The organism is Nonomuraea sp. NPDC049309, assembly GCF_043196965.1.
GTDB classification, from domain to species: Bacteria; Actinomycetota; Actinomycetes; order Streptosporangiales; family Streptosporangiaceae; genus Nonomuraea; species Nonomuraea fastidiosa.
On the sequence record NZ_JBICSH010000001.1, the window covers coordinates 2,908,485 to 2,965,843 of the forward strand.

Here is a 57,359-nt window from a genome sequence, read left to right on the forward strand (position 1 = left end):
TTACGTCCCCGACGACCGCACGCTGCTGGTCGAGCGCTTCCACGACGAGCTGGGCGACTGGCGGGTGGTGATCCACTCCCCTTATGGGGCGCGGGTGCACGCCCCGTGGGCGCTGGCGATCAACCGGCGGCTGCGCGAGCGTTACGGCATCGACGTGCAGGCCGTCCACTCCGACGACGGCATCGTGCTGCGCATCCCCGACACGCTGGCCGAGCCGCCGACCGACGTGGCGGCGTTCGACCCCGAGGAGATCGAGCAGATCGTCACCGAGGAGCTGGGCGGCTCGGCGCTGTTCGCCTCCCGGTTCAGGGAGTGCGCGGGCCGGGCGCTGCTGCTGCCGCGCCGCACGCCGGGCAGGCGCAGCCCGCTGTGGCAGCAGCGGCAGCGGGCCGCGCATCTGCTGGGCGTGGCCTCGAAGTACGCGTCGTTCCCGATCGTGCTGGAGACCATGCGCGAGTGCCTTCAGGACGTCTTCGACGTGCCGGGGCTGGTGCAGCTCATGCGCGACATCGCCGCCCGCCGGGTGCGGGTGGTGGAGGTGGAGACCTCGCAGGCCTCGCCGTTCGCCACCTCGCTGCTGTTCCACTACATCGGCGCGTTCATGTACGAGGGCGACGCGCCGCTCGCCGAACGCCGCGCGCAGGCCCTGGCGCTCGACACCACGTTGCTCGCGGAGCTGCTGGGCCAGGCCGACCTGCGCGAGCTGCTCGACCCCGACGTCATCTCCGACACCGAACGCGAGCTGGCCAGGCTCGACCGGCCGCTGCGCGACGTCGAGGACCTCGCCGACCTGCTGCGCTCGCACGGCCCGCTGCTCGCGCCCGACGTGAGCGTGCGCGGCGGCGATCCGGCCTGGCTGGAGGAGCTCGAACGCGCCAGGCGGGCGATCCGGGTGCGCATCGCCGGCGAGGAGCAGTGGGCGGCCATCGAGGACACCGCCCGCATGCGCGACGCGCTCGGCGTTCCGCCGCCGGTCGGGGTGCCGCACGCGTTCCTCGAGCCGGTGGCCGACCCGCTGGCCGACCTGCTGGCCAGGCACGCCCGCACGCGCGGGCCCTTCCACGCCTCAACGGCGGCGGCGAGGTTCGGTCTCGGCGTGGCCGTGGTGACCGACGCGCTGCGGCGGCTCGCGGCGTCGGGGCGGGTCGTGAGCGGGGAGTTCCGGCCCGGCGGGCGGGGGGAGGAGTGGTGCGACGCCGGTGTGCTGCGGATGCTGCGCCGCAGGTCGCTGGCCCGGCTGCGCAAGGAGGTCGAGCCGGTCGCGCCGGAGACGCTCGCCCGGTTCCTGCCCGCCTGGCACGGCATCACCGCCGCCGAGACCGCGCCCGGCGCCATCGGCTCGGCCCGTGCCATGGACGCGCTCGTACGCTCCATCGAACAACTCCAGGGAGCCGCCGTCCCCGCCTCCGCGCTGGAGACGCTGGTGCTGCCGTCGCGGGTGCCCGGCTACCATCCGGCGCTGCTCGACGAGCTGACCTCGTCGGGCGACGTCGTGTGGGCCGGCCAGGGGTCGCTGCCGGGCGGCGACGGCTGGGTGTCGCTCTACTTCGCCGACACCGCGCCGCTGCTGATGCCCGAGCCCGCCGAGATCACGATGACGCCGCTCCACGAGCGGATCCTGGAGCTGCTGGGCGGCGGCGGTGCGCTGTTCTTCCGCGACCTCTCCGACCGGCTCGGCTCGCTCGACGACGGCGCGCTGGTGTCGGCGCTGTGGGATCTCGTGTGGGCCGGGCGCGTCTCGGGCGACACGCTCGCGCCGCTACGCGCCACGCTCGGCACCGGGCGGCCCGCGCACCGGCCCGCCACCACGCGGCGGCGCAGGGCCGTGCTGCCGAGCAGGAGCGGGCCGCCGACCGCGGCGGGGCGGTGGTGGCTGCTGCCGCCGCCCGCCGCCGACGCCACCCAGCGGGCGCACGCGCAGGCCGAGGTCCTGCTCGAACGGCACGGCGTGGTGACACGCGGGGCGGTGACCTCCGAACGGCTGCCCGGCGGGTTCACGCCCGTCTACCAGGTGTTGCGGGCGTACGAGGAGAGCGGGCGGTGCCGGCGCGGCTACTTCGTCGAGGGGCTCGGGGGCGCCCAGTTCGCGCTGCCGGGGGCGGTGGACCGGATGCGCGCCCTGTCCTCTGATGCGGGGGCACCTGATGCGGGGGCGCCTGGCGCGGGGGCACCTCGTGCGGGGTGGCCGGGTGCGGGCTCGCCCGGTGCGGGGTGGCCGGGTGCGGGGTGGCCGGGTGCGGGCTCGCCGGAGGGGCGAGCCGGCGGCGGTGACGGGCGCGGGCGACGGGCCGTGGTGCTGGCCGCCGCCGACCCCGCCAACCCGTACGGCGCCGCGCTCCCCTGGCCGCCGCATCCCGGCGAGGTCTCGCACAAGCCGGGCAGGAAGGCCGGGGCGCTGGTCGTGCTCGTGGACGGTCACCTGGTGCTGTACGTCGAGCGCGGCGGCAAGACGCTGCTGTCGTTCACCGACGGTGAGCGGCTGCGGCCCGCGGTCGACGCGCTGGCTCTCGCCGTACGCGACGGGGCGCTGGGCAAGCTGACCGTCGAACGCGCCGACGGGGCGAGCATCGTCGACTCTCCGCTCGCGGCCGCCCTGGAGGAGGCCGGCTTCCACCCGACCCCCCGCGGTCTCCGCCTCCGCGCCTGACGCCGAGCGACGGGGTCGCCCGGTGGCCGGCGTCGAGGCTCCGGGCGTCGTATACAGCGAGGTGGGAGGGCTACTGCGGCCCGGGGCCTGCGGGTGGTTCGTCGCGACGGGCCGGGGCCGCGTAGAGGGACGAGCGGCGAAAGTGGTAGATGATGGGACTTGCGTGATCTCGGGCTCATGGCGCTGAGCGGTGAGGGCGGATCGCTCGCGGGGCGCACCCGTCTGGCTTTCCGACCGGCCGGGCCACCCGCGAGCCGACCGAAGGCTTCCGGCCGGCCGGGCCGCCACCCGCGGGCCGACCGAAGGCCTTCCGGCCGGCCCGGCTGCTACCGGCGGACCGGCCGAAGGACGCCTCCTCCCGGCCGGCCGGGAGGGTGCCATCGGCGAGCGTCGCGGGGCGCGCCAGGTGACGCGAAGGCGACCCTGAGCGTCACAGAGCGATGCCAGGCGGTGCGAAGGCGACCGAGCGCCGGTGAGACCGGGTCAAGCGAGCCTGTCCGTTGTATACGATAAGTTCCCCTATGACTGATCTGACGCTGGGCGCGGCCCACCGGACCTTGCGCGACAAGGTCACCGGAGAGCTTCGCCGCCGCATTCTCTCCGGCGAGCTGGCTCAGGGTGAGCGACTGGTCGAGGACCGGCTGGCCGCCGCGCTCGGCGTCTCGCGCAACCCCGTACGCGAGTCCATCAGAGTCCTGGCCGCCGAGGGGTTCATCGAGGTCGTCCCCCGGCTCGGCGCCACGGTCGCGCGCCTGTCGGCCGAGGAGGGCGAGGAGCTCTTCGACGTGCGCATGGCGATCGAGGGCCTGGCCGCGCGGCTGGCCGCGCGCAAGCGCACGCCCGAGGCGGTGGCCCGGCTGCGGCAGGTGCTCGACCAGGCGAAAGAGGCGGTGGAGAGCGGCCGGCTGGAGCAGGTGGCGGACCTGAACACCGCTTTCCACCTGGCGGTGGGCGAGGCGGCGGGCAACTCGTACCTGGCGCTGATGATGACGCCGATGCTGCAGCGTGCGCAGTGGGTGTTCAGCCAGACGGCCGCGGTGCGCGGTCCGCACTCGTGGCAGGAGCACGTGAGCCTGTGCGAGGCCATCGAGGCGGGCGACGAGGACGAGGCGCAGGCCCGCGCGGTCGCCCACGTGGCGGCGGCTCGGCGGTCGTTCCTGGCGGCGGCGGGCCGCCGGCCGGGCCAGGACAACACGGCAAAGACCCCAAACGATTAGGAAACACTCAGATAACGACATAGGGTCCCGAAACACCGTTGAAACGTAAGACCTTGTATACAGTCTCCTAAACGTTCAACCGGAGGCCCCATGCGACCGTCACCCAAGGTCGTCGCGGCGCTCGTCACACTCCCCCTTGCCCTGACGGCCTGTGGTGGAGGCGGGACGAGCAGCACCCCCGCGGCACCGAGTTCCATAGCCAGCGCCTCGTCCGACGACCGGCCGGTCAAGGACGGCGGCACGCTCAACATCGCGCTGAACGCCGACCCCGACGCGCTGGACCCGAGCACCTCGACCACGCTGGTGGGCCGCGAGGTCTTCGCCAGCATGTGCGAGAAGCTCTACGACATCGACGCCTCGTCCGCGATCGTCCCGCAGCTCGCCGCGGCCCTGCCGGAGCTGTCGGACGGCGGCAAGGAAGTGACGATCAAGCTCCGCGAAGGCGTGAAGTTCAACGACGGCACGCCGTTCGACGCCGACGCCGTCAAGAAGTCGCTCGACCGCCACCGCACGTGGGAGAAGTCCGCGCGGCAGGCCGACCTGGCCGCGGTGTCGAAGGTGACGGTGGTCGACCCGACGACGATCAAGCTCACGCTGACGCAGGCGTTCACGCCGCTGACCGCGCAGCTGGCCGACCGCGCCGGCATGATCATGTCGCCGAAGGCGCTCGACTCCGAGGGCGACAACTTCGGCGCGAACCCGGTGTGCGTGGGCCCGTTCAAGTTCGCGAGCAGGACCTCGGGCAGCCAGATCGTGCTGGAGAAGTCGGCCGACTACTACGACGCCGACAAGGTCAAGCTCGACAAGCTCGTATACAAAATCATCGTCGACCCCAACGTGCGCGCCGCGAACCTCAAGTCCGGCGACGTGCAGGTGGCCGACCAGCTCGCCACCAACACGGTCAAGGGCGTGCAGGACGACCCCAACCTGAGCGTCGTCTCGGGCGGCGGCCTGGGCTACTACGGCTTCCAGATCAACATCGGCAACGTCAAGGGCTCGACCGCGAAGCCCGGCCCCGTGGACACGCCGCTGGGCAAGCACCCGCAGCTTCGCGAGGCGTTCGAGCTGGCGCTCGACCGGGACGCGATCAACAAGACCGTCTACAACGGGCTGCACGAGGTGGACTGCTACCCGGTGCCGGTCGACAGCCCGTACCGGCCGAAGGACCTGCCCGCCTGCCCCAAGCGTGACATCGCCAAGGCCAAGCAGCTCGTGCAGGACTCCGGCGTGCCGACGCCGATCCCGGTCACCATGGCCACCCCGAACGACGCCGTCAACCAGCGCCTCGCGCAGGTCATCCAGTCGATGACCAAGGAGGCCGGCTTCGACGTCAAGGTGCAGACGGCCGAGTTCGTCAGCGTGCTGGAGCAGGGCAAGGCCGGCACGTTCGACGTGCTGCTGAGCGGCTGGTCGGGCCGGGTGGACCCGGACGGCAACCTGACGAACCTGATCACCACACAGGGCAGCAACAACTACGCCGGCATGTCCGACCCGGGCATCGACGAGCCGATCAAGCAGGCGGCCGCCGAGACCGACCCGGCCAAGCGGGCCGAGCTCTACGGCGCCGCCATGAAGAAGGCCGCCGAGCTGCGGGGCGTGGTGTACCTGTACCACAACCTGTACTACCTGGGCATGCACAAGAGCGTCGCGGGCGTGGAGTACTTCAAGGACGGCCTGCCGCGCTTCCGCACCGCCGGGTTCGCCGCCTGATGCTGTGGTTCATCCTCCGTCGATGCGGTTCTGCCGTGATCGTGCTCTTCGTGTCGAGCGTGCTGATCTTCCTGGGGGTACGGGCGCTGCCCGGTGACCCGGCCACCGTCATGGCGGGCCAGGAGGCGTCGCCCGAGGCGATCGAGGCGATCCGGCACGAGTTCGGCCTGGACAAGCCGCTGCCCGCGCAGTACCTCGACTACCTGGGCCAGACGCTGAGCGGCAACTTCGGGCGTTCGACGCAGGACCAGCTCCCGGTGGCCGACATCCTGCTGGAGCGGCTGCCGGTCACGCTGGAGCTGTCGGTGCTGGCCATGCTGGTCGCGATCGTGATCGGCGTGGGCGCGGGCATCGTGGCGGCCGTGCGGCGCGGCAAGCTCGCCGACTACCTGGCCACGGCCTTCGGCCTGGCCGGGTTGTCGGTCCCGCACTTCTGGCTCGGCCTGCTCGGCATCCTGCTGTTCGCGGTGACCTGGCGGGTGCTGCCCGCCTCCGGGTACGTGCCCTTCACCGAGGACCCCGTGCAGAACCTGCAGCGCATGATCCTGCCCGCTCTCGTGCTCGGCGCGGGCTTCGCGGCGATCCTGATGCGGCAGACCCGCTCGGCCATGCTGGGCGCGCTGTCGGCCGACTACGTCAGGACCGCGCGGTCCAAGGGCCTGCCGGAGGCCAAGGTCGTCGGCGCGCACGCGCTGCGCAACAGCCTGACGACCGTGGTGACCGTGCTCGGCCTGCAGCTCGGCGCGCTGATCAGCGGTGCCGTGGTGACCGAGCAGATCTTCGTCATCCCGGGTTTCGGCAAGCTGACCGTGGACGCGGTGCTGACCAGGAACTACCCCGTCATCCAGGCGGTCGTGCTGGTCACGGTCGTCGGCTACGTGCTGGTCAACCTCCTGGTGGACATCGCCTACGCCTTCCTCAACCCGCGGATCCGGCTGTCGGGGGGCGGGCATGACTGAGGTGATGAGCCGCAGGCGGCTGTGGCGGCGGTTCCGCCGCAGGCCGATGCCGATGGCCGGACTCGTGCTGGTGGTCGCGTTCGTGCTGCTGGCGCTGATCGGGCCGCTGGTGACCGGCGACCCGGCCGCGCAGGACTACATGGCCACGCTGGCCCCGCCGTCGCCCGCACACCCCATGGGCACCGACGACCTGGGCCGCGACGCGTTCGCGAGGATCGCGCACGGCGCGCAGGTCTCGCTGCAGGCGGGCGTGCTGTCCACGCTGCTCGCGATGGCGGTCGGCATCCCGATCGGGCTGGTGGCCGGCTTCTACCGGCGCTGGCTGGACCCGATCGTGATGCGGCTGGTGGACGTGACGCTGGCCTTCCCGTTCCTGGTGTTCGCGGTGGGCCTGGCCGCCATCATCGGCCCGTCGCTCAAGGGCGTGGTGCTGGCGCTCGGCTTCTCCCAGCTCCCCGCCGTCATCCGGATCACCCGGGGCGAGGTGCTGGCGGTCAGGGAGATGGACTACGTGGCCGCGGCCGTCGCCGACGGCGCCGGAGACGGTCACATCATCTTCCGTTACGTGCTGCCGAACTGCCTCAGCCCGCTCATCGTGCAGGCCACGGTGGCGATCCCGGCCGCGATCATCGGCGAGGCGACGCTGTCGTTCCTCGGCCTGGGCGTGCAGCCGCCGACCCCGTCGTGGGGCGTGATGCTGACGACCGCGCAGCAGTACCTGAGCGACGCCCCCTGGCTGGCCATCTGGCCCGGCCTGATGATCGCCCTGGCCACGCTCGGCTTCAACCTGCTGGGCGACGGGCTGCGTGACGTACTGGACCCGAGGAGCGCCCGATGAGCCTGCTGGAGATCAGCGACCTGAGCGTGCACTTCGCCACCGAGGACGGGCTCGTCCAGGCGGTCAGGGACATCTCGCTCACCCTGGACGAGGGCGAGATCCTGGCGCTGTGCGGCGAGTCCGGCTGCGGCAAGTCGGTCACCGCGATGTCGATCCCCCGGCTGCTGCCGCCGGACACGACCCGGCTGAAGGGCTCGATCAAGCTGGACGGCCGCGAGCTGACCACGCTGCCCGAGCCGGAGATGCGCCGGGTGCGCGGCAAGACGGTCTCGGTCGTCTTCCAGGAGCCGATGACCTCGCTCAACCCGTCGTTCACCGTCGGCTACCAGATCACCGAGGTACTGCGGCGGCACGAGAAGCTGTCGCGGCAGGCCGCCGCCGCCCGCGCGGTCGAGCTGCTGGAGCTGGTCGGCATCCCGGCGCCGCAGCGGCGCATGAAGGAGTACCCGCACCAGCTCTCCGGCGGCATGCGGCAGCGCGTGATGATCGCGATCGCGGTGGCCTGCTCGCCGCGCGTGCTGATCGCCGACGAGCCGACCACGGCGCTCGACGTGACGATCCAGGCGGGCGTGCTCGACGTCTTCCGCGACCTGCGCGACCGCCTCGGCACCGCGATCATCCTCATCACGCACGACCTGGGCGTGGTGGCCGACATCGCCGACAGGGCGGTCGTCATGTACGCGGGCCGCGCCGTCGAGCAGGCCCCGGTGACCGAGCTGTTCGCCAACCCGCGGCATCCGTACACGCTGGGCCTGATGAAGGCCCTGCCGTCGGCCGCGGTCAACGGCCGGCTGGCGGAGATCCCCGGCATGGTGCCCTCGCCGCTGTCGGACCCCGACCAGTGCGCCTTCCACGACCGCTGCCCGCGCGTCCAGGAGGACTGCCGGCTGTCCAGGCCGCCGCTGACCCGCCAGGCCGAGGGCCACCTGGCGGCCTGCTACCACCCGGGAGGTGACCGGTGATCCTGCGCATCGACAACCTGGTCAAGCACTACGGCCCCGTACGCGCCGTGGACGGCCTGTCGCTGGAGATCGGCGAGGGCGAGGTGCTCGGCCTGGTCGGCGAGTCGGGCAGCGGCAAGTCCACGGTCGGCAAGTGCGTGCTGCGGCTGACCGAGCCCACGTCGGGGAAGATCGAGCTGGCCGGCACGGACATCACCCACCTGTCGCGGCGCGCCATGCGGCCGCTGCGCAGGGACGTCCACATGGTCTTCCAGGACCCGTTCTCCTCGCTCAACCCGCGCTTCACGATCGAGCAGATCGTCGCCGAGCCGCTGCTGCGGCACAAGGTGGGCGATCGGCGCGAGGTGGCGGCGCGGGTGGCCGCCATGCTGGAGAAGGTCGGCCTGCGGCAGGAGATGCGCAGGCGCTACCCGCACGAGCTGTCCGGCGGCCAGCGGCAGCGGGTGGGGCTGGCCAGGGCGCTCGTGCTGGAGCCGAAGCTGGTGGTGGCCGACGAGCCGGTCTCGGCGCTGGACGTGTCGGTGCAGGCGTCGGTGCTCAACCTCATCACCGACCTGCAGCGGGACATGAACTTCTCGTGCCTGTTCATCACCCATGACCTGTCGGTGGTGGAGTTCCTGGCCGACCGGATCGCCGTCATGTACCTCGGCAAGATCGTCGAGTCGGGGCCGACGAAGGAGATCTTCGCGCAGCCGCGGCATCCGTACACGCAGGCACTGCTGTCGGCGGCGCCGGTGGCCGACCCGGTCAAGCAGCGGCAGCGGCGCAGGATCGTGCTGGGCGGCGACGTGCCGAGCCCGGTCGATCCGCCGGCCGGGTGCCGCTTCCACACGCGCTGCCCGCTGGCGTACGACGAGTGCCGTACCACCGAACCCGTCCTGAACGACCCGCGCGGCAGCGGTCACCCCGCCGCCTGCCACCTGGTTACGGCGGATCGCGTCCCCGACGCCGCCGCCCCCCGATAAGAAGGAGAGAGTTCTTGTTCACCACCAGGCCCGAGCTGTCGGGCGACTTCGGCATGGTCGCCAGCACGCACTGGCTGGCCTCCGCCACCGGCATGAGCGTGCTGGAGCGCGGTGGCAACGCCTTCGACGCGGCGGTGGCCGCCGGTTTCGTGCTGCAGGTCGCCGAGCCGCACCTGAACGGCCCCGGCGGCGAGGTGCCGATCCTGCTGTGGAGCGAGGAGGAGCAGAAGGTGTCGGTCGTGTGCGGGCAGGGTGTGGCGCCCGCCGCGGCCACCATCGAGCGCTTCGCCGAGCTGGGCCTGGACGTCGTGCCCGGCACCGGGCTGCTCGCGGCCACGGTGCCCGGTGCGTTCGGCGGCTGGATGCTGATGCTGGAGCGCTGGGGCACGTGGGAGCTGGCGGACGTGCTGGCCCCGGCGATCCACTACGCCGAGAACGGCGTCCCGGTGCTGGAGCGCATCGCGGCCACGATCTCGTCGGTCGAGAGCCTGTTCAAGGAGGACTGGCACACCTCGGCGGCCACCTGGCTGCCCGGCGGGAACGTTCCCGCGCCGGGCACGAAGCTGGCCAACCCGGTGCTCGCGGCCACGTACCGGAGGCTGATCGCGGAGGCCGAGGCGGCGGCGAGCACCCGTGAGGGCCGCCTGGAGGCGGCCAGGAAGGCCTGGTACGAGGGCTTCGTCGCGGAGGCGATCGCCGAGTTCAGCGCGAAGACGGCCTGGCGCGACAGCTCGGGCGAGGTGCACGGCGGCCTGCTGACCGGCGACGACCTCGCGGGCTGGCGGGCGTCGGTGGAGGAGCCGCTGACCTTCGACTACCACGGCTACACCGTCGCCAAGACCGGCCCGTGGGGCCAGGGCCCGGTGTTCCTGCAGCAGCTCGCCCTGCTGGAGGGCACGGGGCTCGGTGACATGGACTTCCTCGGCCCCGACTACGTGCACACCGTGATCGAGGCCGCCAAGCTCGCCTTCGCCGACCGCGAGGCGTGGTACGGCGACACCGACGTGCCGATGGCCGACCTGCTGAGCCCGGCCTACAACGCCGAGCGGCGGGCGCTGATCGGCGCGCAGGCCAGCACGGAGCTGCGGCCCGGCTCCCCCGGCGGGCGCACGCCGAAGCTGCCGGCCTTCCCCGACCCCGGCACGTTCAGCAGCGCGCCCGGCGTGTCCGGCTCGCGCAGGCCACAGGGCGTGGGCGAGCCGACGGTCGCGCGCGACGGCACGGTCAAGGGCGACACCTGTCACGTGGACGTGGTGGACCGGTGGGGCAACATGGTCTCGGCCACGCCGAGCGGCGGCTGGCTGCAGAGCTCCCCCACGATCCCGCGGCTCGGCTTCTGCCTCGGCACGCGGGCGCAGATGTTCTGGCTGCAGGAGGGCGTGGCGACCGCGCTGCGGCCCGGGGCCCGGCCCCGCACGACGCTGTCGCCGTCGTTCGCGCTCAGGGACGGCAAGCCGTGGCTGGCGTTCGGCACCCCGGGCGGCGACCAGCAGGACCAGTGGAGCCTCAACTTCTTCCTGGCGGTCGTGCACGGCAGGCTGAACCTCCAGGAGGCCATCGACGCCCCCATGTTCCACAGCGAGCACTTCCCCAGCTCGTTCTTCCCGCGCGGCTCCCGCCCCGGCGTGATGCACGCCGAGGACCGGCTGGACGCGGCCGTCATCGCGGAGCTGCGGCGGCGCGGCCACGAGGTCGAGACGCAGGGCCCGTGGTCGCTCGGCCGGCTCAGCGCCGTGGCCCGTGACGGCGACCTGCTCAAGGCCGCCGCCAACCCGCGTGGCGCACAGGGCTACGCCGTCGGCCGATGACGCTTCACGACCTGCTCTTCCTGGCAGGGGCGGGCCTGCTGGCCGGCGTGGTCAACGCGCTGGCCGGCGGCGGCACGCTCGTGTCGTTCCCTGCGCTGCTCGCGCTGGGGTATCCGGGCCTGACCGCGACCGTGACCAACTCGGTCGCGCTCTGGCCCGGGTATCTGGGCGGCGTGCTCGGCTACCGCGCCGAACTGCGCGGCCAGCGCCGGCGTGCCGCGGTCCTGTCGGTGACGGCGGTGCTGGGGGCGTGCGGCGGCAGCGCGCTGCTGCTGCTCACGCCGGGCCGGCTGTTCGAGTCGCTGGTGCCGTGGCTGGTGGGCTTCGCCAGTCTCGGGCTGCTCGCCCAGCCGTGGCTGCGCAAGCATCTCGGCGGTGAGGAGGGCGGCAGGACCAGCCGCCTGGTCTACGCGGGGGTGTTCGTCGGCGGCCTGTACGGCGCCTACTTCAACGGCGGCATGGGCGTGGTGCTGCTGACCGTGCTCGGCATGTTCCTGCACGACGACCTGCACCGGGTCAACGCGGTGCGCGCCATGCTGTCGCTGGTGATCAGCTCGGTCTCGGTGATCGCGTTCTCGCTGTTCGGCCCCGTCCACTGGCCGGCGGTCGCGGTGATCGCGCCGGCCAGCCTCGCGGGCGGCTTCCTCGGCACCCGCGTGGCCAGACTCATGCCGCCGGCGGTGCTGCGCGGCGTGGTCGTCGTGTTCGGATTGGGCGTGGCCATCGCCCTGGCGGTGCGCTGACGGGTCAGGCGACGGTGGCCTCGATCAGGTCGTCCACCACTTCTTCCAGATCGTTGCCCCGCTCGTACGCCCTGCGCTGCCGCATCGCCCCCGAGCCCCTGCGCAGCAGCCGGTCGAGGCCCTCCTGGACGAACGTCAGGTCACCGGCCTCGGCCAGCGCCGCGCGCACGTGCTCGATGAGCCGCCCGGCCATCACCGCGGCCGGCACGAGCGAACCGTCGCGCACGTCGAGGATCTCGCCCTGCAGCCCGTAGCGCGCCGCCCGCCAGTACGCGGCGCGCAGCACCTCGCCGGGCACCGGCAGCCCCCGGTCGCCCTGCCTGACCGCGCCGAGCGCGGTGACCACGAGCGCCCGGATGAGCCCGATCAGGGTGAGGCTGTCGGACACGTCGAGCGGCACATCGGCCACCCTGATCTCCACGGTCGGCAGCCTGGGCGACGGCCGGGAGTCCCAGTAGACGGTCTTGGCGTCGAGCAGCGCCCCGGACCTCGCCAGAGCCTCCAGCGCGCCTTCGTACGCCCCGTAGGAGGGGAAGTACGGGGGCGCCCCCGAGACCGGCCAGCGCCCCCAGCTGATCACTCGCCAGGACGCGTAGCCGGTGTCGCGGCCCACGAAGAACGGCGAGTTGGCGGCCAGTGCGATGAGCGTCGGCAGCCACGGCCGCAGGTGGTTGCCGACGTAGACGGCGTGCTCCGGATCGGGCACGTCGACATGGACGTGCAGGGCGCAGATGCTGAGCTCGTCCTGCAGCCCCCGGTAAAGGACGCGACCCTGCAGGTAGCGGTCGTCGTCGGTGAGCGGCGGCGGCATCACGTTGCCCAGGACCGGGATGCCGCTGGCGACGACCGCAAGGCCGCATGAGCGGGCCGCGCCCGCCACTTCCTTGCGCGCGGCGCGCAGCCGCCAGCCGAGCTCGTTCAGGTCGGCGGACGGCGGCGTGCGCGCCTCCACCTGGAAACGGGTGATCTCTTGCACCACGTCGAGCATGTCCGTTGCGGCGGCTAAGACCTCGGCCGCCCGGGGTGCGACGTGGCGGGTGCGGGGATCGACGACGAGGTACTCCTCTTCGATCCCGATAAGCGGAATCATGCCCACACCTCGCTGGGAGTCCACATCTCCGTAGGAGTGTGCCCCCACCTCACCCACCGGAAAACCAGGGTTGTCAGGGCGTGAGCTCGACGGGGCCGTAGAGCGCGTGGGCGGCCTTGGTGGTCATCGCCCAGTAGCGGTCGCCGTACGACCAGTGCCACCACTCGGTGGGGTAGTTGACCAGGCCGGCCGCCTCGAGGGCGGCGGAGAGCAGCTTGCGGTGGGCGCGGGCGTCGTCGGAGATGTTGGGCGCGGCGGTGTAGCAGGCGCCCTCGCTCTGCTCGGGGTTGTCGTTGACCTGGGTGCCCATGTCGTACTCGGTGCCGTCGGGCGCGCACAGCGTGAGGTCCACGGCGGCGCCCGCGGTGTGCGGGGCGACCTCGACCGGGGAGACGTAGCGGCTGGCGGCGACGTACGACTCCTCGGGCGTCAGGCCGGTGAGCGTGGCGCGGTAGTCGTCGAAGATCTTGCGCTGGGTGGCGACGGGCCGGTAGCCCTCGACGATGAGCAGGTGGTAGCCGGCGGGCAGCAGGCTCTCGGCGTGTTCGAGCCGCTGCAGCACCCCGGCCCGCAGGTGGGCGTAGGCGCCCTGGTCATCGGCCAGGCGGTCGTCGACGCGGAGCCTGCCGCGTACGTCGACCAGGGGTTCGCCGTTCTCCTTGACCGGGATCGAGGTCACGCGGGAGTCGGAGATGAGTACGACATCGTTCGGGGACTGCCACATGTGCAGTGATTCTCACACAGTGTCGGAGAACACCTGCTCCCGGGCCTGCTCCAATGCCGCCACGAGGGCCCCGCGCAGCACCGGGTTCCCCGCCACCCGCGTGGTGACGACGGCCGGCGGGGTGGGGCACAGCCGCGCCACCGCCTCCTGCACCTTCGCCGCCAATCGTTCGCCGCCCGCCCTGCCGACGTCGCCGCTGAGCACGATGAGGCCGGGGTCGAGCACGACGCTGACGGCCGCCGCGCCGACGGCGATGCGGGCGGCGACCGCGTCGAGGAAGGGGTCGTTGCCGTTGCGCAGCAGGTCGGGCACGGTCTTGCCGGTGACGCCGTGCTCCTCGGCCAGCTCGCGCAGCGCGGCGTGGCCCACCAGCCGCTGGTAGGAGCCGGACTGCGGATCGGACACCTCGGCCGGCAGCGGCTCGCCGGGCACCGGCAGCCAGCCGATCTCGCCGGCCCCGCCGGTGCTGCCCCGGTGCAGGCGGCCGCCGAGCATGACGCCCATGCCCTGGCCGACGCCGGCCCAGATGACCACGAAGTCGTCGTGGCCGGCGGCGGCGCCGTAGTGGTGCTCGGCGAGCGCGACGAGGTTGACGTCGTTCTCGATGGTGACGGACGCGCCGAGCGTCTCGCGGAGGCTGGCCAGCACGCCGACGTGCCAGGAGGGCAGGTCGTACGACCAGCGCACGTCCCCGGTGGCCGGATCGACGACGCCTCTGCTGCCGATGACGAAGGAGCGCAGCCGCGACAGGTCGATCTCGGCCGCGTCGCAGGCGCGGCGCACGGCGGCGTGCACGGCCTTGACCGGGTCGCCGCCGTCGGCCGGGTCGAGGGTGATCTCGATCACCGTCCGGCCTGTGATGTCCGCCACACCGACGGTGAGGCTGTCGGGCAGCACTTCGAGGCCGGCGACGTACGCGCTGGAGGGGACGACGGCGTAGAGCGCGGCGTGCGGGCCCCTGCCGCCCGCCCGCTCCCCCGCCACCTCGACCAGGCCTCGTTCCTCCAGTCGAGCGAGGAGCTGACCTGCCGTTACCTTGGACAGGCCGGTCCGCTCGCCGAGCTCGGCACGGGTGAGCGGGCCTTCTCCGAGGAGCAGTTCGAGCGCCGCGCGGTCGTTCAGCCGGCGCAGCAACCGGGGTGTTCCCGGGTCCTTGCCCATCGGCGCCCTCTCTCCGTCACGATCGGCTAACAAGCGTTTCTTTTAAGAAAGTTTCTTGTTAGTTTAGCACCATCGTTCGGCATATGACGATCAGCCTGGTGCGGACCGTTGGCCAGCACCCGGGAAGGGAGAACCCTGTGAGGATCGCGAAGATCACAGCCGCGGCGGCCACCTCGGCCGCGCTGGCTTTGGGCCTGGCCGCCTGTGGCGGAAGTGAGGAGCCCACGACGTCCTCACCCAGCGCCGCCGCCTCGGGCCCCGCCTTCGCGGGCAAGACGTTGAGCGTGTGGCGCCTCGGCGACAGCAACCCCGCCGCGGCGAAGTACATGGAGGAGCTGAACGCCGAGTTCAAGGCCAAGACCGGTGCCGACGTCAAGCTCGAGTGGATCCCCTGGCCGCAGGTGGCCGACAAGTTCGCCGCCGCCGCCACCGGCACCGGCCCGGACGTGACCGAGATCGGCAACGACCAGGTCCCCATGTGGCAGAGCCAGGACGCCCTTGAGCCGGTCACCGACATCGCCCGCGAGGGCGACAGGGCCCAGATCCCGCAGAACCTCTACGGCTACGAGACGGTGGACGGCGAGATCTACGCCATCCCGTGGGGCGCCGGCGCCCGCGCGGTGCTCTATCGCAAGGACTGGTTCGACGAGCTCAAGATCGAGATCCCGAAGACCTGGGACGAGCTCGTCGCCGCCGCCAAGAAGATCCAGAAGGAGAAGGGCGACGGCGTGGACGGCTTCGCCTTCAACGGCGGCTCCGACGCCAACCACCTGCTGGCCGCGTTCGCCTGGTCCGAGGGCGGCGAGTACGCCGTCAAGGAGGGCGACAAGTGGGTCGGCAAGCTCACCGAGCCCGGCTTCGCCGCGGGCTTCGCCACCTACACCGGCCTCGTCACCGACGGCCTGTCCAGCAAGGCCAACCTGACGCTGAACACGGTGGACATCCGCAAGCGCTTCGCCAACAACAAGGTCGCGATGTACCTCACCGCCGCCTGGGACCTGCCCGGCATCGAGGAGGACTCCAAGGGCAAGCTGAAGGGCGACAAGCTCGGCTTCTTCCCGCTGCCGTCCAAGAAGGGCGGCCCGGCCCCGTCGTTCTTCGGCGGCAACGACCTCGCGGTCTGGGGCGGCACCCAGCAGGCCGAGCTGGCCAAGGAGTACGTCAAGCTGGCCACCAGCAAGACCTGGGCCGACCGCTACGCCAAGGAGGGCGGCCTGCTGCCGGTCTATCCCGACACCCTGGCCCAGCTGAAGGAGGACCCCGCGCAGGGCGCCTTCGCCGAGGCCTTCGCCAACGCCAGGGCGTTCCCCGCCGACCCCAACTGGTCGGAGGCCGACGCCACCAAGGCCGTACTGCAGAACGCGGCGCGCGACGTCATCGAAGGCAAGAAGGACGCCGCCACGGCCCTGGCCGACGCCAACAAGGAACTCGAAGAGATCCTGAACCAGTAACGATGGCCGACACGACGACGGTCGCCCGGGGCACGGAGTCCTCCCCCGCCCCGGGCCGCCGGAAGAAGAGCGATCGGGCTCCGCGCGCCGCAGGGCTGCCGGTCTGGAGCATCCCGTACCTCCTGCTCGTCCCCGGCCTGCTGGTCATCGCGGGGCTGCTGCTCTACCCGATGGTCCAGCTCGGCGTCATGGCCTTCCAGAAGGTCGGCCTGGCGCAGATCAGGGGCAGCAGGCCCGCCGAGTGGGTAGGGCTGGAGAACTTCGAGAAGATCCTGAGCAACGACATCTTCTGGTCGGCCCTGCGCAACACCGTCGTCTTCGCGGCCGTCGCGGTCAGCATGACGCTCATCGTCGGCACGGCGGTCGGCGTGCTGCTGAACCGGCTCGGCAAGAAGATGTCGCTGTTCGTGGTCATCGGCTGCATGTTCGCCTGGGCGGTGCCGCCCGTCGCGCAGGGCGTCGTGTGGCGCTCGCTGTTCGACGCCGAGTCCGGCATCGTCAACTGGGCGCTGGACCTGCTGCCCGACTGGCTCGCCGCGCCGCCGGACGGCCAGTCGAGCTGGACCGGCACCCCCTGGCTCAACGACACCGTCCCCCTCTACATCGCGCTGGTGGTCTGCGTGGTGTGGGCCGGCTTCCCGTTCATCGCCGTCTCGGTGCTGGCCGGTCTCAAGGGCATCCCTCATGAGCTGTACGAGGCCGCCAGGGTGGACGGCTCGGGCGCGTGGCACACGTTCAGGAAGATCACGCTGCCGATGCTGAAGCCGGTCTTCGCGGTCCTGACGGTCCTGTCGATCATCTGGGACTTCAAGGTCTTCAGCCAGCTCTACGTGCTGATGAACGGGCCGACCAACCGTGATGGCTTCAACCTGTCCATGTACGCGGTCGCCGAGGCGTTCCGTCCCCCGCAGAAGCTGGGCACCGGCGCGGCCATCTCGGTGGTGCTGACGATCATCCTGCTCATCGTCACCGTCGTGTACGTCAGGCAGATCGTGAAGCAGGAGGAGATGTGACCCCCCTCGCCCGCAAGAGGCTCGGCAAGGTCCTGCTGAACGCGGCAGGCATCCTCGTCTTCCTGTACGCGGTCTTCCCCGTCTACTGGATGGTCTCCACCGGCTTCAAGGAGGACGACCAGATCTTCACGACGGAGTTCATCCCGTTCCCGACGCACTTCACCTTCGAGCACTTCGAGCGGGTGCTGACCGAGGGCGTCGCGAACAACTCCATCTGGCTCTACATGCGCAACAGCGCGATCGTGGCGCTCGGCACCGTGCTCATCGGCTCGGCCTTCGCGCTGCTGTCGGCCACCGCGATCGCCCGCTTCCGCTTCAAGGGCCGCAGCCTGTTCCTCGTGACGCTGCTTGTCGTGCAGATGCTGCCCGCCGAGGGCCTGCTCATCCCGCTCTACATGATGGTCAAGCGGGTCGGGCTCGGCGACCAGCTGCTCGGCCTCATCGTCACCCAGGTCGCGCTGACGCTGCCGTTCGGCGTGTGGATGCTGCGCACGTTCGTCGCCGCCGTGCCCACGTCGCTGGAGGAGGCGGCCTGGATCGACGGCGCGGGACGCATGACGGCGTTCTGGCGGGTGGTCTTCCCCCTGGTCGCGCCCGGCCTGGTGGCCACCAGCATCTTCTCGTTCATCACCGCATGGAACGACCTGGTCTTCGCCCTCTACCTGATGTCGGGGTCCGAGGGATACACGATGCCGGTCGCCCTGCAGTACTACTTCGGTCAGAAGGGCGTCGACTGGGGCGCCATCATGGCCGGCTCGACCCTCATGACGCTGCCGGTCGTCATCTTCTTCCTGCTCGTGCAGCGCCGCATGGTCTCCGGGCTGGTCGCCGGGGCCGTCAAGGGCTGACACGACACCGTACGGGGTCCGGCGCGGCGCTTCGCCGTGCCTTCCTTCCCAAAGCCAACAGATGAGGAGCCATGAGTCAGAGTGATCGGGGGCTGCGCCGCCTCGCGGCCGGCACGCTGCTCGTCGCCTTCCAGGGCACCACGGCGCCCCCGTGGGTGCTGCGCGAGCTCGAGCAGGGCCTGGGCGGCGTGACGCTCTTCGGGTTCAACGTGGCCGATCCCGGCCAGGTGCGCGGCCTCACCACCGCCCTGCGCTCCGCCGGCGAGCCGGTCATCTCGCTGGACGAGGAGGGCGGCGACGTGACGCGCCTTGCGTACCACGTCGGCAGCCCCTACCCCGGCAACGCCGCCCTGGGAGCCGTGGACGACGTGGAGCTGACCCGGAGCGTCTACCACGCCATCGGCTCCGAGCTGGCCGCCTGCGGCGTCAACCTCGACATGGCGCCGAGCGCCGACGTCAACAGCGAGGCCGACAACCCGGTCATCGGCACCCGCTCGTTCGGCCCCGAGCCCGGGCTCGTCGCCCGGCACACCGTCGCCGCCATCGAGGGCCTGCAGTCCGTACGCGTGGCCGCCTGCGTCAAGCACTTCCCCGGCCACGGCGCGACCCGGGTGGACTCGCACCTGGCCGTGCCCGTCGTGGACGTCGGCATGGACGTGCTGCGCGAGCGCGAGCTGGCGCCGTTCCGCGCGGCCATCGAGGCGGGGGCCAAGTCGGTCATGACCGCGCACGTCGCGGTGCCGGCGCTGACCGGCGAGACGCCGGCCACGCTGTCCCCGGCGGCCCTGACCGAGCTCCTGCGGGGCGAGCTCGGCTACGACGGCGTGGTCGTCACCGACGCACTCGACATGCAGGCCATCACCCGCAGCGTGGGCCTGGCCGGGGGCGCGGTGCTCAGCATCGCGGCCGGGTCCGACCTGCTGTGCCTGGGGCCGCTGCCCACGTACGACGACGTGCAGGCCATCATCGCCGAGATCGTCGCCGCCGTGGACGACGGGCGGCTGCCGGCGGAGCGGCTGGAGCAGGCCGCCGATCGGGTCGCCGCCCTGCGCTCCTGGTTCACCTCGGGAGAGCGCCCCGACCAGAACCGGGCCGACCGGCATGGCGTCGGCCTGCACGCCGCCCGCCGCGCCGTGCGGCTGACCGGCCGGGCCGGGCCGCTGGTCGAGCCCCTGGTGGTCGAGGTGGACACGCCGCCCACGATCGCCGTCGGCGACGTGCCGTGGGGCGTGGGTCCGTATCTGCCGCAGGCGGAGGTCATCCGCGTCAAGCCCGCCGCCGCCGACGCGCCCGCCCTGCTCGCCAAGGCCGCAGGCCGGTCGCTCATCGTCGTGGTCAAGGATGCGCACCGCCACGAGGAGAGCCGCGCGCTGGTCTCGGCGCTGGTGGCCGGACGGCCCGACGCGATCGTCATCGAGATGGGGCTGCCGGTGTGGCGGCCGGACAGCGCCGCCTACATCGCCACGTACGGGGCCGCCCGCGCCAACGCCCAGGCCGCCGTGGAGCTGCTCACCGCCTGACCGTGCGGTGGCCCGTGGCTCAGCCGGCCAGCAGCTCTTCCCTGGCCTCTTCGAGCGCGGCCAGGACCGCGCCGCGCCGCACCGGGTTGCCGTCCTTCACCGCGGTCGTCACCACCTGAGGGCGCACCGGGCAGATGCGGGCCACCGCCTCCTCCACGCGGGACGTCAGCGCCTCGCCGCCGGCGTGCCCCACCTCGCCGGCCAGCACCACGAGCCCCGGGTCGAGGATCACGCACACCGCGGCGACGCCCAGGGCCAGCCGGTGTGCGATCTCGTCGAGCAGCGGCTCGCCCTCGGCGCCCGCCGCCACCGCGACCTTCACGCACTCGGTGGCGCTGCCCGCCGCGAACCCGTAGCCGCGCGCCAGCTCGGTCACCGCCTCCGCGCTGACCAGCGACTGCAGGCCGCCGGCCAGCGAGGGCAGCCGCCCCGGCGCGGTGCGGATGTCCTCGGGCAGCGGCACGCCGGGCACCGGCAGATAGCCGATCTCGCCCGCGCTGCCGGAGCGCCCGCGGTGCAGCCGCCCGCCGAGCATGACGGCGAGGCCGAGCCCCCGGCTCGCCCACAGCAGCACGAAGTCGTCGAGCCCCTTGGCCGCGCCGTCGTGGCGCTCGGCGATGGCGGCGAGGTTGACGTCGTTCTCGATCGTCACCTTGCGCCGCAGGTCGCCGGCCAGCGCCTCGTGGATGCCCTCGTGCCAGCCCGGCAGATCGAACGAGAAGCGCACGTCGCCGCTGCGCGGATCGACCACGCCGGGCGTGCCGATCACGATGCCGCGCAGCTTCGACAGGCTGAGCTTGGCCCCCCGGCAGGCCTTGACGATGGCGTCGTGCACCACGGGGACCGGGTCGTCGTCGGCGCCCGGCTCGACGGTGACCTCGGAGACGGTGCGGCCGTGGATGTCGGCGACGGCCGCGGAGATCAGCTCGGGGCCCACCTCGAGGCCGGCGACGTACGCGCTGGAGGGGATCACGGAGTAGAGCGCCGCGTTGGGCCCCCTGCCGCCCGCCTGCGTGCCGACCACCTCGACCAGCCCGCGCTCCTCCAAGCGCGCCAGCGTCTGCGATGCCGTCACCTTCGACAGCCCGGTGAGATCGCCGATCTGGCCGCGTGTCATGGGCCCGGTCTCCAGCAGCAGCTCCAGAGCGGCCCGGTCGTTGATCTCCCTGAGCAGTCTGGGCACTCCTGGGCGTCGCTCCACGCTGAATCCCGCCGTCGCAACTCGAAGGGCTGTTATCGAAAACGTTGTTGGAAGTTTAGCGCTCCACATCCCGCCCGCCGCCGCAGGTGACGCCTGGCCTGGTATGGCCGCGGATCACGGATTCCCGCCCGATCTGACGTCGTTGCGCCTAACCAGTGTTGACCAGGAGGGATAATCGTGAACATGCGCCTATCCGCTCGTGTCGACTACGCCCTCCGTGCCGCCGCCGAACTGGCCGCCGCCGGTGCAGGCCCGACCACTGTGGGCGAGCTCGCCAAGGAGCAGGACATGCCGCCCAAATACCTTGAGAACATCCTGCTGCAGATGCGCCGCGCCGGGCTCGTCCGCGGCCAGCGCGGCCCCGAGGGCGGCTACGTGCTGGCGCGTCCGGCGGGCGAGATCTCGCTGGCCGACGTCATCCGCGCCGTCGACGGCCCGCTGGCCAACGTGCGCGGTGAGCGTCCCGAGCACGTCGGCTACCGCGGGCCCGCCGAGTCCCTGCAGCAGGTGTGGATCGCGCTGCGGGCGACCGAGCGTTCCATTCTCGAGGAGGTCACGCTCGAACACGTGGCCACGGGTGCCCTGCCCGAGCGCGTCCGCCAGCTCGCCGCCGACCCCGCCGCGTGGGACTGAGAGCCGCTCTCCGGCGTTCCGCGTCACTTCCTGGAGACCAACCCGTCCGCTCCTCCTGGAGGCGCTCACAAGCGTTCTGAGGGGCTTTCCCGTGGCGTCCGCCGGTGCCTGATCCCCCGCGTGAGTCCGCGATCTCCGGCATGCCCCGCTCAGGCCCTTCGCCGAGGCGAAGTCCGGAGCGTCATCACGACGAGCGCGACCACGGGAATGCGATGATCCGCCGGAGTGGTCACGGAGAGTACCCGGCGGCGCACGCAGGCGCGGGCGATTCCTAGACTGGGGGCGTGCCCGAAGGAGACGCCGTCTACCGCACGGCCGCGCGCCTGAGGGGCGCGCTCGACGGCCGCGTGCTGGTGCGTTCGGACTTCCGCGTCCCCCGCCACGCCACCGCCGACCTGTCGGGACGCACGGTCATCACCACGCTGTCGCGCGGCAAGCACCTGCTCACCCGGATCGAGGGCGATCTGACGGTGCACACGCATCTGCGCATGGACGGCAGCTGGCGGGTCATGCCGGCCGGCCGCCCCACCAGGCCCGGCGACCAGGTGCGGCTGATCCTGGCCAACGAGCAGTGGCAGGCGGTCGGCCTGAAGCTGGGGATGGTCGATCTCGTCAGGACGGCCGACGAGGGGCGGCTCGTGGGCCATCTCGGGCCGGACCTGCTCGGCCCTGACTGGGACGTGGACGAGGCCGTGCGGAGACTGCGAGCGGAGCCCGGCAGGACCATCGGGGAGGCGCTGCTCGATCAGCGCAACCTGGCCGGGATCGGCACGATCTATCGCGCCGAGACCCTTTTCCTGCGCGGGATCTGGCCGTGGCGGAAGGTCGGGGAGATCGAAGATCTCGAAGGGGTCGTGTCACTCGCCCAGCGGCTGCTGGAAGCGAACAAGGGGCATGCGGGCACGGTGACCACAGGGGATCGCCGCCCAGCGAACGCGACCTGGGTCTACGGCAGAGCCGGCAGGCCTTGCCGCCGATGCGGCACCCGCATCAGCCGTGGGGAGATGGGGGCGCAGCCACAGGAACGGCTGATCCTGTGGTGTGCGGGCTGCCAGCCTCGCTAGGCAGCCACCATGTCCTTGACCTCGGGGAACACGGAGTCGGAAATCGACCCCGGAACCGACTCGGAAAGGGCCAGGCGCTCGTGCTCGGGCACGTCGGCCAGCACAGGGGCGGCCTGCAGCTCCGCCAGCGCGAACTGGTCGGAGACCTCACGCAGCACCTGCGAAAGGGGCACGCCGAGCGCGCCGCAGATGGACGCGAGCAGCTCGGACGAGGCTTCCTTCTGGCCGCGCTCCACCTCGGAGAGGTAGCCGAGCGAAACCCGGGCCAGCGTGGACACCTCGCGTAGCGTGCGTCCCTGCCGGACCCGCAACCGCCTCAGCACGTCGCCGAGCAGCTGACGCAGCAGAATCATCTGTCGCTCCCTCCCCGGCGCGGATGACTTCACCACGCCCCGCGCGATCGGATCGTGCCGCACATCGGTCTTCTTAGCTTCGTACATACTCCTCGCCGTCATCATGGGGCGTCGCCGGCCCTGAACCGCCGCTCGTGGCTCGTTGCGCGACTCATCAGGCCCGCCTGCCGGGCGCTCGGTGCTTGCAGTTGGCTCACGGACCTCACTCACAGCTCCACCGTACCCGTATCCACCGACACCGCGTCAGACCGCACTTCGCATGTTCGCTCGGGACGTAACACGGTAATCACCCGGAATGTTCCCCTATGTTCGCCTTCAGCACACCTGACAGGAGATCGACTGCCTCGTCCACCGTCTCTACCCTGATACGTTCGCGCGACCCCTCCAGTCTCAATTCCCGCGTCCATTTCCGGCCGTCCGGCCCCGCGACCGCGACGTAGACGGTGCCCACCGGCTTGCCGTCCTGCGGCTCCGGCCCGGCCACGCCGGTCACGGCCAGCCCGTACGTCGCCCCGCACAGCTTCGCCACCCCGGCCGCCATCGCGTCCGCGACCTCGGGGTGCACCGCGCCCTCGCGCCGCAGCAGCTCCGCAGGCACGCCCAGCAGCTGGTGCTTGAGGTCGGTGGCGTAGGAGAGCACCCCGCCGCGGAACGCCTTCGACGCCCCCGGCACCGAGGTGATCGTCGCCCCGATGAGCCCACCGGTCAGTGACTCGGCGACCGCCACCGTCGCGCCGGCACCGACCAGCAGGTCGAGCATCTCGGCCGCATCCGCCATCGTCTCACTGCCCCTCACGCGCCCGCTTGGCCACTTTACGCAGCCGGACGGCCCGGACGACATAGTCGATGCCCGTGCCCACCGTGACCACCACGGCCGCGCCCATGACCGCCCACCGTACGGGACCGGGCACGAACGGCAGCAGATACAGCACGATCGCCGCGATCTGCAGCACGGTCTTGACCTTGCCGCCGTAGCTGGCCGGGATGACCGCATGCCGCAGCAGCACGAACCTGAGCGCGGTGATGCCCAGCTCCCTGCCGAGGATGACGACCGTGATCCACCAGGGCAGCTCCTGCAGGATCGACAGGCAGATCAGCGCCGCCCCGGTGAGCGCCTTGTCGGCGATCGGGTCGGCGATCTTGCCGAAGTCGGTGATGAGGCCGTAGCGCCTGGCCAGCTCCCCGTCGAGGTGGTCGGTGATCGAGGCCACCGCGAAGACGGCGAGCGCGGCCACCCGCCAGCCCGCGCCGGGCATGAAGAGACAGACGACAAAGAAGGGGACGAGCGCCAACCGGAGGACCGTGAGGACGTTGGCGATGTTCCACGGGCTGACGACCCGGCGCTCGTCCCTTTTCATGGACCGGCCTTGATGCGCGCGATCAGGTCGACGCCCTCGGCATCGACCGCGACCGCGCGGACGATCTGCCCTCTGACCAGGCCGATGCCCTGAACGGTGACCGAGCCGTCGACCTCGGGCCCCTGGTGCGCGGCCCTGCCCTCGTAGCCGCCGTCGCCCAGGTCTTCCTCGATCAGCACGTCGAGCTCGGTGCCGATGCGCTCCTCCGCGCGCTGGGCGGTCAGCTCCTCGGCCAGCTCGGTGAGCACGCGCACGCGCTCGTCGATGACCTCCTGGTCGAGCTTGCCCGGCAGGTTCGCCGCCTCGGTGCCGTCTTCGTCGGAATAGCCGAACACGCCGATCACGTCGAGCCTGGCCTGTTCGAGGAAGCGCACCAGGTCGGCGAACTCCTCCTCCGTCTCGCCGGGGAAGCCCACGATGAAGTTGGAGCGCACGCCCGCCTCGGGAGCGCGCTCACGGATGGTCTCCAGCAGGCCGAGGAAGCGCTCGGGGTCGCCGAAGCGGCGCATCCTGCGCAGGACGGTGCCGCTGGCGTGCTGGAAGGACAGGTCGAAGTAGGGGGCCACGCCGTCGGTGCCGGTGATCACGTCGATCAGGCCGGGACGCAGCTCGGCCGGCTGGAGGTAGCTGACCCGCACCCGCTCGATGCCCTCGACGGCGGCGAGCTTCGGCAGCAGCTTCTCCAGCGATCTGAGGTCGCCCAGGTCCTTGCCGTAGGACGTGGAGTTCTCGCTGACCAGGACGAGCTCGCGCACGCCCCTGTGGGCCAGCCAGTCGGCCTCGGCCAGCAGCTCCTCCGGCCGGCGCGAGACGTAGGAGCCGCGGAAGGCCGGGATGGCGCAGAACGTGCAGCGCCGGTCGCAGCCGGAGGCCAGCTTGAGCGAGGCCACCGGGCTCTCGTCGAGCCGCTTGCGCAGCACGCGCGGCCCGCTGGCGGGCGCCAGGCCCTCGGGCAGCTCCCCGTGGCCGGGGATGGCGGTCTTGGGCGCCGCGGCCCGCTCGACCGGCGTGATGGGCAGCAGCGTGCGGCGATCACGCGGCGTGTGCGGCTTGAGCGGCCGGCCCGCGACCACGTCGTCGAGCCGATCGCCGATCTCGGCGTAGTCGTCGAACGAGATGACCGCGCTCGCCTCGGGCAGCGCCTCGGCCAGCTCGTTGCCGTAACGCTCGGCCATGCAGCCCGCGGCGACCACCTTGGCGCCGGAGTCGGCGGCGGCGAGGAGCGTGTCGATCGAGTCCTTCTTGGCCGACTCGATGAAGCCACACGTGTTGACGACGACGACCTCGGGGTCGTCGTCGTCGAGCTGCCAGCCGGCAGCCTCCAGTCGCGCGGCCAGCTCCTCGGAGTCGACCTCGTTGCGTGCGCAGCCCAGAGTGATCAGCGATGCGGTTCGGCGGGATGACATGGTGAACACTACGGTATCGGGAGTTGGCCACCACCCGATGCACTGGCTCCCCACCGGCCGCTCATAAGGCCCGCGGAAGGCCCGCGGAAGGCCCGCGGAAGGGCCCTCAGAAAGCGCTGTGACGCTTATCTCGACTGCGGCTTCTGCGGCCCGAACGAGCGCCGCACGACCTCTCCCCGGCCTCCGAGGCTCTTCACCCTCTTGCCGTTGACGTGCAGCGTCACCGCTCCGGCGTCGGCCAGCAGCACGTTGACCTTGTTCGGCGCCCGCCAGGTCGAGGTCTTGCCCGCCTTGAGCGTGCCGGCGAAGAGCTTGCGCCCGTCGGCGTCGTGCACGTTGACGTACGACGACCGCTTGGCCTTGATACGCACCGTGACCATGTTCTTGGCGTTCTTGGCCGCCGCGTTCGACGGCGACGGCCGCGGCGTCTCGGTGAGCGGGGTGTTGGGCGGGACGCTCGGCCGGGCCGACGCGGCGCGCATGTCGCCCGTACGGACCTGGTCGCCCCCGCCGCCCAGCACCCGCATCATGCCGAAGACCACGACGATCGCCAGCGCGACCCCGAGTGCCATCGTCCAGTTGGGCCCCCGCCGCTCCGGCAGGTTGATCTTGCGGTCGGCCTGGAAGACCGACGACGCCGGCATGGGCTGCGGAGCCCCGCCGTGCTGCTGGTCATAGAGGTGGACGACGGCCTCGGGGTCGAGCCCCACGGCCTTGGCGTACGCCCTGACGTGCCCTCTGGCGTAGAAGGCACCTCCGCAGTCGCCGTACTCGTCCCGCTCTATGCAATGGATGATCGCCTCGCGAATCCTGGTCACGGCACTGACCTGCGCGACCGTCAGCCCTGCCGACTGCCTGGCTGCCGCCAGCATGGCCCCGATGCTCTGCTCCTGCACAGCGAACGCCCCCCACCACACCGACTACTCTTCGTGGTAGGAGATATTCAATCAGTTATCGCCGTGCAAGCACGCATTGGGGTCATTCGCCACGCAGGCTTGCCAGCAAACCGGGGAGGTCGTCGGGCTTCACGAGCACCTCGCGGGCCTTGGAACCCTCGCTCGGGCCGACCACGCCGCGGCTCTCCAGCAGGTCCATCAGGCGCCCCGCCTTCGCGAAGCCGACCCGCAGCTTGCGCTGGAGCATCGAGGTCGAGCCGAACTGCGTGGTCACGATCAGCTCGGCGGCCTGGATGAGCAGGTCGAGGTCGTCGCCGATGTCCTCGTCGATCTCCTTCTTGACCGGCGCGGCCGTGACGTCCTCGCGGTATTCGACCTGCATCTGCTCCTTGCAGTGCTTGACGACCTCGGCGATCTCCTTCTCGGAGACGAACGCGTTCTGGATGCGGATCGGCTTGCTCGCGCCCATCGGCAGGAAGAGCGCGTCGCCCTGGCCGACCAGCTTGTCGGCGCCCGGCTGGTCGAGGATGACCCGGGAGTCGGTCAGCGAGGAGACCGCGAACGCCAGCCGCGACGGCACGTTGGCCTTGATCAGGCCGGTGACCACGTCGACCGACGGCCGCTGGGTGGCGATCACGAGGTGGATGCCGGCCGCGCGGGCGAGCTGCGTGATGCGCACGATCGAGTCCTCGACGTCGCGCGGCGCGACCATCATGAGGTCGGCCAGCTCGTCCACGATGACCAGCAGGTACGGGTACGGCTGGTAGACGCGCTCGCTGCCGGGCGGCGGCTGCAGCTTGCCCGCCCGCACGGCCTTGTTGAACTCGTCCACGTGCCGGAAGCCCGAGGCCGCCAGGTCGTCGTAGCGCCGGTCCATCTCCCCCACCACCCATTCGAGGGCCTCGGCGGCCTTCTTCGGGTTGGTGATGATGGGGGTGATGAGGTGGGGGATGCCCTCGTACACGCTGAGCTCGACCCGCTTGGGGTCGACCAGCACCATGCGCACCTCGTCGGGGGTGGCGCGCATGAGGATGCTGGTGATGAGGCCGTTGACGCAGACGGACTTACCGGCGCCGGTGGCGCCGGCGATGAGCAGGTGGGGCATCTTGGCGAGGTTGGCCACGATGGTGCGGCCCTCGACGTCCTTGCCCAGGCCGACGATCATCGGGTGGTGGTCGGCCTGCGCCACCTGGGAGCGCAGCACGTCGCCGAGCGCCACGAGGTCCTTGTCGGTGTTCGGGATCTCGACCCCGATGGCCGACTTGCCGGGGATCGGCGACAAAATCCGGACATCGGCGGACTTGACGGCGTACGCGATGTTCTTCGTGAGCGCCGTGACCTTCTCCACCTTGACCGCGGGCCCCAGCTCGATCTCGTAGCGCGTCACCGTCGGGCCGCGGGTGAAGCCGATGACCTGCGCGTCGATGCCGAACTGCTCAAGGACGCTGGTCAGCGCGTTGACCACCTGCGTGTTGGCCTTGGTCTGCGGCTTCGGCGGGGTGCCCGGCTTGAGGTAGGACAGGTCGGGAAGGACGTAGGGGCCCGCCTGAGGCGACAGCACGAGCTGCTCCACCTTGCGGGGCGCGGGCGTCGGCAGCGGCGGCTCAGGACGTCTCTCAGGCTCGGCGGCGGGCTTGTCCTCCTCGTCGGTCAGACCCGGCACGATCTCCGGCGAGTGGTCGGTGCGCTTGTCCTTCTCGGCCAGCACCGGCGTGTCGTACGGCTTGATGCCGTCGCCGCTCTCGCCGCCGTCGGCCGCGTCCGGCTTCTTCGTCCTGACCCGCTTCTTGGCCTGCGGCTTCGGCGTCGCGGGCTCGGCCTGCCGCTCGAACAGCAGATGCTTGAGCTCGGCCAGCCGCTCGGGGATGCGGTGGACGGGCGTCGCGGTGATCACCAGCACCCCGAACCCGGACAACAGCAGCAGCAGCGGGATCGTCACCCACGCGGGGAGGATGCTCATCGGCGGCGCGGAGACCAGGAACCCGATCATGCCGCCGGCCGCCGACACCTTGTCCATGCCCTGGCCCTCGCCGGCCGGGTAGGGGGTGCCGTTGGAGACGTGGATGACGCCGAGCACGCCGATCAGCAGCGCGGCCCAGCCGATCACCATGCGGCCGGTGTCGGCGTTCTGGTCGGGATGGCGCAGGTAGCGCCAGGCCAGCAGGCCGAGCAGCAGCGGCAGCACCCAGGCCAGCGAGCCGAAGATGCCGCGCACGGCGGCGTTGACCGCCCCGGACACCGCGCCGTCGGAGGTGCGCCAGGTCATGCCCGCGAGCACGATCGCGCCCGCGAGCACCGTCAGCCCCACGCCGTCACGCCGATGCGCCGGGTCGAGCTCGCGGGCGTTCTTGCCGATCGCCCGCGCCGCGCTGCCGATGCCGTTGGCGAACAACATCCACACGCCCACGACCAGCTTGCCGAGCATGGTGAACACCCACGTGATCGGATCGGAGTGGGTCACCGGGGATTTACGGCCGGACGCGGATCCCTTCGCCCTGGGCCGTCCCGCCGGCGTCGCCCCGCGCTTGGCGGGGGTCGAGCGAGACGAGGTCGACCGCTTCGCCGGACCCTTCGATGCGCTTTTCGGCGTACGGGTGGCCATGATGCCAAAGGTACGACGGAGACACCCCGGAACGCGCGTAGGCTCGCCGGTGTCCTGACACGCGGACGCCCGAAAGGTGACCGCCCGCCCGCGTGAAGGCGATCATGGCGGCCTTTTCCCAACCGGAGGTATCGACGGCATCAGTCTGCCACTCTGAGAGTGACCGAACTGACACATCGAGTGATGTTCTAGGACGGCAGAGTGGACACGACCAGAGTGTCGAGCACGGCCTTCGACGGCACTCCGCAGGCACCGGCGCACGCGCGCACGTTCGTCCGCCAGGTGCTCGGCGAGTGGCGCCTGAGCCATCTGACCGAGGACGCCATCCTGCTGACCAGCGAGCTCGTCACCAACGCCGTGGTGCACGCCGGCACCGGTGTCGAGCTGACCTGCAGGCTCGACGTCGGGGCGTCGCCGGCCAGGCTCGAGATCGCGGTCGACGACCACCATCCCGCCCGCGCCATCCCGCCCGCCGCGGGCCTGCCGTCCGGCGACGCGGCGTCCGGGCGCGGCCTGGCGCTGGCCGGCATGCTCGCCGACGCGTGGGGCGTCACCTACACCCCGCGCGCCAAGCGGGTCTGGGTGCGCATGGAGGTCGGCGACGGCTACGAGCCGCAGGAGCCGCCCGCCCAGACGCCGGGCGCGCCGCCCGCCGTGCCGCTGGAGACGCTGCGCGTGGGCGTGCTGGCAGCCGATCTCGACGGCGTGGTGGAGTCCTGGAACACCGATGCCGAGCGGCTGCTCGGCTGGGAGGCCGGCGAGGTCGTAGGCCGGTCGCTGAAGGATGTGGTGGCCTGGCAGGGTCACGGGCCGTACGCGCTGTCGCTGATCGACACGCTGGCGCTGTGCCGGTGGCGCGGCGAGGCGCGCATGCGCCACCGCGACGGCCGGCTCGTCCCCGTCTACGTCTCCCAGCTGCGCGCCCTCGGCCGCACCGGTGAGCGCAGGTCGGTCTGGATGGTGGTGCCCGCCGAGCACCGGACGGTGCTGATGCCGCCCGCGGCGCCGGCGCGTGGCGAGGCGGGCCGGCGGATCACGGAACTCCTCGACCGGGACATGCCGTTCGCCGAGCTGCTGGAGACGGTCGCGCGGATCGCCCACGTGTCGAGCGGCGGCGACGCGGCGTACGTGCTGCTGCCCGCCGAGGGCGGCGAGGGGTTCGGGGTGGCGGCGGGCGCGGGCATGACGGCGGGCCTGGTCGGGGTGCTGGCCCCGGGGACGTTCGGTCCCGAGCGCAGGACGCCGGTGCTGTCGGACGACCTGCTGGCCGGCGACGTCGAGCTGGCCGACAGACTCAAGGCCAGGTCGATGGCGAGCGCGCCGCTGCTCGCCGGCAACGAGGTGATCGGCCACCTGGTGGTGACCGCGGGCGAGCCAGGCCGGTTCGGCCGGGATCTGCTGCCGAGCCTGGAGCACATCGCGGCCCAGGTGGCCGCCCCGGTGCAGCGGGCCAGGCCGGCCGAGCAGGACAGGGCGCACCGCGGGCGGCTGTCGTTCCTGGCCGAGGCGGGCGAGCTGCTGGCGGGCGTGCACGACGAGGAGCTGATCGCGGCGCTCACCGCACAGCTGGTCGTGCCCAAGATCGCCACCTGGGCGGCCGTCTATCTCACCGACCTGACCGGCATGACCAGGCTGGCGCACGTCTGGCACAGCGACGAGCGCAACAACGCCCGGCTGCGCGCGTCGCTGCCCGCCATCCCCCGCACGGCACTGGACGGGGACTCCTGGCCGATCGGCGAGGAGAACGTGCTGGCCTTCCCGCTGCTCACGCAGGGCAGGTCGTACGGCACGCTGGTGATCGGCCGCAGCGAGCCGACGCTGCCGCTGGAGCTCGCCGACCTGCTGTCGGACCTGTGCCGGCTGGTCGCGCTCAACCTGCACACCGCGATGCTCTACACCCGCCAGGCCACCACCTCGCGCGTGCTGCAGCGCAGCCTGCTGCCGATGCGGGTGGCGCCCGTGCCCGGCCTGGAGTCGGCGGTGGTCTACGAGCCCGCCGAGGAGGGCGCCGACGTCGGCGGCGACTTCTACGACCTGTTCACGGTCGGCGACCACTGGTGCTTCGCGCTGGGCGACGTGTGCGGCAGCGGCCCCGAGGCGGCCGCGGTGACCGGGCTGGCCAGGCACGCCGTACGCCTGCTCGCCAAGGAGCACTACACGGTTGCCGACATCCTCGACCGGCTCAACAACGCGCTCCTCGAAGAGGGCGACGAGAGCAGGTTCCTCAGCCTGCTGTACGGCGAGCTGACGCCGCTGCCGCAGGGCGGCGCGCTGTGCACGATCGCCTCGGCCGGTCACCCGCCGCCGCTGCGGCTGCGGCCGGACGGCGAGGTCAGCGCGATGGCGACACCGCAGCTTCTCCTGGGCATCGAGGCGGGCGCCCGCTTCCATGTGGAGACGTTCGAGCTGGCGCCCGAGGAGGTGCTGCTGTGCGTCACCGACGGGGTGACCGAGCGGCGCAACGGCGACCGGCTGCTCGACGATGACGACGGGCTGGCCGCGCTGCTGTCGGGCTGCACGGGACTGAGCGCGCGCGGCGTGGCCGAGCGGGTGCGGCACGCCGTCGAGACGTTCGCGCCCGAGCCGTCGCAGGACGACGTGGCCCTGCTGGTGATCAAGGCCGCCGCCGCCCTGCCCCGCGAACCGGCTGGATGACCTAGATGAAGCGGTAGGTGGTGGTGGAGGTGCGGCGCTCGCCCGGCCGCAGCACCGTGGAGGGGAACTGCGGCTGGTTCGGCGAGTCGGGGAAGTGCTGGGTCTCCAGGCACAGCCCGGCGAACGGCCCGTACGGCGTCTCCTCCCCGTCGAGCATGCTTCCCGAGTAGAACTGCACGCCCGGCTCGGTGGTGGTGACCTCCATGGTCAGGCCGCCGGCGGTGACCGTGATGCCGCCGTTGAGCACGAAGCAGTGGTCGTAGGCGCCGTCGTAGCGCTCGCCCACGGCGTGCGGCTCGGTGAAGTCGAACGGCGTGCCCTTGACCGACGCGAGCTCGCCCGTGGGGATCTTGTCGGCGTCCACCGGCAGGTAGTGGTCGGCCTCCATGCGGATGACGTGGTCGCGGATGTCGCCCACGCCCACGCCCTTGAGGTTGAAGTAGGAGTGGTTGGTCAGGTTGACCACGGTCGGCGCGTCGGTCTCCGCGACGTAGTCGATGCGCAGCGCGTCGTCCTCCAGCGTGTACGTCACCGACGCGGTCAGCGTGCCCGGGTAGCCCTGGTCGCCGTCGGGGCTGACGAGGGTCAGCGTCACCGACGAGTCGCCGCGGTCGGCGATCGTCCACACCTTGCTGTCGAAGCCCTCGGTGCCGCCGTGCAGGCTGTTGGGGCCGTTGTTGACGGGCAGCCGGTATTCGGTGCCGTCGAGGGTGAAGCGGCCGCCGGCGATGCGGTTGCCGTAGCGGCCGACGATGGCGCCGAAGTAGCGGCTGCGGGTGCGGTAGTCGTCGAGCGTGTCGAGCCCGAGCACGACGTTGCGGCCCGAGACCTCCAGCGTGCGCACGATCGCGCCGTACGTGAGCACCTCGACGCGCAGCCGCCCCGACGACAGCTCCACCTGCTCGACCTGCCGGCCAGACGGCAGCGTCCCGAAGATCATTTCTGTGCCCTTCCCGTGGACTCGCGGACAATGAGGGCGGTGTCGAGGGTCACCGTCGCGCCCTCGCCCCCCGACTGCAGGAGCAGATCGACGGCCATTCTGCCCGCCTGCGCGGCCGGCATCGCGACCGTGGTCAGCTTGGGGCGGTTGAGCCGCCCCGGCAGGATGTCGTCGAATCCGATCACGCTTATCTGATCAGGCACGCCGATCTCCATCGCGGCCAGGCCCTCGATGAGGCCGAGCGCCATGAGGTCGTTGTAGGCCAGCACGGCGGTGGCGCCGCAGGCGGCCACCTCGGGCGCCACGGACAGCCCGCCCGCCTCGGTCGGCTGGTTGGGGCCGAAGAAGATCAGGTCGAGCCCGGGTGTCTCGGCGGCCACGCCCTGCATCTCGTTGCTGGTCCAGGAGCCGATCGGGCCGGAGACGAGCGCGATCCTGCGGTGGCCGAGCCCGGCCAGGTGTTCGAGCGCGAGCTTGGCGCCCTGGGCGACGTTCATGAGCACGGCGGGCATGCCCTTGATGCGCCGGTTGATCACCACGAACGGCACGTCCTCGGCCAGGCGCTCGATCATCTTGTTGGACAGGCGGGGGCTGCACAGCAGGACGCCGTCCACCTGCTTGGTGAACGTCCTGATCAGCTCCTCCTCCACGCGCGGGTCCTCGTCGGTGTCGGCCACGAACACGTGGTAGTCGCGCCCTCTGGCCTGCGCCTGCGCGGCCTTGATGAGCGGCGGGAAGAACGGGTTGGCGATGTCGGCCACGATGAGGCCCATGTTGAACGTGCGGCCGGTGGTGAGCGCTCTGGCCGCCCGGTTGGGCCGGTAGCCGAGGTCGTCGGCCGCTTCCAGCACGCGGCTCCTGGTGGCGGGGTTGACCAGGTGCGGCGCGGAGAAGGTGCGCGACACGGTGGACACGTGTACGCCGCAGGCACGGGCCACGTCCTTGATCGTCGCCGCCATCGCCGTCCTCCCTTGCAAACGGTTGCCTCAGTAAACCCTGGCCTTGCCGGGTAACGGCGTCAAGGTTTCTGCAACCGTTTGCTGCCACGGGCGACACCCTATGCCCGATTTCACCACTTCCCGCCGAGCTCGTTAAGGGTGAAGACACCGCCGGCGCGGTCGTGCACCGGGTCGCCGAGGTCGGGCTCGCCCTGCTCGGCGATGAGAGCGGGGGCGAACCGCTCGGAGGAGTCCTGCGAGACGTACCCGATGGCCTTGGCCTCCTCCAGCGACCACCAGCGGCGGGGGCTGTCGGAGACGCCCCAGACGACGTGGTAGCCCTCGGCGGTCAGGCCGGCCTCGACGAGCCGGGCCAGGTCGTCGGGAGAGATCCAGGTCGCCAGGCCGCGGGTGTCGACGGGGGCCTCGTTGCAGGTGCCGAGGCGGACGACGGTGATGTGCATGCCGAAGCGGTCGTGGTAGAGGCTGCCGAGCGCCTCCATGACGACCTTGCTCACGCCGTAGAAGGTGTCGGGGCGCGGGAAGGCGTAGTCGGGCAGGTCCGCGCCGTCCTTCGGGCGGGTGTGGAAGCCGGCGGCGTGGTGGCTGCCCATGAGGACGAGGTGCTCGACGCCCTCCGCGCGTGCGGCTTCCAGCAGCACCTGCGTACCCTCGATGTTGGCGCGCACGATGTCGGCCCAGGGATGCTCTCTGCTCTGGCCGCCGAGGTGCAGCACCGCGTCCACGCCCTTCATGGCCTCGGCCACGGCGTCGGGGTCGGCGAGATCGGCCGTCACCCATTCTTCGCCGGGTCCCGGCTCCACCGGATGAATATCGGAAAGCCGCAGCGTTCGACCTTCGCGGGCGAGCCGGGGCCGGAGCAGCTTCCCGACCTTTCCCGCGGCTCCCGTCATGAGAATGCGCATGACTCCATGGTGTACACGATTCTGACGCAAATTCACATCCTTGAATGTTGACCGTGAGCCATGCCACGGTTACGTTCACAGGCACACATTCAAGTGCACGACTCGCGTCCACGTATGTGAACAGGAGGCGGTCTGATGTCACGTCGTTTGCTGGGGGTCGCGCTGGCCGCGACCCTCGCCGTAGGACTGACAGGCTGCGGTTCCGGGAATTCGACGAGCTCTGACGGCACTTTGGAGATCTGGATCAGGCAGCCGCCCGATTCCGAATCAGCCGAGACCGCCAAGAAGCTGGCCGACGCATTCACCAAGGCCAGCGGGGTGCCGACGAAAGTCGTCGCGCTTTTCGACGACTTCGAGACCAAACTGAATCAGCAGGCCGCGCAGCGCCACCTCCCCGACATCGTGATCAACGACACCGCGCAGCTCGGAAACATGGTGTCGCAAGGCTGGATCCAGCCCGTCGACAAAGCCGGCCTGGCGGGCGGCGACCAGCTTTCGGAAACCGCGTGGAAGGCGGCCATGGGCGCCGACGGCAAGTATTACGCCGCGCCGTTCTCCGCCCAGTCGTTCGCCTTGATCGTACGGAAGGACTGGCGCGAGAAGGTCGGCCTGAAGCCGCCCGAAACCTGGGACGACCTGACGAAACTCGCCGTCGCCTTCACCGAGCAGGACCCCGACGGCAACGGCAAGAAGGACACCTCCGGCTTCGTCGCCCCCGCGGGCACCAAACGCGGATACGCCTCCTGGTACGCCTCCTCCCTCATCTACGCCAACGGCGGGGACTTCGTCACCGCCACCGGCAACGGCAAGTACGCCGCCACCGTCAACGACCCCAAGACCGTCGAGGCCGTGCAGTACCTGCAGGACCAGTTCTGCAAGACCAAGACCGTCAACCCCGGCGCGGTCAACAACGACAGCACCGTCACCCACGAGGTCTTCGAAAAGGGCCAGGGCGGCATCTACCTGGTCGGCCCGTACGTGCTCGCGAGGTTCGTGAACAGCATCGGCAGCGACAAGATCGAGGTGCTGCCCGTGCCCAAGGGCCCCTCCGGCGGCCCCGGCACGCTCGGCGAGGGCGAGAACGTCTACATGATGGCCGGCTCCGAGAACCCGGACGGCCAGAAGAAGTTCGCCGAGTTCGCCATCTCCGCCGAAGGCCAGCGCATCGGCATGAACAAGGACGCCAACGGCGCCATCGTCCGCCTGCCGGTCAACACCACCGTGGACATGTCCGCCGAGCGCCAGGACCCGCGCTGGAAGGTCTTCCAGGAGTCGTACGAGCACGCGGTCTACGCCCCGCCGGTGCCCAACTGGGCGCCGATCCGGCAGACCTCGGCGGACGCCATGAACGCCGTGTGGGCCGACTGCTCGGCCGACGTCAAGACGGCCATGGATGAGCTCAACACCAAGCTCACCCAGGAACTGCAGAGCCAGAACGCCTCATGACCTCCACGCTCACCCCGGCGCGCGGCCGGACGGCGTCCCCCGCAGGATCCACCCGGGCGGTGCGCCGGCGGGGCCCGCTGATCGCCTGGCTGTTCCTGGCGCCCGCGCTGCTGCTCTTCCTGTACTTCAAGTTCATCCCCATGTTCGTGGGGCTGTGGAAGAGCCTGTTCAAGGTGCAGACCTTCCTCGGCGACGAGTGGGTCGGCCTGAAGAACTACGAGACCATCGTCACCGACGACGAGTTCGCCTCGGCCATCTGGCACAGCGTGGTGCTCGCGCTCGGCACCACGATCGGCTCCATCGTGCTCGGCCTGTGCCTGGCGCTGCTCATCGAAGGGCCCGCCCGCTACCTGTGGTTCGTCAGGACGGCGGCCTTCCTGCCGGTCGTCACCACGATGGCGGCCGTGGCCGAGGTGTGGCGCATCATGTTCCACCCCGCCGACAGCGGCATGCTCAACACCATCATCGGCTGGGCCGGCATCGACCCCCAGCCCTGGCTGGCCAGCGAGCACTCCTCGCTGTGGTCGATCACGCTGATGAGCATCTGGCGCGGGACCCCGTACGACATGATGATCTTCCTGGCCGGGCTGGTCGGCGTGGACCGCGCCCTGTACGAGGCGGCCGCCGTGGACGGCGCCTCCACCTGGCGGCGGCTGCGCCATATCACGCTGCCCGCGCTGCGGCCGGTGTTCTGGATCCTGTTCACCCTCGCCGCCATCCGCGGGCTGCGGGTCTTCGTCGAGGTGTACGTGCTCACCAACGGCGGCCCGAACGGCTCGTCCGAAGTGCTGATGACGCTGATCTACAAGCTCGGCTTCCAGAAGAACGAGCTGGGCGTCGCCTCGGCGGGCGGCATCGTGCTCTTCGCCGCCACGCTGGTGCTCACCCTGATCGTGCAGATGCTGCGCAGGAGGCAGGCCGCGTCATGAAGTTCGACAGCGCGCTGGGGCTGGAGGCCCGGCGGGGGCCCGCGGCCCGCCTGGCCAAGGTCGTCATCTACTCCGCCATGGTGATCGTCTTCACCGGGCCGCTGGTCGGGCTGCTGATGAGCGCGTTCAGCAAGACCCTCGACCCCACCTCGTTCTCCCTGTGGCCCGATGAGTTCACGCTGGAGAACTTCATCCAGGCCAAGGACAAGAACGTCTACCTGTACCTGCTGAACTCCTTCATCGTCGTCGGCTTCGGGCTGCTGCTGCAGATGCTGGTGAGCGTCTTCGCGGCGTACTCGCTGGCGCGCAAGAAGTTCCGCGGCATGACGTTCGTGATGCTGCTCATGCTGACCACGATGATGCTCCCCGAAGAGATCATCGCGATCCCGCTCTCGCTCGTCCTGGCCGACATGCCGCTGCTGAACGTCAACCTCATCGGCACCTACGCCGGGATGATCCTGCCCGTCGGCGCCTGGGGCTTCTCCATCCTCGTCATGACCGAGTTCATGAAAGAAGTGCCGGTGGAGCTGGAGGAGGCCGCGCGCATCGACGGGGCGGGCGAGCTGCGCATCTTCGCGACGATCATCGTGCCGCTGTGCCGCCCGGCGCTCGGCGTGATCGGCGTCTTCGGGTTCACCATGATCTGGGACCAGTACCTGCTCCCGCTCATCGTGGCGCCGGAGTCCGACATGTGGACCCTGCCCATCGCGCTACGCTCGCTCCGCTCGGACGAGGAGGTCGGCATCGGCGTGCTGCTCGCGGCGTCGCTGCTCGCGCTGCTGCCGTCGATCATCGCGTTCCTCGCCTTCCAGCGGCAGTTCATGCGCGGTCTCACCAGCGGCGCGGTCAAGGGCTAGGCATCCATGTATCTGGACGTCATCCAATATCCTGGATGTCCGAAGCCGCCGAAGGATACGAGATGGGATGAGCATGGAGCAGCCCCCGCTGGTCAAGTCCGCGGAGCGGACCGTACGCATCCTGGAGACACTCGCCGAGTCGCACGACCACCTGACGCTCTCGGAGCTGCAACAGCGCACCGGGTTCCCGCGCAGCAGCCTGCACGCCCTCATGCGCACGCTCGTCGAGCTCAACTGGGTGGAGACCGACTCCGCCAGATCCGCCTTCGGGATCGGGCCCCACGCCCTGCTGACCGGCACCGCCTACCTCGACAAGGATCCCGCGCTGCCGTACGCCCAGGACTGCCTGGAAGACCTGCGTGACGAGATCGGGCAGACCGTGCACTTCGCGCGGCGCGACGGCGCCCACGTCCTCTACCTCGCCACCCGCGAGTCCCGCGAGGCCGACCACGTCATCCCCCGCGTCGGACGCCGGCTGCCCGCCCACGTCACCGCCCTCGGCCAGGTGCTGCTCGCCCAGCTCACCGACGACGAGGTCGTCGCCCTGCTCCCCTCGCCGCTCGAAGCGCTCACCGAGCACACCATCACCGACCTGGCCAAACTCACCGACGAGCTCGACCAGGTCCGCACCCGCGGCTGGGCGTACGAGCGCGAGCAGGGCACCCCCGGCGTCGCCTGCGTGGCCGTCGCGGTCGACTACCGCATCCCGGCCACCGACGCCATCAGCTGCTCCATGCCCGCCGGGCTGCCCCACTCCGAGGTCGAGCGGATCACCGAAGCGATCATCAAACACACCCGCAAGCTGGCCGCCACCCTGCGCAGGGAGGGCATCCGCTAGGCCCCCTGGCCGGCGGGCCCTCCTCCCGCGCTCCCCGCCCGGCCCCACCGGCTCCCGCGCTCCCCGCCCGGGCCCGCCGTAGCGCACGAGCTCCACCCGCCATGGGCACGAGCCCCCTCGCCGCCACCCACCGCCCAACGCGCCAGCGCCACCCCGCCATGGGCACGAGCCCCCTCGCCCGCCACTCGCCACGCAATGCGCGAGCGCCACTCGGCGCCCAGCCCCCAACCGGCCGCCTCCCACACACCGCGCCTGCTGCCCCGTCCGCCGCCCAGGAGCGGCAGCAGCCGCGGCGGTCTGCGGGCGGAACCGCAGAAGCCCGGCACCCCCATCGCTCACTCGCCCGTAGGAGCCCCCTCGCCGGCTCCTGGCCCGGCACCCACGGGCGCCGAGAAACGGCGAAGGCCCGCCGAGCCCGAGGGGTGCCCCGGGCCGGCGAGCCCTCCAGCCTGGGTCAGCTCATGAGCTCACCTGGAGCCGGCCGTCCACCCGGCGCGGGATGGACAGCGGGTTGGCGTCCTTGAGCTCGTCGGGCAGCAGCTCCTCCGGCCAGTCCTGGTACGCGATCGGCGCGACCCACCGCTCGATCGCGGTCGCACCGACGGACGTGGTGGTCGTGGTGGCGGCCGGCCAGGGCCCGCCGTGGTTCATGGCCCAGCAGACGGCGACGCCGGTCGGCCAGCCGTTCCAGATGAGCCGCCCGGCCTTCCTGCCCAGGACCTCGACGACCTCGGCGGCCTCCCGCGGCTCGGTGCTGTGCACGCTCGCCGTCAGCGACCCGTCGAGCCGCTCCAGCACCGGACGCAGGTCGGCGACGTCGCGGTAGGTGACCACGATGGACGCCGGCCCGAAGCACTCCTCACCGATGGCGGGCAGCTTGGCCGCGAACGTGTCGAGGTCGGTGGTGAACACCTTCGGCGTGACCGCCCAGCTGCCCTCGCCGGGCTTGCCCTCGGCCAGCAGCTCCAGCTGGCCCAGCCGCTCGACGCCGCCCAGGTAGTTGTCGCGGATGCGCTCGGCCAGCATGGGCCCGCCGGTCGTACCCTCGACGGCCTCGGCGATCGCCTTGCGCAGCTCGTCACCCTCGGGCACGAACAGCAGGCCGGGGTTGGTGCAGAACTGTCCGACTCCGAGCGTCAGGGACGCGGCGAACCCGGTCGCCACTTCCTTGGCCGGCGCCGACGGCAGCACGACCACGGGGTTGACGCTGCCCAGCTCGCCGTAGAACGGGATGGGCGTCTCCCGCTCGTCGATCAGCTTCTGAATGGCCTTGCCACCGGCCACCGACCCGGTGAACCCGGCCGCGACCACGCTGGGGTGCTTGACCAGGTCGATGCCCGCCTGCATGCCCTGCACCAGGCCGAGCAGGTCGGGGTTGGGCAGCGCCTCGCGCACGATCTTCGCGACCCGCTCGGACGTGTTGGGGTGCCCGGGGTGCGCCTTCACGACCACGGGGCAACCGGCCGCGAGCGCCGATGCGGTGTCGCCACCGGCCACCGAGAACGCGAACGGGAAGTTGCTCGCCGCGAACACCGCGACCACACCCGGCAGCGCCTGCTTCACCCGGCGCACGTCGGGCCGGGGCGGCGTCAGCGAGGGGTCGGCGTGGTCGATGATCGCCTCAAGGTAGCCGCCGTCCCTGATGACCTCCGCGAAGAGCCTGAACTGGCCTGCCGCACGCGCGACCTCGCCGCGCAGGCGTCCCTCGCCGAGCGCGGTCTCCTGGTCGGCGAGCTGCCACAGCTCGTCAACGTGGGCGGAGAGCGCGTCGGCGACGGCTTCCAGCGCGACGGCACGCTCGGCGGCCGGAGTCGCCCGCCACGCCGCTCCGGCAGCGGCCGCAGCGGAAACGATCCTGTCGACACCGGCGCTGTCGGTCTCGGGCAGGGCGGTACCCACGGTTTCGCCGGTCCTGGGGTCGTGTCCGTAGATCATCGAAAGGCCCTTCGGAGTCTTGACACTTCTTCAGCCTGATTCTTACAGTTGCGGCAACTTGTCCACAAATCTGGCCATTGTTCACATATATGGACGGCGAGCGGATGATCATTCGGCAGATCCAGGTAACTCCCGTCGCCTTCAGAGATCCGCCCCTCCTCAACGCCGCCGGAGTCCACGAGCCGTGGGCTCTCCGTACCATTGTCGAGGTCGTCACCGACGAAGGTCTGAGCGGGTTGGGCGAGACGTACGGTGACGTGCGGCATCTCGCCAAGGTACGCGAGTGCGCGGACGCTCTGATCGGGCTCGACGTCCACGCGCTCCACGAGATGTACGCCAGAGTCGCCGCCACCGTCGGCGCGCCCGTGACCGCCCCGCACGGTTCGACCGGCGTCTTCGAGGAAGAGCCGTCCGGAGAGACGGCGGAGGGAAAGCCCGCCGAGGCCGCCGCGAACGAGGGGCCGAACGCCGCGACCAAGACCGCAAAGCCGACCGGCACGACCACGAAGGAGACGACGGTCGATCGCGTCTTCTCCCCCTTCGAGGTGGCCTGCCTCGACATCCGCGGCAAGGCGGCCGGCGTCCCGGTGAGCGACCTGCTGGGCGGCCGGGTCAGGGACGCCGTCCCGTACAGCGCGTACCTGTTCTGCAAATGGGCCGGCCACCCGGGCGAGGAGCCGGACCGCTTCGGCGCCGCCCTGGACGAAGCGGGCATCGTACGGCAGGCGAAGCTGCTCATCGACGAGTACGGCTTCCAGTCCATCAAGCTCAAGGGCGGCGTCCACCCGCCCGACCAGGAGATCTCCGCGATCAGGGCGCTGCACGAGGCGTTCCCCGGCGTGCCGCTCCGCCTCGACCTGAACGCCGCCTGGACCGTGGAGACCTCGATCCGCGTGGGCCGCGAACTCGAGGGCACGCTCCAGTACCTCGAGGACCCGACGCCGGGCATCGAAGGCATGGGCGAGGTCGCCGCCGCCGTCCCCATGCCGCTCGCCACCAACATGTGCGTCGTCGCCCCCGAACACTTCCCGCCCGCCATGGCCGCCCGCTCCATCGGCGTCCTCCTCCTGGACCACCACTACTGGGGCGGTCTCGTACGCTCCTCGCACGTGGCCGCCATGTGCGACGCCTTCGGCCTGTCCATGTCGATGCACTCCAACTCCCACCTCGGCATCAGCCTGGCCGCCATGACGCACCTGGCCGCCGCCACGCCGAACCTCACGTTCGCCTGCGACACCCACACCCCCTGGCAGGACGGCCAGGACGTGGTCGCGCCCGGCGCCCTGCGCTTCGAGAACGGCGCCGTCCCCGTCCCCACCGCCCCGGGCCTCGGCGTCGAGCTCGACAGGGACGCGCTGGCGGTGATGAACGAGCAGTACGACAAGTGCGGGATCAGGAAGCGGGATGACACGTCGTACATGCGGCGCTTCGACCCGTCTTTCACCGCCAAGCGCCCCCGCTGGTAGCCCTCGTCAGTCGCCCCCGCTGGTAGCTGCAAGTAGGGACACCCGCGCATCGCCCCGCAGCGCACGACCACCTACGCCGCTCAGCGACAAGTTCACCCACCGGCGCACCGGGCAGAAACGCCACCAGCTCACCACCGGACCAACCGAAGCACCCCAGACGAGCCAAGACACCGAACCGAACACATCACCGACCGCCGAGACGAACACACTTGCCACCCGGGACCGCCGCAAACACCCCCGACACCCCGACCATGAGAAACAGACCCGCCAAACACCCCGGCTCGGCCCGACCATCCAAGCCATCTACCTCTCACCATCCGAAACATCACCGATCACCCCCGACAAACCGAAACCCACCGCGACCTCGACCGCCACGAATCCCCGATGGGGTTCCACCCCCACAACCACAAAGACCAACCCGAGAAGACCAGACCAACTCCGATAAGACCTGCAGCTATGACACTTCCGGCAAGGAGAGCCCTGTGGTGAACGTCGCCTACCTGTACCCCTGGGACGTGGTCGGTGACCCGTCGGCCCCGCGCCGCCTGGCCGAGCTGGGCGTCGAGGCGGTCGCGCTGGCGGCCAGCTACCACTCGACGCGGGCGGCCACGCCGTACCACCCGGCACACCGCGTGCTGGACGTGCCGTACCCGGCCTTCTACCTCCCGATCCGCGAGTCGTCCTGGGGCCGGCTCGTGCCCGCCGCCCCCACGTGGACTCCTGCCGACGCCTACCTGCAGGCCAGGGACGCGCTCAAGGCTGTTGGCCTCAAGGTGCACGCCTGGACCGTCCTCACTCACAACTCCCGCCTCGGCGCCGCCCACCCCGACCTGGTCGTCCGCAACGCCTTCGGCGACGCGTACCCGTACGCGCTGTGCCCGTCGCACGAGGACGTCATCGAGTACTGCGAGAATTTGGTCAGAGAGATCCTGGACCTGGGCGAACCGGACGGCCTCATCCTGGAGGCGTGCGGCCCGATGGGCTTCGGCCACACGAGCGTGCACGAGAAGACCTCCGGCGCCGACTGGACTCCCGCCGACACGGACCTCCTCTCCCTCTGCTTCTGTACGAACTGCGCCTCCCGCTACCCCGAGCCGACCAGATTTGTCATCCGCTCCGCCATAGACCGGACCACGCCAACCCCCACACCAGACGGCACCGCGCCAACCCCCAGAACGAACGGGACCACCACGGCCCCCACAACAAACGGGACCACCACAAACTCGACAACAAACGGGACCACGAAAGACTCCGCAACAGACGGGAGCGCGACGGACTCCGCAACAGACGGCCGAAAGGCGACACCCGCCACAAGCGGCGCTCCCACCAGCCCGGCGGCGAAGGCCCGCACCACCGGACCCACGGCACGCTCCACACCCGCCACGCCCCCTGCAACCGGCCCGACGACCGTCGACCAAGCTCTGGGCGACCTGGCGGACGAGGTACGCGAGATCCGCACAGCGCTCACCACCACCCTCCGCCGACGCCTGATCAGCGTGGCCAGGCGAACCGCCCCGAACGTCCCCATCACCGTGCACGCCAACCCCGACCCGTGGGCAACCGGCGCCTTCGCTCCCCTCCCCGCAGGCGACCCCGACGTCGACGTCCTGGTCGGCAACTGCTGGGGCGCCCCCGCCACGGACGCCGCCCGCCTGACCCGCCTCGGCGAGCTCGCCACCGCGTCCCAGCGAGTGGGCGCCTACGTCCTCGCCCTCCCACCCCGCCCCGCCGACGCAGAAGTGCTGGCCGACCAGCTCAGGACGTACGCCAAGGCCGGAGCCGCAGAATTCCACCTGTACCACGCCGGCCTGGCCAGCCCCCAACGCCTCCAGGCCCTCACCAAAGCCCTGAACCTCTACCGCGAACTGCGATGACCGCGAGCGCTCTCAACAGTGAGGCTTGATCACCGAGGAAGCCTCCGGTGTGGTAAAGGTGCCGAATCTGCACCGCTCGGAGGCTTCATGGCCCGACCGTAACGCGCGTTCAATTGCTACGCCCGGCCACCCACCACACTTCACGACCCCCACCGCCCGCGACACCCTCCCAGCCCGACCAACGGGCCCGACCAGCCACCTCGCACCCCTCCCCCACCGACCAAACACACCCGGCCAGCCACCCCCAACACCCTTCCCCACCGACCAATACGCCCAACCAGCAGCCCCCCAGCACCTCCCCCAGCAGACCAACGCCCCCACCGCGACCCCAACACCCTTCCCCACCGACCAACACGCCCAACCAGCAGCCCCCCAGCACCTCCCCCAGCAGACCAACGCCCCCACCGCGACCCCAACACCCTTCCCCACCGACCAACACGCCCGAGCCGCAACCCCAGCGCCTCCTGCAGCAGACCAACGTGGCTTACCGGCGACTGTGGCATTCCTTCTAAGCCGACCAACGTGCCCTACCCGGCTCTCTATCTCCAGCGCCCCTCAATTCGGCCGACGTGCCTTCTCCGGCCTCTCCCGAAATAACGCCCCTCACGGTCTCCCAGCCCTGACCCCCGGCTTCCGCCGAGAGCAACGCTTCGGCCATGATCTTCCCCATGGACCGCAACAAGTCGGGGCCCCCGGTCTGGATTCGCTGCGCCGACTTCCCCCTCTGACGCCACACTGTTGTCCGCGGCCATCACGTGGTCTCCTTCGGTCTTGACTTGCGCCTTCGAAGGATCACGAGATGGCCGTCACCATTTACGGCGGCACACCGCCGACCCGACCTGTAACCACCGAGGTAAGACGCAACGTCGAACGCGCCCACCCGAGCGACGAGACGCCCCAATCGAACCGACACTCCCCAAGCAGCAGCCGCACACCCCCGCGCTGCAAGCTCCCCTCAAACGGCGCACTCAGCCATCCCACGCCCCAGACCTTCGCCACGCAGCCTTCAACCGCACCCCACACACAGCCCCATCACCACCCGACGCCACGAGCTCCCCACCCAACGAAACGCACCCTCCCCACCGCCAGACCTCCCATCAGCACCTCAACCCGCGCACGCCACAAACCCCTCACCCAACCCACACTCCAAGACCTCTTGCAGGCAGCACACTCCCCGCCCCATCGCGCGGACTTGCCCGGCGGCTGCTCCATGCCCTAGGTCACGTCCACGGACGTGGTGTAAGAACCGATCTTCGCGTGATCCTGTTTCTGCAGGTTAAGCGGTAAGTGTCTGTGGGAGTGGGTTCTGGGTGGGTGTGTCGCCGGCAACGACGCGGATGCGGGCTTTGGCGAGGATGTCCAGGCCCATGTAGCGGCGGGCTTCGACCCATTCGTCGGTCTGCTCGGCCAGTACGGCGCCGATGAGGCGGATGATCGCCGTGCGGTCGGGGAAGATGCCGACCACGTCGGTGCGGCGGCGGATCTCCTTGTTCAGCCGTTCCTGCGGGTTGTTCGACCAGATCTGCGGCCAGATCTCGCGGGGGAAGGCGGCGAAGGCCAGCAGATCGTCCCGGGCGGCGTCCAGGTGCTCGGCGGCGGTCGGATGCTTGGCTTCCAGCGTTTGCACGACCCAGGCGTGCTGGGCGCGCACCGAGGCGGCGTCCGGCTGGTCGAAGATGGTGCGCACCAGCGTGGCCACGAACGGCTGCGCGGATTTGTTCACGCAGGTGAGCAGGTTGCGCAGGTAGTGGGTGCGGCAGCGCTGCCAGGACGCCCCGGCCAACGTGGCGCCGATCGCGGCCACCAGCCCGGCGTGGCAGTCGGAGATCACCAGCTGCACTCCGGACAGGCCGCGGGCGACCAGGCCGCGCAGGAAGGCCGGCCAGCCCGCGCCGTCTTCAGCCGAAGTGACGTCCAGGCCGAGGATCTCGCGCCGTCCGTCGGCGTTCACCCCGGTGGCGACCAGGACGTGGACGTTGACGATCCGCCCGCCCTCGCGCACCTTCTGCGTCAATGCGTCCAGCCAGACGAACGTGTACGGCCCGGCATCCAGTGCGCGGGTGCGGAAGGCGTCGACCTGCTCATCGAGCGTCTTGGCCATCTGCGAGACCTGGCTTTTGGAGATGTGCGTGATGCCGAGCTGCTCGATCAGCTTGTCGACACGGCGGGTGGAGACGCCCAGCAGGTAGCTGGTGGCCACGACGCTGATCAGTGCCTGCTCGGCCCGCCGCCTGCGTTCCAGCAGCCAGTCCGGAAAGTACGAGCCCGACCGCAGTTTCGGGATGGCCAGCTCGATCCTGCCGGCCCGGGTGTCCCACTCACGCGCCCGGTAGCCGTTGCGCCGGTTGGTCCGCTCGGTACTGCGCCGGCCGTAGCCGGCCCCGCACAGGGTGTCGGCCTCGGCCGACATCAACGCCTCGGCCATGGTCTTCACCATGGATCGCAACATGTCGGGGTCGCCGGACTGGATCTGCTGCGCCAGCCACTGCTCGGGCGTCACACTGTTGTCCGCGGCCATCACGTGTCCTCCTTCGATCTTGGACTAGCTACTCGAAGGATCACGCGATGGCCGTCACCATTTCACGTCACCACGCCAGCTGACCAGGTCAAACTCGTACACCACTCCCGTGGACGCAACCATGCCCTATCTCGCCAAAATGCGGCAACCCTTATCGGTCGCAAGGCCTTTGGTCACGACGTCATCGATCACCAATCCAACGTTTGATCACAAAAGCTCGTCCAGGAGCCGGTAGTAGTACAGGCGTTCCTCGTCGATGTGATCGACAAGGGCGTAGGCGGAAAGGAACTCCGACCAGGCCGCCGGACCGTGGTCCTCGGACAAGTCTCTGTGAACGATGGCAAGGTCGCGGTACCGGTCGGCCACGCCCAATGCCGGCACATCGATCACCACGGGCTCTCCCGAGGCGGGCACCAGCACGTTGGACGGGGTGTAGTCGCCGTGCGCAACGACAAGATCCGCGACGCGCGGGCGCGTGGCGAGCAGTCGTTCGTAGATCATCTCGGGTGTCAGCCCGAGATGATCGGCGTCGAAGTCGTCCGGGTCCACGAGGCCGTCACGGACGTTGGCGCCGGCACGTGCGAGAACCACCGGCAGCCCGCCGTTGAAGGGACACTCGGCGACAGGCAACTCGTGCAGCATGCGCAGCGTCCGGCCCAGCACGGCGCCTATGTCGGCGGGAGCGGCGGCTTCTGACGATGGAGCGCCCACGTCGGCGATGACGAGAACGTCGTCTTCGAAGGCGACCACCTCAGGGACGGGGATCCGTCCACGAAGCCAGCGCAGCCGCAAGTACTCGGCTCTGGCGAGTGGGCCGTGCTTGACGTAGAACACCTTCGATCCCGACACCGCCCTCAGGGCCGTACCGCTGGCTCCTTCATGGTCGGCCGACCAGGACACATCCGGTCCGATCAACCGGCGAAGCCGGTCTGGAAGCTTCATGAATCACATCCTCATTCCGTTTGATGCATCGAGGCGAGGAGCGATCGTCAGGTCTGACGAGGTCGGGCACCTCACCCCCTAGTCGAATTCGTTGAGCCGACGTGAGCACCGCCACGCATCGATTCCGCTCAGCGCGCGGGTGCGGCTCTCACTCGCGCGGTATCCGCTCTGGCTTCCGTGTGAGCCGCGCCGGCTCCGGATACGTATCACCCCATGAACGATGTGCGAATCGTGTACCGAAAGTACGGAGGCGCACTGCACTGGAATCACCCCGGCCACCTGCTCGGTGAGGACGAGCACGGTGTCTGGGTGGAGGTTCCAGTCGGGACGTTAGCCAGAAAGGGCACCGACCCGCCTATCCGCTTGAAGACACCGGTGACCATGCTGTTCCCCCGAGACGCCTGGTGGACCGCTTCCTTCCACGTGCCGCCCCACAGAAGCGATCTCTACATCGATGTCACAACGGTCCCCGAGTGGCGGGACGACGAGGTCACCATGCTCGACCTCGACCTGGACGTCATCAAGTTGCGAAACGGGCGCATCATCCTCGACGACGAAGACGAATTCGCTGAGCATCAGTTGCTTCTCAATTACCCGACCGATTTGATCACACAAGCAGAGGAATCAGCTCGCTGGCTGCTCAACGCGGTCAGCGCAGGCCAAGGCCCATTCGGCGGCGCACACTTGGCGTGGCGAACGAAGACTTCCTGAACGTATCAAGCGAGAGACCCGATGGCAGGGCCGGCCGTACCATCACAGCAACTGCCGGAATTACCGCCGCACTCACAGCCGCACCATATCACCGGGCAGCCGTAACCAACCCACTCTCATACGCCGCGATAACGAGCTGCGCCCTATCCCGCGCTTCCAACTTGGCCAGCAGCCGGGTGATATGTGTCTTCACCGTCGCCAAACTCACGTGCAAGTGAGCTGCTATCTCATTATTCGACAGCCCTCTCGCAATCAACACTAGCACTTCCTTCTCCCGCTCGGTCACGCCGTTCAGCCCTTTCACCCTCGGCATAACCGGAGTGCGGGTGAACTCCTCGATCAGCCGCCGCGTCACCGCAGGCGACAGCAGCGCGTCCCCACGGGCGATCACGCGTACGGCCTCGAGAAGGTCCGCAGGCGGCGTGTCCTTCAGCAGAAAACCGCTGGCACCGGCCCGAAGCGCGTCATACACATAAGCGTCGAGGTCGAACATCGTCACGACGAGCACCCGAGAAACGTCTTTGATCCGACGCGTAGCCTCAATGCCATCCATTTCCGGCATTCGCACGTCCATGAGCACCACATCGGGCCGCTGCGCCAAAGCGACCTCAACGGCTTCCGCCCCGTTCGACGCCTCGCCCACCACCTCAAAATCAGGCTCGGAATCGACCAGTACCGTGAAACTGCCCCTGATCAGAGCCTGATCATCGGCGACGACCACGCGAATCAAGAAACCTCCCCATAGGGCAATGTCGCGAAAACCCGATACCCTCGATCAGGGCGGTTTCCGGCCTCGAACGTACCGCCGTACATCATGACCCGCTCCCGCATGCCGATCAGGCCGTGCCCAGAGCCTTCCGCAGGGGGTGAGGCGCGTCTCCCGGGCCCATCGTCGAGCACCTCGATGCGCACCTCCCTCTCCTCCACCGTCACGGACACGTGACACCGAGCGGGAGCCGCGTGCTTGGCCACGTTCGTCAGCGCCTCCTGCACGATGCGATAGACCGACAGCCCCACACCCTCCGGCAGCCGCGCCCAACCCTCAGCACCGCTCGCCGCAGACCGGCCCGCCGCTCGGCCACCCACCGCAGAACCACCCACCGCAGAACCAGCCACCGCAGAACCCTCCGCCGCAGAACCCTCCGCCGCAGAGCCACCCGCCGCGGGACCACCTGTCGCGGCGCCGCCCGCGGCGGTGTCCGGGATGAAGCGCAGGTCCAGCTCGGCTTCCACTCCTGCCAGCCGCGCCTGCTCCACGAGGCCCTGGATGCCGGCCGGTCCGGGTGCAGGCACGCGTTCGGGCGCCTCCGACGACCGCAGCACGCCGAGCAGGTGACGCATTTCCACGAGCGCACTTCGGCTGGCCGTCTCGATCACGCGCAGGGCTTCGTGAGCCTCCTGGGGCCTGGACGCCAGGACGTGGTTGGCGACCCCCGCCTTGACGGCGATCAACCCCACGTTGTGCGTGACCACGTCGTGCAGCTCGCGAGCCAGTCGTAACCTCTCCTCGCTGACGGCCTGCGCGGCCAGGCGCTCCGCCTCGCGCGCCGCGTAAGACCTGCGCTCTTGCACGGCTCTCCCGATCGTCCAGGCCCCGCCCAGCGCTCCGATGCCCCACAGCGGCTGGTCGAGATGCGCCACCCAGCCGGGGGCGCCCGTCTGCGACGTGCCAGCGACCGTCAGCCCAAGGACGGTGACCAGGCTCACCGCCGCGATGGCCGACGTCGGAACGGCGGCGCCGAGCCTGCCGGACAGGGCGACGATGTACAGCGCGTATGCGGGCGCGAGATAGGCGTGCCCCACCGCCCCCGCCAGCGCCGTATAGAGGGCGAGCACCAGAGTGAAGCAGAAGACGGGCATGGGCCACACCCTGCGCAGGGCGAGCGGCAGGCCCAGCGCCAGCGGAAGGGCCACGCGCATCCACGGCGGCATCGTCACGACGCCCGCCATGACCGTGAACAACAGGAACGCCAGGCACAGCCCCGCCAGGAGATCGAGCACGATCAGCTGGCGAAGGCTCAGCCGCCTGGCGAAGAAGGGATGCGTGTCGTTCACGCGTTGAACCGTAGCCGCTGCGGCGGCGCGGCACGTCAACCCAGGGTCTGACGTTGAAGTTCGGACCGTGGTCCGACGCGCCGGCACGCCGCCGCCCAGCATTCTTTTCGGCGTGATCGAAGTTCAGCACCTCACGAAGCGCTACGGCGCCGCCCTCGCCGTCGACGACCTGTCCTTCACGGTCGAGCCCGGTCACGTCACCGGCTTCCTCGGGCCGAACGGCGCAGGCAAATCCACCGCGATGCGCCTGATACTCGGCCTCGACGCGCCGACCTCGGGCCGGGCCCTGGTCAACGGCCGCCCCTATGCGTCGCTGCGCAGACCGATGCACGAGGTCGGCGCGCTTCTCGACGCGAGCGCGGTCCACGGGGGCCGCAGCGCTTACGACCACCTGCTGAGCATGGCTCTCACCAACGGCATCGGCCGCGCCCGCGTCTCCGAGGTGCTCGAGCAGGTAGGCCTGGCGAGCGTGGCGCGCAAGCGCGTGGGCGGCTTCTCGCTGGGCATGAAGCAGCGGCTCGGCATCGCGTCCGCGCTGCTGGGCGACCCCGGCGTGCTGATCTTCGACGAGCCTGTGAACGGCCTCGACCCCGACGGTGTGCGCTGGATCCGCGACCTCATGCGCGGTCTGGCCGCCGAAGGCCGCACGATCCTGCTCTCCAGCCACCTCATGAGCGAGATGGCCCTCACCGCGGAGCGCATCGTCATCCTCGGCGGTGGCCGGCTCATCTCGCAGGCCACCGTCGCCGAGCTGACGGCCCGCTATCCCTCGCTCGAAGACGCCTACCTCGCTCTGACCGCCGGCGACGTGCGCTATGGAGCCGCCCGATGACACCGTTCCTCGCACGCACGCGACGGCTCCCTACCGCCCGGGGCAACGCCGGCCCGGCCACTCGTCAGCGTGGTCGGCCGGGCCGGCTCTGCTGCACGTCACCGTCCCATACGGTCGGCCTCTGCGGGCACGCCCGGCCTGCGACCCGCCTGCACGCAGCACGACCGGCTCCCCGCCATCGCCCACCATGCCCCCTGACCGGCCCGCACGCAGCGCGACCAACGCTCCGCCGTCACGCACCACCACCCCTGACCGGCCCACACGCAGCGCGACCACCGATCCACCAGCGCCCACCACGACCCCTGATCGACCCGCACACAGCGCGATCACCGATCGGCCGTCGCGTACCACGATCCCTGATCAACCCGCACGGCAGCGCAACCGGCGCTTGGCCGTTACGCACCACGACCCGGCCCGCATGCAGCGCAACCTGCGCTCCACCATCGCACGCCTTGGCCCTGATCGGCTTTTAAATAGCGGACCGGCCACACGCCCACACGTTCCTCAGCCCGTGACCAGCGTGAGCATCGCGATCAGCACACCATCCGGACTCACAATCCCCGGTCCTTCACCGCCCTGCACGCGTCCCTCGTCGGCACTCCGTCGACGCGCGGCCATCCCGCCCCTGACCAGAAAGCGAACCCTGAGATGAGCGTCCTGACCTCCGAGTACGTGAAGCTGCGTTCGGTCCGCTCGACCTACCTGATCGTCGGCCTGGCCCTCAGCACGATCGTGGCGGGCCTCGTGCTCGCCGTCACAGCGGCGGGCACGTACGACACGGCCCCGCCGGAGCGGCAGGCCGTCGCCAGGATCGCGAACCTGGAAGAGGCGTTCGTGATCGGCCCTCAGCTGGCGATGGGGGTCCTCGGCGTCCTGGCCATGACGTCCGAATACACGACGGGCTTGATCAGGACGAGTCTGGCGGTCGTGCCCCGCCGCTGGCCGTTACTGGCCGCCAAGGCGGTCACCGTCGGCGTCCTGTCCCTGGGGGTCGGCGCCGTCACGGTCTTCGGCACGTACGCGGCTGCCAGGAACGCGATCGGTGACCGGTTCTCCGGCGCCTACGCGATGGCCTTCGGAGAGCGGCTGCCGCTCCTGCTGGCACTCACGGTGACTGTGCCCGTGTTCGCGCTGCTCGGCCTGGGGTTGGGGGCGATGCTGCGCTCACCGGCGGCCGCCATCGCCGCGATCGCAGCGCTCGTCTACGTGATCCCGATCATCGTCGGGAACCTTCCCGAACCCTGGAGCGAGAGCCTCGGGTCGTTCATGATCGGAGCGCTTCCCCGCCAGCTCGTGGGCGAGACCAACGCGTCCTCGGTCTACGGCTCCCTGCTGTCGCCGCCGGCGGCCGCCATCGTGCTGATCGCGTACGCGATCGTCCCCCTGCTCACCGCCACCGCACTGATACGCCGAAGGGACGTCTGACATGCCTCATCCGGGTCGCCTGCTGCGCGCGCTCCTGCGCGCCGCCGGGCGGGTACGGCAGGCGTGGAGACCTGCCGTACCGTCCGGATGCCGCTCACACCTCGAGCACCACCGGGATGATCATCGGCCGGCGGCGGTAGGTGTCGCTCACCCAGCGGCCCACCGTACGGCGCACGACCCGGCGGATCTCCTGCATGTCGACCACGCCGTCCGCGGCCTTCTCCTCGAGGGCCCGCTGGATCTGCGGGATGAACTCGTCGAACTGCGCCGGATCGATGCCCGAGCCGCGCGCGTGGATCTCCGGCCCGGCGGTGAGCTTGCCGGTGTTGGAGTCGACCACGACCACCACGGAGATGAAGCCCTCGTCGCCGAGGATCTTGCGGTCCTTCAGGGACGTGTCGGTGATCTCACCGACGGAGGAGCCGTCGACGTAGACGTATCCGGCGTGGACGGCGCCCACGATCCGGGCGCGCCCGTCGACCAGGTCCACGACCACGCCGTCTTCGGCGATCACGATGTGGTCCTCGGGCACGCCGGTCAGCGCCGCCAGTTTGGCGTGCGCCCGCAGGTGACGCCACTCGCCGTGCACGGGCATGAAGTTGGAGGGGCGCGTCAGGTTGAGCACGTAGAGCAGCTCACCGGCGGCCGCGTGGCCGGAGACGTGCACCTTGGCGTTGCCCTTGTGCACGACGCGGGCACCCCACCTGGTCAGGCCGTTGATGACCTTGTTGACCGCGGTCTCGTTGCCGGGCACCAGCGACGAGGCCAGCAGCACGGTGTCACCCTCCGCGATGCGGATCGGGTGGTCGCGGTTGGCCATCCTCGACAGCGCCGCCATGGGCTCGCCCTGGGAGCCGGTGCAGATCAGCACCACGTCCTGGGGCGGCCAGTCCTCGATGTCGCGGGAGTCGACGATCAGGTCCGGCGGCACCTTGAGGTATCCGAGGTCGCGGGCCACGCCCATGTTGCGCACCATCGAGCGTCCGACGAGCGCCACCTTGCGGCCGTGCTTGGCGGCGGCGTCCATGACCTGCTGGATGCGGTGCACGTGGGAGGCGAAGCTGGCCACGATCACCCGCTGCTCGGAGGTGCGGATCACCTCGTCGATGACCGGCGCGATCTCCCGCTCGCTGGTGACGAACCCCGGCACCTCGGCGTTCGTGGAGTCGGACATCAGCAGGTCGACGCCCTCGGAGCCGAGCCTGGCGAAGCCGCCGAGGTCGGTGAGGCGGCCGTCGCTCGGCAACTGGTCCATGCGGAAGTCACCGGTGTGCAGCACGATGCCGGCGGGAGTCCTGATGGCGACGGCCAAGGCGTCGGGGATGGAATGGTTGACCGCGAGGAACTCGCAGTCGAAGGGTCCGAACACGTGCCGTTCGTTCTCGACGACCTCGCGTTTGACCGGCTGAATGCGGTGCTCGGTCAGCTTGGCCTCGATGAGTGCGAGCGTGAGCTTGGACCCGACGAGCGGAATGTCGCGCCGCTCGCGCAGCAGGTACGGCACCGCCCCGATGTGGTCCTCGTGGGCGTGCGTCAGCACCACGGCCTCGACGTCGTCGAGCCGGTCCCTGATGTACTCGAAGTCGGGCAGGATGAGGTCGACACCCGGCTGTTCGGGCTCGGGGAACAACACCCCGCAGTCGACGATCAGCAGGCGGCCGTCGAACTCGAAGACGGCCATGTTCCTGCCGATCTCCCCCAATCCGCCGAGCGCGACGATGCGCAGGCCGCCCTCGGGCAGCGCCGGCGGGGGGCCAAGCTCAGGATGCGGATGGCTCATGCCCGGCCCCCATGGTCAGATCTTGTTCTCAAAACTCCCGGTTCCTCCCCGTTCCTATGTGTCTGTCAACTTCACCCCGCCGGCCACCAGGCAAGCACGCAGCTCGGCGATTTGCTGTTCCGTGGCGTCCACGAGCGGCAGGCGTACCGGACCGACCGGCATGCCCACCAGGCTCAGCGCCGCCTTTGCCATGATCGCGCCGCCCGCTCGCAGCATGATCCCGTCCACAACCGGAGCCAGCTGAGTGTGCACGGTCAGGGCCTGCGCGACTTCGCCGCTCTTGTACAGCTTGATCATGCGCGCCAGCTCGGCCCCGACCACGTGCCCGACGACGCTGACGAAGCCGGCCGCGCCGAGCGAGAGCCAGGCCAGGTTGAGCAGGTCGTCACCGGAGTAGAACGCGAGGTCGGTCGCGGCCATCACCTGGCTCGCGGCGAACAGGTCGCCCTTGGCGTCCTTCACGGCCACGATGCGCTCGTGCTGGGCCAGCCGCAGCAGGGTTTCAGTCTTGATCGGTACGCCGCTGCGTCCCGGAATGTCGTAGAGCATCACCGGCAGGTCGGTAGCGTCGGCGACGGCGGTGAAGTGCCGATACAGCCCCTCTTGCGGCGGCTTGTTGTAGTACGGCGTCACCACCAGCAGGCCATGAGCTCCGGCGCGGGCCGCCTGCTTGGCGAGTTCGACGCTGTGGCGGGTGTCGTTGGTCCCCGCCCCCGCGACCACGGTCGCACGGTCCCCGACCGCGTCCAGCACAGCGCTGACGATGCGCTGCTTCTCCTCATCGGAGGTGGTGGGCGACTCACCGGTCGTCCCGTTGACGATCAAACCGTCGTTTCGCTGCTCGTCCACCAGATAGGTGGCAAGACGTCGCACAGCCGCGTAATCGACCTCGCCGTCGGGGGTGAACGGCGTGACCATCGCGGTCAGCATGCGACCGAAGGGCGCGTCGGTGGTTCCAGTTGGCGATGCCATAGTGCGAACGCTACCCGGATTCAGAAAATCATTGGACGCCGCCACCCCGCTTCGCCCACCTGGAGCCGTCTTTTGACCGCTTTCACGGGGTTCTGTACGCCTCAGTGCGCCTCGCCGGACGGCTCGACCGCGCGATGCGACGCATGTCACTCAGCGTCGCCGCCCTGCGCACCTCACTTGGCATCACCGCCATGCCCACCACCCTTCGCAGCACCGCCGCGCGCACCACGTTGGGCACCGTCGCCATGCGCACACCACGCTTTGCAGCACCGCCGCACGCACCACGCCAGGCACCGCCGCCATGCCCACCACGCTTCGCAGCACCGCCTCGCGCACCACGCCAGGCACCGCCGCCATGCGCACCGCACCTACCGACCGGCCCGGCTACCCCGTCGCACGCCAGCCACGTACCTGCTCCACCTGGGCCGGCGGGTGGCTCAAGGTGGGGTCGGTGGGCGGGTTGAGTCCAGCGGGTGGCGTTCGTTCATGACAGCGGGTTCGCACGTGAACGGCGAACGCGGCATCGCCGTCCGAGGACATGCGTGCTGCGAACGCGCCCTCGCCGACCGAGGACTGCGTGCCGCCAACGCGCCCTCACCAACCGAGAACACGCGCGCCGCCAACGCGCCCTCACCAACCGAGAACACGCGCGCCGCCAACGCGCCCTCACCAACCGAGGACTGCGTGCCACGAACACGGCCTCGCCGGCCGAGGAGACGTACCGCTCTGGACCAGGGTCGGAAGGTACGGCTCCGGGCCGGGGCGCCGGAGGAGCGGTGGCACTACCACGTGTCGATACGCCTCATTCGATCATTGGCGGCATCCGCCACCTTCCACTGGGGCTACACCACCTTGACTCGAAGCCTGCGAAGCGGCCTTGTGCTTCCAGAGCCGCCCAAGAGGTGACAGCACCGCTCAAGCAGCGGCATCGGCTGACCAGCCGGGACTCGGCCCTCCACTGCCGTACAGGAGGGACAACCGGGCGCGGACGCACCGGCGCAAGTGCGACATCACGGGTCGCGGGAGCAGGGAGACCATGCCGGCGAGTCAAGAGATCTTCGACTTCTCGTCAAGAAAAGGCTGTCTCACCTGGCCGTACGTCACTAAGGTAGGCGGCTGTCAGGCAGAGCCGACATGGAAGAGGTCGCCGATATGTGCTCGGGGGTACACACATCGACGACCTCTATCGGAGAATCGGTCGCCCTTACACCGGCGTTACACGGTTTCTCCGATAATTTTCCGCCATCGCAAAGTTGGGGCTCCAGCATCCCTCGATGACGGTCGGTTACCTGCCGAATACGGCAACATAGGGCAACGCCTCACACGAACCCCCAGGGATGGACTAGTGGCCACCTCAGATCCGGTCTACCTGCGTGTCGTCGAAGACATCCGGCGACAGATCACCGACGGCACCCTTCCCCCCGGCGCGCCCATTCCTTCGCGGGCGCAGCTGACCCGCAAATATCAGGTCGGCGAGACCGCCGCTCGTCACGCGCTACGTGTGCTCGCGGGCGAGGGCCTCATCATCGGCCGCGTTGGTTCGGGCCATTACGTCCGGGAACGGCCCGACTTGATCGCGTTGCACCGATGGCGGTTCCTTGACCACCCCGCCCCTTTCGCCGCGGACCTGCAGTCGCAGGGCAGACGCGTCACGTGGGACTGGCACAGCGAGCTGGCCGAGGCGGGCCCCGATATCGCGCGACGGCTCCGCGTACCCGAGAACGCCACGCTGACCAGGACCCGGTACGTCTTCCGAGGCGACGGCAGGCCGCTCCAGCTCGCCACGTCGTACGAAATGCGGGAGTTCGCGTCCCACAGCGACGAGGACAGACGCGGCTTCGTCACGAAGATGTACGCGCACGGCATAAAGATCACGGAAATCGTCGAGAGCGTGCACACCCGCATCCCCCGCCCGGCGGAGAGCGACGCACTCGACCTGGCGGCCGGCGTGCACGTGCTGCATGTGGAGCGTACGCACTGGGCGGGCGACCGGCCCGTGGAGACGAGCGACATCATCATCCCGGGCGACCGGTTCCGGGTCATGTACAGCATGCCCGTCTAGATCACGGTCACCCGCCTGTCCTGGACGGCGAGCTCCGGGCGAGCACCTTCTCTCTCGCCCGGAGCTCCCCTTTTTTTCCACCCGGCACA

The 57,359-nt window shown here is 70.3% G+C and carries 45 protein-coding genes and 1 pseudogene (1 of these 46 only partly in view); 26 read left to right on the plus strand and 20 right to left on the minus strand.

Annotation, left to right across the window (positions count from 1 at the left end):
* The 9 genes from ACGFIM_RS12860 to ACGFIM_RS12900 form a co-directional block, all read left to right on the plus strand.
* Nucleotides 1-2,647, plus strand: partial view of a DEAD/DEAH box helicase gene (locus ACGFIM_RS12860; RefSeq protein WP_393199116.1) — the 3' portion only. Its footprint begins 2,198 nt before the window's first position; the window shows 2,647 of its 4,845 coding nt (coding positions 2,199-4,845); the start codon falls outside the window, past its left edge; the stop codon is at nucleotides 2,645-2,647.
* Between the two features lie 521 nt (nucleotides 2,648-3,168).
* Entirely contained in the window at nucleotides 3,169-3,864 is a 696-nt protein-coding gene (locus ACGFIM_RS12865) for a GntR family transcriptional regulator (RefSeq protein WP_393199119.1), read from the plus strand.
* Nucleotides 3,865-3,954: 90 nt separating this feature from the next.
* Nucleotides 3,955-5,574 carry an ABC transporter substrate-binding protein gene (locus ACGFIM_RS12870; protein WP_393199122.1) on the plus strand — a complete coding sequence of 540 codons (1,620 nt, stop codon included), beginning with the start codon at nucleotides 3,955-3,957 and terminating at the stop codon, nucleotides 5,572-5,574.
* On the plus strand, nucleotides 5,574-6,533 hold the full coding sequence (locus ACGFIM_RS12875) for an ABC transporter permease (RefSeq protein WP_393199125.1): 960 nt from the start codon (nucleotides 5,574-5,576) through the stop codon (nucleotides 6,531-6,533). Before ACGFIM_RS12870 ends, ACGFIM_RS12875 begins: the two co-directional genes overlap by 1 nt.
* Nucleotides 6,526-7,371 carry an ABC transporter permease gene (locus ACGFIM_RS12880; protein ID WP_393199128.1) on the plus strand — a complete coding sequence of 282 codons (846 nt, stop codon included), beginning with the start codon at nucleotides 6,526-6,528 and terminating at the stop codon, nucleotides 7,369-7,371. The genes ACGFIM_RS12875 and ACGFIM_RS12880 overlap by 8 nt, the downstream gene beginning before the upstream one ends.
* Complete coding sequence (locus ACGFIM_RS12885) at nucleotides 7,368-8,333, plus strand: ABC transporter ATP-binding protein (RefSeq protein WP_393199131.1); 966 nt, start codon at nucleotides 7,368-7,370, stop codon at nucleotides 8,331-8,333. The genes ACGFIM_RS12880 and ACGFIM_RS12885 overlap by 4 nt, the downstream gene beginning before the upstream one ends.
* Complete coding sequence (locus ACGFIM_RS12890) at nucleotides 8,330-9,298, plus strand: ABC transporter ATP-binding protein (protein ID WP_393199134.1); 969 nt, start codon at nucleotides 8,330-8,332, stop codon at nucleotides 9,296-9,298. The genes ACGFIM_RS12885 and ACGFIM_RS12890 overlap by 4 nt, the downstream gene beginning before the upstream one ends.
* A 53-nt stretch (nucleotides 9,299-9,351) precedes the next feature.
* Nucleotides 9,352-11,106 carry a gamma-glutamyltransferase family protein gene (locus ACGFIM_RS12895; RefSeq protein WP_393199742.1) on the plus strand — a complete coding sequence of 585 codons (1,755 nt, stop codon included), beginning with the start codon at nucleotides 9,352-9,354 and terminating at the stop codon, nucleotides 11,104-11,106.
* On the plus strand, nucleotides 11,103-11,849 hold the full coding sequence (locus ACGFIM_RS12900) for a sulfite exporter TauE/SafE family protein (protein WP_393199137.1): 747 nt from the start codon (nucleotides 11,103-11,105) through the stop codon (nucleotides 11,847-11,849). Before ACGFIM_RS12895 ends, ACGFIM_RS12900 begins: the two co-directional genes overlap by 4 nt.
* 4 nt (nucleotides 11,850-11,853) lie before the next feature.
* Here the strand turns inward: ACGFIM_RS12900 and ACGFIM_RS12905 are convergent, their stop codons facing one another.
* The 3 genes from ACGFIM_RS12905 to ACGFIM_RS12915 form a co-directional block, all read right to left on the minus strand.
* Nucleotides 11,854-12,939 (minus strand): glutamate--cysteine ligase, encoded by a 1,086-nt coding sequence (locus tag ACGFIM_RS12905; protein ID WP_393199140.1) that lies wholly within the window; start codon nucleotides 12,937-12,939, stop codon nucleotides 11,854-11,856.
* A gap of 73 nt (nucleotides 12,940-13,012) precedes the next feature.
* Nucleotides 13,013-13,663, minus strand: coding sequence for a M15 family metallopeptidase (locus ACGFIM_RS12910; protein ID WP_393199143.1), 651 nt, complete (start codon nucleotides 13,661-13,663; stop codon nucleotides 13,013-13,015).
* Between the two features lie 12 nt (nucleotides 13,664-13,675).
* The gene (locus tag ACGFIM_RS12915; RefSeq protein ID WP_393199146.1) at nucleotides 13,676-14,824 is read right to left on the minus strand and encodes an ROK family protein; all 1,149 of its coding nucleotides are present in this window, start codon (nucleotides 14,822-14,824) and stop codon (nucleotides 13,676-13,678) included.
* Nucleotides 14,825-14,961: 137 nt separating this feature from the next.
* Here ACGFIM_RS12915 and ACGFIM_RS12920 point away from each other — a divergent pair, with 137 nt between their 5' ends.
* The 4 genes from ACGFIM_RS12920 (at nucleotide 14,962) to ACGFIM_RS12935 (ending at nucleotide 19,656) form a co-directional block, all read left to right on the plus strand.
* The gene (locus ACGFIM_RS12920; protein WP_393199149.1) at nucleotides 14,962-16,275 is read left to right on the plus strand and encodes a sugar ABC transporter substrate-binding protein; all 1,314 of its coding nucleotides are present in this window, start codon (nucleotides 14,962-14,964) and stop codon (nucleotides 16,273-16,275) included.
* A gap of 2 nt (nucleotides 16,276-16,277) precedes the next feature.
* Entirely contained in the window at nucleotides 16,278-17,288 is a 1,011-nt protein-coding gene (locus ACGFIM_RS12925; RefSeq protein ID WP_393199152.1) for a carbohydrate ABC transporter permease, read from the plus strand.
* Nucleotides 17,285-18,136: a carbohydrate ABC transporter permease gene (locus ACGFIM_RS12930; protein WP_393199155.1), complete on the plus strand. Its 852-nt coding sequence runs from the start codon at nucleotides 17,285-17,287 to the stop codon at nucleotides 18,134-18,136. Before ACGFIM_RS12925 ends, ACGFIM_RS12930 begins: the two co-directional genes overlap by 4 nt.
* 71 nt (nucleotides 18,137-18,207) lie before the next feature.
* Nucleotides 18,208-19,656 carry a glycoside hydrolase family 3 protein gene (locus ACGFIM_RS12935; RefSeq protein ID WP_393199158.1) on the plus strand — a complete coding sequence of 483 codons (1,449 nt, stop codon included), beginning with the start codon at nucleotides 18,208-18,210 and terminating at the stop codon, nucleotides 19,654-19,656.
* Nucleotides 19,657-19,675: 19 nt separating this feature from the next.
* Here the strand turns inward: ACGFIM_RS12935 and ACGFIM_RS12940 are convergent, their stop codons facing one another.
* The gene (locus ACGFIM_RS12940; protein ID WP_393199161.1) at nucleotides 19,676-20,857 is read right to left on the minus strand and encodes an ROK family protein; all 1,182 of its coding nucleotides are present in this window, start codon (nucleotides 20,855-20,857) and stop codon (nucleotides 19,676-19,678) included.
* Nucleotides 20,858-21,040: 183 nt separating this feature from the next.
* Here ACGFIM_RS12940 and ACGFIM_RS12945 point away from each other — a divergent pair, with 183 nt between their 5' ends.
* A complete protein-coding gene (locus tag ACGFIM_RS12945) occupies nucleotides 21,041-21,490 on the plus strand; it encodes an RrF2 family transcriptional regulator (RefSeq protein WP_393199164.1) in 450 nt (149 codons plus the stop codon).
* A 284-nt stretch (nucleotides 21,491-21,774) separates the two neighbouring features.
* Entirely contained in the window at nucleotides 21,775-22,554 is a 780-nt protein-coding gene (locus tag ACGFIM_RS12950) for a DNA-formamidopyrimidine glycosylase family protein (protein ID WP_393199167.1), read from the plus strand.
* Here ACGFIM_RS12950 and ACGFIM_RS12955 read toward each other — a convergent pair.
* The 6 genes from ACGFIM_RS12955 to ACGFIM_RS12980 all read right to left on the minus strand — a co-directional run bounded on the left by ACGFIM_RS12955 (nucleotide 22,551) and on the right by ACGFIM_RS12980 (nucleotide 29,169).
* Entirely contained in the window at nucleotides 22,551-22,907 is a 357-nt protein-coding gene (locus ACGFIM_RS12955; RefSeq protein WP_364057295.1) for a helix-turn-helix transcriptional regulator, read from the minus strand. The two genes, ACGFIM_RS12950 and ACGFIM_RS12955, sit on opposite strands and share 4 nt — an antisense overlap.
* Before the next feature lie 286 nt (nucleotides 22,908-23,193).
* A complete protein-coding gene (locus ACGFIM_RS12960; RefSeq protein ID WP_393199170.1) occupies nucleotides 23,194-23,685 on the minus strand; it encodes a CinA family protein in 492 nt (163 codons plus the stop codon).
* A gap of 4 nt (nucleotides 23,686-23,689) precedes the next feature.
* On the minus strand, nucleotides 23,690-24,265 hold the full coding sequence (gene pgsA, locus ACGFIM_RS12965) for a CDP-diacylglycerol--glycerol-3-phosphate 3-phosphatidyltransferase (RefSeq protein ID WP_393199173.1): 576 nt from the start codon (nucleotides 24,263-24,265) through the stop codon (nucleotides 23,690-23,692).
* The gene (gene rimO / locus ACGFIM_RS12970; protein ID WP_393199176.1) at nucleotides 24,262-25,671 is read right to left on the minus strand and encodes a 30S ribosomal protein S12 methylthiotransferase RimO; all 1,410 of its coding nucleotides are present in this window, start codon (nucleotides 25,669-25,671) and stop codon (nucleotides 24,262-24,264) included. Before rimO ends, pgsA begins: the two co-directional genes overlap by 4 nt.
* A 125-nt stretch (nucleotides 25,672-25,796) precedes the next feature.
* On the minus strand, nucleotides 25,797-26,543 hold the full coding sequence (locus ACGFIM_RS12975) for a helix-turn-helix domain-containing protein (protein WP_393199179.1): 747 nt from the start codon (nucleotides 26,541-26,543) through the stop codon (nucleotides 25,797-25,799).
* Nucleotides 26,544-26,649: 106 nt separating this feature from the next.
* Nucleotides 26,650-29,169 (minus strand): DNA translocase FtsK 4TM domain-containing protein, encoded by a 2,520-nt coding sequence (locus tag ACGFIM_RS12980; protein WP_393199182.1) that lies wholly within the window; start codon nucleotides 29,167-29,169, stop codon nucleotides 26,650-26,652.
* Between the two features lie 201 nt (nucleotides 29,170-29,370).
* Here ACGFIM_RS12980 and ACGFIM_RS12985 point away from each other — a divergent pair, with 201 nt between their 5' ends.
* Nucleotides 29,371-31,824: a SpoIIE family protein phosphatase gene (locus ACGFIM_RS12985; RefSeq protein ID WP_393199185.1), complete on the plus strand. Its 2,454-nt coding sequence runs from the start codon at nucleotides 29,371-29,373 to the stop codon at nucleotides 31,822-31,824.
* Between the two features lies 1 nt (nucleotide 31,825).
* On the opposite strand, the gene ACGFIM_RS12990 is transcribed toward ACGFIM_RS12985, so the two are convergent.
* From ACGFIM_RS12990 to ACGFIM_RS13000, 3 genes are all read right to left on the minus strand, one after another.
* Nucleotides 31,826-32,764 carry an aldose epimerase family protein gene (locus ACGFIM_RS12990; RefSeq protein ID WP_393199188.1) on the minus strand — a complete coding sequence of 313 codons (939 nt, stop codon included), beginning with the start codon at nucleotides 32,762-32,764 and terminating at the stop codon, nucleotides 31,826-31,828.
* Complete coding sequence (locus ACGFIM_RS12995) at nucleotides 32,761-33,723, minus strand: LacI family DNA-binding transcriptional regulator (RefSeq protein ID WP_393199191.1); 963 nt, start codon at nucleotides 33,721-33,723, stop codon at nucleotides 32,761-32,763. Before ACGFIM_RS12995 ends, ACGFIM_RS12990 begins: the two co-directional genes overlap by 4 nt.
* Nucleotides 33,724-33,833: 110 nt before the next feature.
* Nucleotides 33,834-34,628 (minus strand): NAD-dependent epimerase/dehydratase family protein, encoded by a 795-nt coding sequence (locus ACGFIM_RS13000; RefSeq protein WP_393199194.1) that lies wholly within the window; start codon nucleotides 34,626-34,628, stop codon nucleotides 33,834-33,836.
* Between the two features lie 135 nt (nucleotides 34,629-34,763).
* Between ACGFIM_RS13000 and ACGFIM_RS13005 the strand changes: the two genes are divergently transcribed.
* The 4 genes from ACGFIM_RS13005 to ACGFIM_RS13020 all read left to right on the plus strand — a co-directional run bounded on the left by ACGFIM_RS13005 (nucleotide 34,764) and on the right by ACGFIM_RS13020 (nucleotide 38,698).
* On the plus strand, nucleotides 34,764-36,074 hold the full coding sequence (locus tag ACGFIM_RS13005) for an extracellular solute-binding protein (RefSeq protein WP_393199197.1): 1,311 nt from the start codon (nucleotides 34,764-34,766) through the stop codon (nucleotides 36,072-36,074).
* Nucleotides 36,071-37,003: a carbohydrate ABC transporter permease gene (locus tag ACGFIM_RS13010; protein WP_393199200.1), complete on the plus strand. Its 933-nt coding sequence runs from the start codon at nucleotides 36,071-36,073 to the stop codon at nucleotides 37,001-37,003. The genes ACGFIM_RS13005 and ACGFIM_RS13010 overlap by 4 nt, the downstream gene beginning before the upstream one ends.
* On the plus strand, nucleotides 37,000-37,860 hold the full coding sequence (locus ACGFIM_RS13015) for a carbohydrate ABC transporter permease (RefSeq protein ID WP_393199203.1): 861 nt from the start codon (nucleotides 37,000-37,002) through the stop codon (nucleotides 37,858-37,860). The genes ACGFIM_RS13010 and ACGFIM_RS13015 overlap by 4 nt, the downstream gene beginning before the upstream one ends.
* 67 nt (nucleotides 37,861-37,927) lie before the next feature.
* Complete coding sequence (locus ACGFIM_RS13020; protein WP_393199206.1) at nucleotides 37,928-38,698, plus strand: IclR family transcriptional regulator; 771 nt, start codon at nucleotides 37,928-37,930, stop codon at nucleotides 38,696-38,698.
* Between the two features lie 459 nt (nucleotides 38,699-39,157).
* Here the strand turns inward: ACGFIM_RS13020 and ACGFIM_RS13025 are convergent, their stop codons facing one another.
* Nucleotides 39,158-40,633, minus strand: coding sequence for an aldehyde dehydrogenase (NADP(+)) (locus ACGFIM_RS13025; protein WP_393199209.1), 1,476 nt, complete (start codon nucleotides 40,631-40,633; stop codon nucleotides 39,158-39,160).
* Nucleotides 40,634-40,737: 104 nt separating this feature from the next.
* Here ACGFIM_RS13025 and ACGFIM_RS13030 point away from each other — a divergent pair, with 104 nt between their 5' ends.
* On the plus strand, nucleotides 40,738-42,099 hold the full coding sequence (locus ACGFIM_RS13030) for a glucarate dehydratase family protein (RefSeq protein ID WP_393199212.1): 1,362 nt from the start codon (nucleotides 40,738-40,740) through the stop codon (nucleotides 42,097-42,099).
* A 482-nt stretch (nucleotides 42,100-42,581) separates the two neighbouring features.
* On the plus strand, nucleotides 42,582-43,973 hold the full coding sequence (locus tag ACGFIM_RS13035) for a hypothetical protein (RefSeq protein WP_393199214.1): 1,392 nt from the start codon (nucleotides 42,582-42,584) through the stop codon (nucleotides 43,971-43,973).
* Nucleotides 43,974-45,249: 1,276 nt separating this feature from the next.
* Here ACGFIM_RS13035 and ACGFIM_RS13040 read toward each other — a convergent pair.
* Together ACGFIM_RS13040 and ACGFIM_RS13045 are read right to left on the minus strand one after the other, a co-directional pair.
* Nucleotides 45,250-46,491, minus strand: coding sequence for an IS256 family transposase (locus ACGFIM_RS13040; RefSeq protein WP_393199217.1), 1,242 nt, complete (start codon nucleotides 46,489-46,491; stop codon nucleotides 45,250-45,252).
* Nucleotides 46,492-46,698: 207 nt separating this feature from the next.
* On the minus strand, nucleotides 46,699-47,433 hold the full coding sequence (locus ACGFIM_RS13045) for an aminoglycoside 3'-phosphotransferase (RefSeq protein WP_393199220.1): 735 nt from the start codon (nucleotides 47,431-47,433) through the stop codon (nucleotides 46,699-46,701).
* A gap of 213 nt (nucleotides 47,434-47,646) precedes the next feature.
* Between ACGFIM_RS13045 and ACGFIM_RS13050 the strand changes: the two genes are divergently transcribed.
* Complete coding sequence (locus tag ACGFIM_RS13050; RefSeq protein WP_393199223.1) at nucleotides 47,647-48,144, plus strand: DUF402 domain-containing protein; 498 nt, start codon at nucleotides 47,647-47,649, stop codon at nucleotides 48,142-48,144.
* An 88-nt stretch (nucleotides 48,145-48,232) separates the two neighbouring features.
* On the opposite strand, the gene ACGFIM_RS13055 is transcribed toward ACGFIM_RS13050, so the two are convergent.
* The gene (locus ACGFIM_RS13055) at nucleotides 48,233-48,874 is read right to left on the minus strand and encodes a response regulator (RefSeq protein ID WP_393199226.1); all 642 of its coding nucleotides are present in this window, start codon (nucleotides 48,872-48,874) and stop codon (nucleotides 48,233-48,235) included.
* Nucleotides 48,871-50,199 (minus strand): sensor histidine kinase, encoded by a 1,329-nt coding sequence (locus ACGFIM_RS13060; RefSeq protein WP_393199229.1) that lies wholly within the window; start codon nucleotides 50,197-50,199, stop codon nucleotides 48,871-48,873. The genes ACGFIM_RS13055 and ACGFIM_RS13060 overlap by 4 nt, the downstream gene beginning before the upstream one ends.
* A 112-nt stretch (nucleotides 50,200-50,311) precedes the next feature.
* On the opposite strand from ACGFIM_RS13060, the pseudogene ACGFIM_RS13065 reads away from it, so the two are divergent.
* Together ACGFIM_RS13065 and ACGFIM_RS13070 are read left to right on the plus strand one after the other, a co-directional pair.
* Nucleotides 50,312-50,965, plus strand: a pseudogene (locus tag ACGFIM_RS13065) (ABC transporter ATP-binding protein); the annotation flags it as partial.
* A 714-nt stretch (nucleotides 50,966-51,679) separates the two neighbouring features.
* Nucleotides 51,680-52,456, plus strand: coding sequence for an ABC transporter permease subunit (locus ACGFIM_RS13070; protein WP_393199232.1), 777 nt, complete (start codon nucleotides 51,680-51,682; stop codon nucleotides 52,454-52,456).
* Between the two features lie 94 nt (nucleotides 52,457-52,550).
* On the opposite strand, the gene ACGFIM_RS13075 is transcribed toward ACGFIM_RS13070, so the two are convergent.
* A complete protein-coding gene (locus ACGFIM_RS13075; protein WP_393199235.1) occupies nucleotides 52,551-54,236 on the minus strand; it encodes a ribonuclease J in 1,686 nt (561 codons plus the stop codon).
* A gap of 54 nt (nucleotides 54,237-54,290) precedes the next feature.
* Nucleotides 54,291-55,208, minus strand: a complete 918-nt coding sequence (gene dapA / locus ACGFIM_RS13080; RefSeq protein WP_393199238.1) for a 4-hydroxy-tetrahydrodipicolinate synthase — start codon at nucleotides 55,206-55,208, stop codon at nucleotides 54,291-54,293.
* 1,345 nt (nucleotides 55,209-56,553) lie between these two features.
* Between dapA and ACGFIM_RS13085 the strand changes: the two genes are divergently transcribed.
* Entirely contained in the window at nucleotides 56,554-57,270 is a 717-nt protein-coding gene (locus ACGFIM_RS13085; RefSeq protein ID WP_393199241.1) for a GntR family transcriptional regulator, read from the plus strand.
* Nucleotides 57,271-57,359 lie beyond the last annotated feature (89 nt).

What these genes read in the sequence shown, in the direction of transcription:
- ACGFIM_RS12865 (WP_393199119.1), top strand. Translation starts at nt 3,169, where the DNA reads ATGACTGATCTGACGCTGGGCGCGGCCCACCGGACCTTGCGCGACAAG.
- ACGFIM_RS12870 (WP_393199122.1), top strand. Translation starts at nt 3,955, where the DNA reads ATGCGACCGTCACCCAAGGTCGTCGCGGCGCTCGTCACACTCCCCCTT.
- ACGFIM_RS12875 (WP_393199125.1), top strand. Translation starts at nt 5,574, where the DNA reads ATGCTGTGGTTCATCCTCCGTCGATGCGGTTCTGCCGTGATCGTGCTC.
- ACGFIM_RS12880 (WP_393199128.1), top strand. Translation starts at nt 6,526, where the DNA reads ATGACTGAGGTGATGAGCCGCAGGCGGCTGTGGCGGCGGTTCCGCCGC.
- ACGFIM_RS12885 (WP_393199131.1), top strand. Translation starts at nt 7,368, where the DNA reads ATGAGCCTGCTGGAGATCAGCGACCTGAGCGTGCACTTCGCCACCGAG.
- ACGFIM_RS12895 (WP_393199742.1), top strand. Translation starts at nt 9,352, where the DNA reads ATGGTCGCCAGCACGCACTGGCTGGCCTCCGCCACCGGCATGAGCGTG.
- ACGFIM_RS12900 (WP_393199137.1), top strand. Translation starts at nt 11,103, where the DNA reads ATGACGCTTCACGACCTGCTCTTCCTGGCAGGGGCGGGCCTGCTGGCC.
- ACGFIM_RS12905 (WP_393199140.1), bottom strand. Translation starts at nt 12,939, where the DNA reads ATGATTCCGCTTATCGGGATCGAAGAGGAGTACCTCGTCGTCGATCCC.
- ACGFIM_RS12910 (WP_393199143.1), bottom strand. Translation starts at nt 13,663, where the DNA reads ATGTGGCAGTCCCCGAACGATGTCGTACTCATCTCCGACTCCCGCGTG.
- ACGFIM_RS12915 (WP_393199146.1), bottom strand. Translation starts at nt 14,824, where the DNA reads ATGGGCAAGGACCCGGGAACACCCCGGTTGCTGCGCCGGCTGAACGAC.
- ACGFIM_RS12925 (WP_393199152.1), top strand. Translation starts at nt 16,278, where the DNA reads ATGGCCGACACGACGACGGTCGCCCGGGGCACGGAGTCCTCCCCCGCC.
- ACGFIM_RS12935 (WP_393199158.1), top strand. Translation starts at nt 18,208, where the DNA reads ATGAGTCAGAGTGATCGGGGGCTGCGCCGCCTCGCGGCCGGCACGCTG.
- ACGFIM_RS12945 (WP_393199164.1), top strand. Translation starts at nt 21,041, where the DNA reads ATGCGCCTATCCGCTCGTGTCGACTACGCCCTCCGTGCCGCCGCCGAA.
- ACGFIM_RS12955 (WP_364057295.1), bottom strand. Translation starts at nt 22,907, where the DNA reads ATGATTCTGCTGCGTCAGCTGCTCGGCGACGTGCTGAGGCGGTTGCGG.
- ACGFIM_RS12960 (WP_393199170.1), bottom strand. Translation starts at nt 23,685, where the DNA reads ATGGCGGATGCGGCCGAGATGCTCGACCTGCTGGTCGGTGCCGGCGCG.
- pgsA (WP_393199173.1), bottom strand. Translation starts at nt 24,265, where the DNA reads ATGAAAAGGGACGAGCGCCGGGTCGTCAGCCCGTGGAACATCGCCAAC.
- rimO (WP_393199176.1), bottom strand. Translation starts at nt 25,671, where the DNA reads ATGTCATCCCGCCGAACCGCATCGCTGATCACTCTGGGCTGCGCACGC.
- ACGFIM_RS12975 (WP_393199179.1), bottom strand. Translation starts at nt 26,543, where the DNA reads ATGCTGGCGGCAGCCAGGCAGTCGGCAGGGCTGACGGTCGCGCAGGTC.
- ACGFIM_RS12980 (WP_393199182.1), bottom strand. Translation starts at nt 29,169, where the DNA reads ATGGCCACCCGTACGCCGAAAAGCGCATCGAAGGGTCCGGCGAAGCGG.
- ACGFIM_RS12990 (WP_393199188.1), bottom strand. Translation starts at nt 32,764, where the DNA reads ATGATCTTCGGGACGCTGCCGTCTGGCCGGCAGGTCGAGCAGGTGGAG.
- ACGFIM_RS12995 (WP_393199191.1), bottom strand. Translation starts at nt 33,723, where the DNA reads ATGGCGGCGACGATCAAGGACGTGGCCCGTGCCTGCGGCGTACACGTG.
- ACGFIM_RS13000 (WP_393199194.1), bottom strand. Translation starts at nt 34,628, where the DNA reads ATGCGCATTCTCATGACGGGAGCCGCGGGAAAGGTCGGGAAGCTGCTC.
- ACGFIM_RS13005 (WP_393199197.1), top strand. Translation starts at nt 34,764, where the DNA reads ATGTCACGTCGTTTGCTGGGGGTCGCGCTGGCCGCGACCCTCGCCGTA.
- ACGFIM_RS13010 (WP_393199200.1), top strand. Translation starts at nt 36,071, where the DNA reads ATGACCTCCACGCTCACCCCGGCGCGCGGCCGGACGGCGTCCCCCGCA.
- ACGFIM_RS13015 (WP_393199203.1), top strand. Translation starts at nt 37,000, where the DNA reads ATGAAGTTCGACAGCGCGCTGGGGCTGGAGGCCCGGCGGGGGCCCGCG.
- ACGFIM_RS13020 (WP_393199206.1), top strand. Translation starts at nt 37,928, where the DNA reads ATGAGCATGGAGCAGCCCCCGCTGGTCAAGTCCGCGGAGCGGACCGTA.
- ACGFIM_RS13025 (WP_393199209.1), bottom strand. Translation starts at nt 40,633, where the DNA reads ATGATCTACGGACACGACCCCAGGACCGGCGAAACCGTGGGTACCGCC.
- ACGFIM_RS13030 (WP_393199212.1), top strand. Translation starts at nt 40,738, where the DNA reads ATGATCATTCGGCAGATCCAGGTAACTCCCGTCGCCTTCAGAGATCCG.
- ACGFIM_RS13040 (WP_393199217.1), bottom strand. Translation starts at nt 46,491, where the DNA reads ATGGCCGCGGACAACAGTGTGACGCCCGAGCAGTGGCTGGCGCAGCAG.
- ACGFIM_RS13045 (WP_393199220.1), bottom strand. Translation starts at nt 47,433, where the DNA reads ATGAAGCTTCCAGACCGGCTTCGCCGGTTGATCGGACCGGATGTGTCC.
- ACGFIM_RS13050 (WP_393199223.1), top strand. Translation starts at nt 47,647, where the DNA reads ATGAACGATGTGCGAATCGTGTACCGAAAGTACGGAGGCGCACTGCAC.
- ACGFIM_RS13070 (WP_393199232.1), top strand. Translation starts at nt 51,680, where the DNA reads ATGAGCGTCCTGACCTCCGAGTACGTGAAGCTGCGTTCGGTCCGCTCG.
- ACGFIM_RS13075 (WP_393199235.1), bottom strand. Translation starts at nt 54,236, where the DNA reads ATGAGCCATCCGCATCCTGAGCTTGGCCCCCCGCCGGCGCTGCCCGAG.
- dapA (WP_393199238.1), bottom strand. Translation starts at nt 55,208, where the DNA reads ATGGCATCGCCAACTGGAACCACCGACGCGCCCTTCGGTCGCATGCTG.